Source organism: Priestia sp. MDV22-iso46 (assembly GCF_058629175.1).
The window spans coordinates 632,631-689,472 of sequence record NZ_JBZVWT010000001.1; the positions used below are offsets into that span (position 1 = coordinate 632,631).

Below are 56,842 nucleotides of genomic sequence, written 5' to 3' on the forward strand. Positions count from 1 at the left end.
TCTGGCGTCGTCATTGTCGTATGCAGATCATCTCCGCGTTTACTGTAGTAGTAGTTGCTTCCAAACTCAGGCTTAATCCCTTGAACAGCTTTTTTAGGTAAATTAATCTTCACAATACCCGGTCGTTTAGATTTTGTCACGCTTTGATCAACCACGCTCACAGAGCCCGATTTTGTAATGTTTTTGCTGTCGATTTGTTGAATATTTGCCCAGTTTCCACCCATATTTGCTTGGAAAAACTCTTTATTTTGCGGGGAGAAACTTGTCGGTTCTGTTCCAGCTACTTCACCAGCCCAGCTCCCTCCGCTCATAATTGACCAAACGCCTACCGGCTCACCTTGACCCGTATACTGTGTATCATACTCATCCGGCAAACCTAAATCATGGCCAAATTCATGAGCAAAAACGCCAACTGCTCCGTCTTCTGGTTCAATTGTATAATCATAAGCAGCCATGTTTGTTCCAGGAACTTTATACACTTGTCCCAAAGTAGAGCGATGAGACCAAATAGCATCGTTTCCTAGTTTACCTCCACCTGCTTCTTGCCCAGTTCCAGCATGAATGACCATTAAGTGGTCCACTATGCCGTCAGGCTCATTGCGGTTGCCGTCTCCATCGATATCATATTGATCGAACTGATCATAATCTGAAAGGTTAATACCGCTTTTTGTTGCAGCAGCAAGCGCTTCTTTTACAAGATTACGAGGCCCTTTAGATCCAGGCGCATTATCGTTTCCTCCCGCTGGGTTGTCTGCTCCGTATTCTTTTGCGTTTCCAGGTACAGTTAACCAGTCAGAAACCGTTCCATCTACTGTGTAACTACCTCCAGACTGTTCTTCATAATATTGTTTAAACGTTTTAATTTTCTTTCCGTTAAATAGCGTAAAATCTTTCTTTCCAAACATTAATTGCTGATAATGATTTCGGTTAAAATCTTTTGCATACATGTAACCAGGTTCTTGAACGACATTGTTATGCTTAAAGTCTGCGTATTCGACTAAAAGAACAAGAACTTTATCTTTTCTCACTTGTCCTTTATAGTTTGCCTGAGCTGCAGGTTTAACGTTTACCCCGTTCCCCGAATTGTTTCCTTGAGACTTAATGTTAGCAAATTCGCCTCGTTGAAACTTTTCTTTTTGTTTTGTTTGCATTTCTTTCGCTTTCAAATCAATTTTGCTAGCTTTATGTCCCTTCATGCTCTCTTTATGTGCATCTTTTTTGTTTATGTAAGAAGTAACGGCTTTCTTCACTTCTTGCGGTGTTGCACTTTGAGAAATAACTCCTTGGTTTTTCAGTGCGTTAGCCAATCTTTCTTCCGGTACTGTATTCATATCAATTGGTGAACTCGGAAGTTCATCCGATTGTGCGGTTTTAGCTGAAGCAGTACTTCCATTCATAAGTACTGGCCCCACTCCGCTTAATGTAACAGTTGTGGCAAGAAAAGATGTCCCCAAAATCTTTTTCCAGCTTTTCAAGTAAACCCCTCCATTTTAGAATTTTCAAACTATTAGCAAGATTTATTTTATATTCTAAAACTAGGAAGGTCAACTACATTTTACTATATTATTAAAATTTTTTAATTCTAGTAGATAATGTAAAATAGTTTTATAGTATGTAACTAATTTTCTTTGCCTGACAATTAAAATGTCTGATAAAACCTTCTTACATATGCAAATTCTATGCCAAACCGATAACAGAAACTAAAAATATATGAAGCGTATTTTTTCAGGGAATTAGAACCATCTTTTCCGTATTACTATTATATAAAAACAAAAAATTCCCCATTATGGATACAGAAAGATAAAAAATCACTTCTCAATAGACGAGAAGTGATAATTTCTGTATGCAAGTAAATTTAAGAATGTTCTTTTTGACGCTGCAGCAAGATATGATAGAGCGACATGCTCCAAATAGACATGTTACGCGCTGCGATTTCATAAGGTTTTTCATCAATTTTAAACAAGAAATCCCCTTCATAACTCACGGATTTCCCTTGCTTTTCTAGCTCTTGTTTAACAGCTTCAATCCATTCTACTGCATTCGTATAATGTTTGTTCAAACGAACTTTAATAGTTTGATTCCTGTAATGAATAAAAGATGTAATTCCCCAAAAAATTAAGACAAGAAAAAGTACCATATACAGCAATTGCATGATAACGATCCCCTTCTTCCTTCATTTCATTATTTTCAATGAAGACTTAATTTAGATGAGTAAATATTACTATTCTTCTTTGCTATCGTCATCTCCTTTAAAAAAATAAATTCCTTTTCCACGTAGGCGTATAAAATAAATCCATGTACGTGCTACCTCATCTTTTTTACTAACGTTTTCTGTTGAAAAATGATAAGCTAATAGAATGATAAATAGAAAGGGAGGACGACGAGTTGTCAACTGAACAAGTGAAATTAGCAGCCGTTTTAGATGTTGAAACAACGGGATTAAGTGCGCAAACATGCGATATTATCGAACTAGCTATTGCTGTTGTTTCTTATGATTCTTCTACCGGAGAAATAATCGACATTGTAGAAGAATATGAAGAATTTAATATGCCTTCAACTCCCATTTTCCCGTATATTACAAACTTAACGGGAATTACAAATGAGATGGTCAAAAATAAAACATTAGACGATAAAAAAGTGGAATCGCTGTTAACTAGCGTTTCGGCTATCATCGCTCATAATGCTTCTTTCGATCGCAGTTTTCTTTTAAAACGGTATCCATCTTTATTCAACCAAAAATGGCACTGCTCTATGCGTGCTGTCAAATGGAAAGAGTACGGCTTTCCTAATAAAAAACTAACAACGCTTCTTGATCATCATAATATCGAGAGAGAGCACGCTCACAGAGCTATGGATGACGTGAAAGGAACCATTGACTTGCTAAGACAGCAAAATCCTAGCGGAGAGCCCTATTTTTCTGAAGTATTAAAAAAAGCAATGAGCAAACCTAAAAAAACAGCGGCCTCCACTCGTTTTTAACTCAACAAAAAAAGCGCAGAAGCTGCGCTTTTTTTGTTTTTATTCGCATATTTCTTAAGTGTTGAGTTATATGTTTGAGGAGTATGATTGGAAACAGCTAGGCTGTAAACGCACAGGAAGAAAAAGAAAAGTGCCTGCTTTCAAGCAAAAAAGCCGCGGAGGAACAAACTGAACAGCTGGTGTTTACACACATATACGAAATCAGCTGAATTTCTAATAATCTGGAAGATTTTAATTATACTTCTCTTATTTTTTGGTTTTGAAGATCGTGATGCGTTTGTTCTAGTTCACTTAAATTCAATTCGTACAAATGTCTCCCGTCTTCTGCTTTAAAGTAACCCGATTCAATAATTTGATTCATTAAAAGATCTTTCTTTTGCTCAAATGCTTTTTCAGATGTCATGTTATCATCTCCTTTTTTAAGTAAATATCTTTCATAGAAAAGACGTACACCGCTTGTGGCATACGTCTTGTTGCTTTTCACACTCGTTACCTATGTTTAAAAACAACGCAATCGTTACATTTTATCGAGAAGGCTGCTTATATCTTGCAGCCATATTGAACATTTTGGTGATGCACTACTTTTATACCCTTCATGATGTTCTTAAAACGCAATTGGAAAAAGATTTTCACAAAATTTGTTTTCCATCTACTGCCCCGCTTTCAAAATGCGGCTGTGCGGCGATTTTTTTCGTTGCTAAACTGACCACCATTAATACAACTAAATTAATAAATAAAGAAATAACGCCGACATTTGTATCTTTAATGATTTGTGGCAACGCAGGAAACAACGTGCCAAGCGTTGTTTCAGTAATCGTTATATACATCACAGACGCAATGCCGGCAACAATACCTGCACACGCCCCGTATTTAGTCACGATATTGTTTTTCATTAAACTAAAAATAAAAGCAGGAAACAGCTGCGTCACAATGCTGTAGCCCATTAGTAAAAGCGTTACAATCGTATTCCCTCCATGAAGTGTAAAATAGACTGAAACAAGCGCAATGACCGGTACGAAGCATTTAGCCAGTATCGAAATTTGTTTGCCCGTCGCTGAGGGAACAAGAACGCCATAAACGTTTTTAGATAGTGACGTAGAAGCTGCCATCAAAAGCATCGATCCAGGCACAAGTGCTGTTAATAAACCAGCAGCGCCAATAAAGCCGACAATCCACGGGTCAAATGTTTGAATGGAAAGACGAAGCAGTGACAAGTCCGCTTCTGCGCCTTGTAGTCCAGGTACCTGCATAAGAGCAGTAAACCCTACAAAAAAGACAAAAAGCAGCATTAGCGTATAAATAGGACTTATAATAGAATTCTTTCGAAATACATTCTCGTTTTCAGCTGAATACGTTGCATTAAACGTATGCGGCCACATGTAAAATCCTAATACGGTCAGCATGACTGTAGAAATAAACCACGAAATACTTAGACCTGTCTTGGGAAGAGTAAGAAACGTTGGATTTGCTTGATGCACAGCCTCAAACATTGGCTGTAAGCCTCCGTAGTAATGAAACGGCATATATATTCCTAAAAATAAGACGACAATAAAAATCATAATATCTTTAACAATAGCCGTCCACGCGGAACCATGTATGCCTGATATCATTAAGTAAACCGTTAGTGATATGGCTCCAATCCAAATGGCTGCGGTTGAAGAGATAGAGCCATAAGAAGCTTCAGATACAATAATACCTAAGCCTTTGAATTGTAAAATAATATAAGGAACAATTGCCAGCACCCCTGCGCATGAAACAACGATGCCTAGAAACGGGCTTTTGTATTTTGAAACAAAAAAATCCGGCTGAGACATGAGCTTATGTTTCTTCGCATATCGCCATATTTGCGGGCCGATCCAATACCCTAACACGTACGCTAAAGAAATATAGGCTAAAATATAAAACGCCGGCCCTCCTTTTCCATATGCCCAAGCGCTTCCTCCTAGAAACGTAAAAGTAGTATAGATTTCACCCGCCATCAAAAAGAAGACAAAAACAGTTCCAAAACCTCTGCCGCCTACGCTCCACTGTTCTAAATCCATTTTTTTGCCCCGCGTAGCTCGAATTCCAAGATAAATAGCTAAAAGTAAAAAACCAAAAATAATAATCAGAGCGGTATTCATTATTTATCTCCTCCTTTAACAGCAGGATCGAGCTTGTACACAATACCCATAATAAAAGACGTAAGGATTACCCACATAACAATCCAAAAGAGAAAAAAGGGCATCCCTAAAATAAACGGCTTCACTTTGTTAACAAAAGGCAATAAACCTAATATTCCTACAAACGGAAGCAGGCAAAGAAGATAAATTATTTTCATAGAACTCCTCCTTAATCAAACGGCTTAACAGTACTTATCTAAGGCTTCAACCATCTCATTATGTACTTCTCTTATTCTTCTCTTTACACCTCCATTCTTAAGCTAAACGAGACGTTTGGCATAGAAAACCGCCGTTTATTTGCTTCTTAGTATCTTCCATTTGTCCCCATGTGGAAAGAAGTTTGTAAGGCATGCTTACAAGATTTTGAATGCAGCAGAATATTATTTCATATACAGAATATAGACAAACAAAAAGAAACGGAACTGAGAGTAAAGGTCTCAGTTCCGTTTCGATCTAGCATTTCTATACTTTATTCTTCTTCTTTTTTCTTTACACCAAGCGAAGAGAGAGCTTGTTTTAAATGCCCAAACGTTTCAATTTTATTAAAACTAATTCCTACATTAACAGCTGTCTGAGCCATGTCAGGACTCACTCCTGACATAATCGCATGGATGCCTAGCAGCTGCAAAATGTTAATCAAATCAAAAAATTTGTGAGCGACATACGTATCTACATAATTTACACCCGATAAGTCAATGACTAGATGCCTTATATGTTTTTCTGCACACCTTTTTGGAACAACCTCGATAATAGAATCACCTTTGATTTCATCAATAAGCCCTACCAAAGGCAAGACCGCGATGTGATCTACAATTGGAATGACAGGAAAACTCGTTTCGTCGATTAGCTCTTGCTGAAGACTTATTTTTTGCCTTGTGATTTTATAATACTGTTCGGAGAATTCATTAATGAGTTTATCAAATGTTGTATGATAAACTTCGCTCCAAGACAGTATATCTTCTTTTGTAATAGATGAATGTATCAGACTATATGTTTTGACATACGTCCAAATAATTTTTCTTGTTTTGCTTAGCGCTTCTACTACCTCGTAAATCGGCGTATCAAATTTAATTCTGCTGTTTACTACTTCCGTCGTCCATTTCACCATACGTTGTTTAAAAATCTCTTGATCGTCAAGAAAGCCGCTCGCAATTGTTTCGATCGTATAAAGATGCTGCTCGCGCAGCTTTTTCTCAACTGAAGCGTCTGCGTCCTTTGAGTAAATCGATCCTTTAATATTACTTCTTTGGCGCAGCCATTCTTCACTGATAGAGGCTGAATTCTCTAAAATATATTCAAAAAGACGTTGATTTTGTTCACTCACTACGGTTTAACCTCCGTTCACTTTCTCCTTCTGTCCAATTACTTACAAAACGTACCTTATGATAAATTCATGCTTCATATTTTTTCCTTGTCCATCTCTATCATACACGATAACTGCTTTGCATACTTATAGAGAATTAGATATAAACAAGCAGGTATTTGATTATCTACATAGATAAACTGCCGTGTATGATGCAACTATCATTTATTTTCACATGAAAGGATGTTAATTGTATTGAAAAAATCAATTATTTTGTTGGGGATTCTCGCTACAAGTATTGGATTATCCGCTTGTTCAAACAATACAACAACTTCTTCTGCCACAAACTCTTCTGCACATTCAGGTCATGAACATCATAAAGCTGCAGTTGCTGACATTCGCGAAGAGACTCCAGGGGCAGATGTTTTACCACAGTTTTTGAAGAACCAGCCTAAAGATATGAAACTAGTTTATCTATCCGTTGCTAAAAATCGTGAACTACTTGAAAAAATCCCTTGCTACTGCGGATGTGGCATGGAAGCGAATCACAAAAATAGCTATGACTGCTTTATTTTTAAAAACAAAAGAAACGGAGCAGTTGTCTGGGATGATCATGGAACAAAATGCGGATTGTGTATAGAAATTGCAGCTAAAGCTCTGCTCGACTATAACCGAGGCAAATCAATAAAAGATATTCGCAAAGACATCGATGAAAAATATAAAGAAGGCTATGCACAACCCACTCCCACTCCTTCCCTGTAGAACATTGGCAGTTTTTAAGTAAACATTCGCGACAGGTATATATAAAAGTAGAAAATATCAAAAGCACGTTTTTTTAGCGTTTTGAAAGCTGATTTATCTTTGAAACAGCAAAAAACACTCAAATAACTATTTGAGTGTTTTTTGTATACTATTCTTTCACAAACTCTTTTGTACTTCTTACTGTATCAATCGGACGCACGAGCTTCTCAATTTCTGCACGTTTTGGCTCTAAAAACGGAGGCAGTGATAATTTTTCTCCGAGCGTTTCGTAAGGTTCATCTCCCATAAATCCTGGTCCATCTGTCGCAAATTCAAATAAAATTTGCGGAGCCACTCTTGCATACAACGATTCAAAGAAGTGACGATTCACATAACCAGAAGTATGGAAACCGAAGCTTGGCATTCGGTTAATCCACTCTTCAAGAGCCTGTCGATTTTCTACGCGAAAAGCAACGTGATGAACCGTTCCAAAACCTTGCTGAGCCTGCGGAAGTTTTTCATTGTGTTCTACTACTACTTGCGCCCCGTTTCCTCCTTCTCCTACTTCAAATAGGTGAAGATCTCCTTCTTGAGCAATCTCTTTAAATAAAAGGACTTTTTCCATCATTTCTTTAAAGTAATTAAACTCGGCAATACGAATAAAGATAGGACCGAGTCCCGTAATAGCGTATTGAAGAGGAACAGGGCCTTTTTGCCAAGGAGTGCCTGATTCAACTCCTTGATTTCCTTCATCGGAAATTAACTGATACTGCTGATCATCAAAATCAACAAACGAAAGCGTCTTTTTCCCAAATAGCTCTTGAATCCCCGTATGCTTTACTTCTAAGCGATCAAAGCGCTTTACCCAATAGTCTAAAGCCTCATCATTTGGAACGCGGAAAGATGTTTTTGAAATTTCATTTGTTCCGTGAAAACCTTTTGGGATACCTGGAAAATCAAAAAAAGTCATGTCCGTTCCAGCGCTTCCTTTATCATCTGCAAAAAACAAATGATACGTTTGAATATCATCTTGATTGACCGTTTTTTTAACTAAGCGCATGCCTAACACATATGTGAAAAATTCATAATTCTTTTCTGCACTGCTTGTAATAGCCGTTACGTGGTGTATTCCTTTTAAGTGGTTCATTCTACATTCCTCCGGATAAATCGTCTAGTTTATTATTCATCATTTATCTTTAATTTAAATATCTTTAATTAAAGATAATATACCATGATTAATTTTCCTTTGTCAATAAAGTATGGATGATCTCGGAAGGAAATATGTATATTTTTACATTTAACCAAAACATTATAAATGAGGACGAGCCAAATCGGCAATAAAACATCGTATAAACAAAGAGCTTTTACAATTCAAAAGCTCTTTGTTTATTCTTTAATTTTCAATATGCTTGATTATAACTGCAGGATTGCCTCCGACTACCACGTTATCAGGAACATTTTTTGTCACAACGGCACCCGAAGCAATTACCGCATTGTTGCCTATTTTCACTCCAGGATTAATAACGGCTCTTCCCCCAATCCAGACGTTATTTCCTATTTCTACGCGTTTTCCAAACTCAGCTCCTGAAATTCTTTCAAGAGCATGCAAAGGATGAGTTGCTGTATAGATATGTACACCTGGTGCAAGAAAACAATTATCTCCTATTCTTATTTCACATACATCTAAAAGTACGCAATCAAAGTTAGCATAAAAATTTTCTCCAACATGAATGTTAGAACCGTAGTCACAGCGGAAAGTAGGCTCTATGCAAAGAGAATTTCCCGTAGATCCAAACAGTTCTTTTAATAAGTTTGTACGTCTTTCTTCTTCCCTTTCTGTTGTTTGGTTATAAAGCCTTGTTAATCTTCGAGCGTTTTCACGTTCTTTTATTAATTGCAGATCAGCGGAAAGATATAATTCTCCATCCAGCATTTTTTGTTTTTCTGTTTTCATTTTGCATCCCCTTTTTTGTAGTTCCTTCTCTAACCTATACTGATTTATTCTCTTACACGATATCATGTTTTTAAACCTTTGTCCGGTATTCGCTGAGATTATCACCCACCAGGCAAACATTAGTTAATTTAATAACTCCCGGAAGCTAATTTTTTAATCTTTTTATGTAAAAGGAATAGTAAGAGAAACCTTCATCACATATACTATATAAATTTATATAAAAGGCAGGGATATCATGAAAGCACAGCGCTTGGTAGATGACCAAAAAGGAACATACAGCAAGGAGGTTCAGAAGCACTTTAAACTAAAAATAAATGGAAAAATCTACACACAACTCTCACCACAATCACCTTCCTCCCGCTTTATACAGAAGAAAAATCTTAAATACAAACCTCAAAATAAAGTTCTACGCACATACGATAAAAAAGATAAAACATTAAATGATACACAAGAAAAGCTCATAAAATCTGCAAAAACTAGATTAACTAAATATGAAAAGCTTCTATTAAGCAATCAGCTTTCAGAATCTGCGGCTCTTTACTCACCTTTTGGGTTAGAAGAGCTGGTACGAATGGCTAGTAGAGAGGAGTGAACGATTTGTGTTGGGTGAAAAAGTAATCATTGATACAAACATTTGGGCTTCACATGCGCTTAATTATCCAGAAGTTGTGGAATATATTAATGAACTTATTTCAAATAATGCGGAATTTTTAATGCCTACCGTTGTACAAATGGAACTTCTGTCGCATTGGGAAGTAGAAACAAATCCTCAAGTCAAAGCAGTAAAAAATCATTATATTTACGATATGACAGATAAAATTGTAGACGTTACAAGTGAAATTGCACAGCTAGCAGCTCAAATTCGCAGAAAAGCCAAAATAGAATCCAATAAAAAAATTAAAGGCCCGGATGCGATGATTGCCGCATCTGCTTTTATACATAATGCGAAACTGATTTCCAACAATAATAAAGATTTTGCTTGGATTACATTTAATTTCAGCTATCGAGGTCAACCATTATCTTATGTAAATCCTATTAAAGACACGATTGCTTACGCTTCTTTTATTAAAAGCTTTGAACTTCTCAACCTTCCCGATGCTGATAACTTACAAGAAAACGAGAAGGAAAGCTGATTTGTTTTTATTTTCAAAACACTCTTTGTCTCCCGCCTTTTTCAAATTAAAAGTTTGATGGGTACATACTCCAATTCTTTTTATGTGGAATACAGTAAAAAGCATAAAAATTTAGGCGGTGAAAAGAGTGAATTATCAATATTACCCAGAACAAGCTTTAGAAGAGTACCAATATGGCTATGATTATTATTCGAATCCCCATGAAACTGACGAAAGATTCCCTTATGGTTATTATCCATACCCTCGCCCACGTCCATTTTATCCTTACCCTTATCCTCGTCCTATTTATTACCATCCCCCTTACTTTTACCCTCGTCCTCGTCCGTTTTACCCACACCCAGTGTATTGGAGATAAAAAAAGAAGAGCGATCAGCTCTTCTTTTTTGTTTCTTGATATTTAGACATCTCTTCTTTAATAATGGTCACAAACGCTTCATTTTGCTCAATTTCAAAAACAGTAATAGCTTTTTCTAAGTAAGCTATTCCTTCTTTAAGCTCACCAAGCTGACAGAGTGCTTCTCCAATTTGATAGTGCAGTTCTCCTAATAAATAAAGCGTCTCATGCTGAATACAAAGCTCTAGTCCTGCTTGTGCATATTTAACCGACTTTTCATAACGTTCCATTTGCAAAAGCGCACGCGATAATCCGTATAAAATTCGAATTTTGACTAAAGGATCTTTTAACTTAGGAAGCAAAGCAATATGCTGCAATCCTTCCATAAACGTACTGAACGCTTTTTTTAAATGACCTTCTTCTTCATAAATAATGGCAATACTATTTAAAATAGCAATCTCTTTTTCTGAATAAAACTGTTCGCTCGTACGCGTGAAAGCAATGGCTTTTTCCAATTTACGAAGCGCTTGTTCAAATTTATTTCCAATATAATAATCACATATGGCTTCGTGCCATAGGAAAAATTGTGCGTGAAAAGGATCTTGAAACATAGGATTATCTTTTTCTTTGTTCACCATATGTAACACGGTTTCATAATCGCGTTTTCGTATATAATGCCTAATGGTCGATTTAATTTCTTTTGAATAATCGTTGGGCGTTAGCTCTCCTGCTTCAAAGAAATAATTCATCGGAACCCCTAAGCGTTTCGATAAATGATAGAGAACTTCACTGCTTGCATGAATTTCACCTTGTTCAAATCGATGTAGCTCTTCTTCTGTACAAATTCCTTTTGATAACTCGACAGTTGTCATTTCCGCAATCTTTCGCAGATCTTGAATCAGCTGACCTACTTGTTTTTTATCATTCAAAAAATCACCTTACTTAAAACGTACAAACCCCGTTAAAACAACGTTCCGTTATAATATTGTAAGCCTATTGTACATTTAGATAGTTTTTTTATCAATAGAAATAAGAAAAAAATTCCAAGAAAGATTCTTCTAATTATATTGACGTCACACCTAATCCACTTAACCTTTATAAAATATCACCTTGAATTGATAAATTAATTCGACTAACTAATTTTTCTAAGTCCTTGATTAATTCATTAGGGGTGCAAGTATTATTCATTACGTTATTACATATCTTTAGAAGCTCAAGTTTAACTTCTATGTTAATTTCCTTTGATTTCAATTGCTCTTCCACAACAAACAGCCCCTTAATAAGTACATATTATCATAAAAAAGGATTTTTTTGTTATTATTTCATTTGTTTTTGCTTCAAATTTCTTTCCCTAACTTAAAATAAATTTCTTTTTACCTATATTATTTTTATGTATACTGAAAAAGAACTATACATCCAGAAGGAGGAAATTTAATTACATTCTTTACCGTAGATGCACTTTTAGAAAATAACTCTCACGTACTACAATATTATCAAACTGCTAGTCGACTATGGGACGAAATTTGGAATGATCCTCAAAGTGAGACATCTGAAGGTTTATCTCGTATTTTATCTAACCGACAGCTTACTTTTGAAGAACGGTGTGGCGGAAGACCACTAGGTCAAGAAGTTATCGTTTAGGTAGGGTTTGGTCAGTTGTACAGTCCGTACAATGGTTATACAGATGATAGTAGAGCTAAAGCTCATTTATTAAAAGAAGCTTTTAGACTTAACTATTGTAGTTTTGAAGTTAAATGTTTAGCAGATGATGCTTCCAGTTCTTATGATGATGTGCTTTACATACTGATTGTAGATTGTCTATTGATAAACGTTTACTCCAATCCTCTTTCACTTCTATAAGGTGATGGACTATTTCAACAGGAGTAAGCCTGCCTTCTTCAAGACAGACCTCGCATAAAGGGTTTAACCTCTTCTTCCTATTGCGTAATTTAATCCATGAAATACTAGAATAAAAGGCTTGTTCTTTCTTATCTACTCGCTGTTCTTTATACTCTCGATGAGCATCTTCCCTACACTTATCACAATATGTATCATAAGTTAATTCTCTACATTCATTCCTCCGTGTTACATATCTTAGGACTCTTGCGAGACACGCTGTGTTTTAACCACCCTTCCTGTTCCTTTTATTATTTAGCACATATTTCAATTTATGTAATTTAGACATAATAAAAAGCCACCCAATTTGAGCAGCTTAAACTTATAAAAATATTAACTTTTATTTCAGCTCTAAAAGTAAATAACTTAGCGCCCTATCTAATGCTTCAGATATAGTTTCAACCTCTTCAATCAACTCTGCGCCAGATTTCAAATGATAAGATAAACCCGTATCAAAAATTTTAATTCCACCAGCAACCTGATAGTTAGATTTTAAAACTTTCCTCAAGCTCAATACAGATCCTTGGATTTTAAAAGAAACTAAACAGTCTGGAAATGAAATTTCATTTTCCTCTTTATTAAAATTGACTTTAGGCTGTTGATTATCATTTAGCTTTACATTTAACATCTCAATGAAAGAACCAATAATATCTTGAATCAGTACCAGTTCGAAATGTTTTCCTGCAATTTTAGAAACATAAGCATTAATCCAATTTTTATCGACCATATCTATTACCACCTTTTGTCTATTCTATTCGACAAAAAGTTATTTATTCTTACCTTATTATTATTTTTTTTCTTCTGTAACCATAAACTGCACCACATTATTTAAATTGATATGCACTAGCTCTTTTTCATTCGAAACAAATTTTTCATGTTTTGTTATATGACTAATGACTTCTTTCTTTGATGTGGCTTCAAATTTTAATTCCTTTGTCCTGCCGTTTATAAATTCAAAAACAACTTTAAATTTAAGCATATGTGTATCACCTCTTCACCTACTAGTTCGACAAAGAATGACAAATCATCTGTTTTTAATAAAAAAGGACACTGATGAATCAGTATCCTTATGCTTATTACTTCAATAATAACTCCTGAAACTGAAAGGTATGGCAGGTCCCGAAATAGGCGACTGTCCTCCACCCCCAAGTTTTGGAGCCTTAGCAGGATACCCCAATGGATAATTCCCCCACCAACTGTCAACCTCACCACTAGAATTCAGTACATATCCAGTAGGACGTCCAAAGGAAGGCATAAAATAGGGGTAGAAAGTATAGTTAAAAGGCGTATAGAAATTAGAATAAAACATTTAATCACCTACTTTGTTTCAATTTGTAAAAAAGCCTTCATTAAAATATGAAAGCTTTTCTTTTATTGTGAATCATCGTTTTCAACAACTTTTTATTACTCGAACAAAATAAAAAGCCACTCTAATTTTTAGAGCGACTTAACGTTAAGTATTAAAATGTTGAATGCGTAAGCTCATTGTAAAAAACAACAACTTTAATTGTTTTTTCCTTTCTGAGTAAGCTTGTTTTGAATGCGTAAAAGCAATCCAATTATTACCCCAGCAAATATAGTTAAAGCAATATATGGAGTCCAATCTCCATTAAATAAGGCTTCCATTACTACGAATATTACTACACAAACTATTACACTTGCTAGAATGTACAATAGGTTCTTCATTACACCATTCCTATATAACAATAAAATTCTAATGAGCTATAACAATAGTCATAGCTCATTGACTAACTAATTAATAGTAAAATAAAATCATTGGGGGTGTCATCTCTTTTTTAGAAAGATTTCCTCCCACACTAATGCTACTTATCTATACAAGTAGTCTTACTTTATTTTTTCACTTTTCTCAATTTTCATTATAAAATTAGCTAATTCAATATCAATAAAGGTTCGATTTAGAGCTGGTATGTCCCAAAATTGTTGATGGTAATCTGGTATATATACGCTCCCGTCATATTGTGCTTTAATAACCCGTCGGAAATTCTCGCCTAGGCATTGCACAATGTAGGACTTTCTGCCGTTTTCTACTATAACATTTAGCACTTTAAAATCTAATTGAATTCTCATTTTCTAATCACCAACTTTCTGCCTATAATTTCGACAAAAAGTGTAATAACCCTTCTCGCTATATGACTATGAGAATATTTTTATTCCACGCACTTGAAAGCAATTTGATAAGCTTCATACTTGGTTAATCCTTGTAAACTCATTAAGTACTCAGCCAACATTATTCTTTGATTATGAGTTAAAGGTTCATCATCTTCTTCATTGATACGTAAGAACTCTTCGTTACTAATTTCTTCATCTAATATTTTTTGGTAAAGTTCATCGGTCATTATTTAATAGTCACCCTTTCTAAATTTGAACATACTAAAAAGCACCTGAATTGAAACGATACTTCCCTGATTTTATTAACTGTATCTATGATGTTCTAATTTAACAACATTATTAATATTATTTATGTAATTGATCTTAAAGGAGATGATATCAGTGATTGAATATACAGGCTGGCAATTTTATGATGACTATACAGAAATTTATGGTAGAAACTATTTAACTCATCATGTTGGCTCAATGCTGGTGCCGGTTTCAAGAATAAAAGGCTTAACTCATGACAACGTTTTGTCTGAAGAAAAGTTAAGTCGTCTTCTTAAATCAATAGAAACTCACGGATATGTAACAACTGGTTCCTCTCACATGGATATTAACCTAACATTATTTCCTAATGGTGAGTTTTGCGTTGGTAATGGAGGTAATCATAGACCATACTTAGCAAAAAAACTAGGTATAACTATTATTAGAGCAATTGTAGATGTATGTATCCCACTTGACCTTTTAACAGATGAACAAATTCTACATTTTGAGTCCCTAGATCCTTATGATTTACCTAATAACCCAGAATTAAAAGATGTAGCATATGCCCTAGAACTAATGCCTAGCCAACAACTTGCTAAACAAACTATTATTCATATTCGCTGAGCACCAAAACAGGTGATTTTTGTTGTTAAACAAAATAAAAAGCCACTCTAATTGAGTGACTCTTTACTTGTTATCATTTGTCTTTTACTTCAGTAGGCACATAATCTAAAAGTATTGATATTATCATATTGAAATGCCATGGAGTAAGGTTATCTCCATTATTATCTTTTAATTCGTTAGTTAATTTCTCTAAGGTTTCAGTCCACATCGGAGAATTATTCCTTTGCTTAGCCTCTTCTGCTAAGTGTTCTACAACATTTAGTGCTTTGTAATACTCATTATCCTTAGCACTGATATAATAATCCTTTTGTTCATAGGGCATTATCCTACACAACCCTTTCGTAATTTTTAATTATCTATGGGCATACCTAGGAAAATCGTTTAAAACTATGTAATCTCCACATTGCAATCAATTCTTAATTCTTCCACTGTATCTTCTACTTCATCAATGTCATCAACATTATGATCATAATCCAAGCAAATCTCTCTTATCTGAAATTTACTAGCTAAATTATCCATACTAGAATGTTGTCCTATAGTTTTTGGAGTTAATTCTACTAATCTAAAATTTCTTCGATTTTGTATTTTGAAAAGTTACTGACCGCTTATCGAAATCAACGTCTCGTTTCTTCAAATATAAAGTTTCATCTACCCTTCCTAATGTGTCTAGCAATGTATGTAAAAGCACATATGATCTAAATTGAGCATAATAACTCTTATTAAAGGCATTAAAAATTCGCTTTATTTCATCTACCGTCAATGTTTCAACCTTATGTTTTTGGAACTTTACATTACGAATTTCATTAAAGACATTTTCTTTCAGCACTTCTTCACGTTTCAAAATATTAAAAGCAGCACGTGCTTTTTGAAGGTAGTTATTTACATAGATGGCTTCACCCCCTTCTTTGCAACTTGCTTAGATTTACTACTTGTATCAGATTTTTCGTGAAGCAACCAATTAATAAAATCCCTAGCGTCATTTAAAGTGATATCATCTACTCTTGTATCTTTTTCAAAGAATGCAATTAAATCATTAAAAACGAGATTATATTGATTTAAAGTGGATTGAGCCATACCTTCTAAAGTTTTAATTTTAATAATTTTCTCTTTAGCTTCTTCAAGATTTATTTGAACTACTTTTGCTCCCTTTCTTATTCGCTTTGCACACAAAAAGGCAACCCCCTTTGAATATGGAAGTTGCCTTAACAGTTTAGGTAGTTTTTTTATTATGGGCAAGTTTCAGTCTTAGTGACTATTTACTCACCCTCTAAAAACCCTATTATATCAACGTTTATTAAGTATTTTTTGAAAAGGAATCAGCTGACCTACTTGTTTTTTATCATTCGAAAAATCACCTTATTTAATGTAAATAAATGTTTTTATCCTACTTTTCTACTATACTCCAAACAAAATGACTTTAAAAGAGATAATGGGCTATTTTTTGAAACTATTGTCAATCTTTTCTCCCTATTAATAAAGAAAAACAGCACATCCATGTGCTGCTTCTCCCAAGTTCATATAATTTATGACACTATATATCTTTGCGCCTTAAATGGAGTCAAATACTTGACGCAGTTGAGCTGCGCTTTTATTGATCGCCTGCTGAGCGAGTGGGACAAATTCATGAAACCCTAAAAACCCGTGAATCATTGTTTCATAATTTTCATAGGTGACGGGGACACCGTGATTTTTTAATGCGTCCGCGTAGTCTTTTCCGCTATCTCTTAAAGGATCATACTGTGCTGTAATAATGGTAGCGCTTGGTAGACTCGATAAATCTTCTAGTAATACCGGAGCGTTATAAGGATGCTGTTCTTCTTCTTTATTATTTAAGTACTGAAGGCGAAACCAATCCATGAGATCTTTTGAAAGGAAATATCCTTCCGCATTTTCTTTCATAGAAGCAGGGTGCTGATTTTTAAATCCTAAAGACGGATAAATAAGCAGCTGATGAACAATGGATGGACCTTGTCTTTCTTTTGCTAAAATGCTCACAACCGCAGCAAGGTTGCCACCGGCACTGTCCCCACCGACGGCAATTTTATTTGAATCGATATTTAACTGAGACGCATGAGCTGAAATCCAATCCAAGGCTTCATAGGCATCGTTTACTGCAGCGGGAAATTTATCTTCAGGAGCAAGACGATAATCAACAGACACCACAATACAGTTTGCTCCATTTGCATACGACCTGCATATAGAGTCATGAGTATCCAAGCTTCCTAATACCCAGCCTCCTCCGTGATAATAAACAAGAGCAGGAAATGGCCCTGTTCCTTCAGGTTTATACACTCGTATAGTGAGCGTACGTTCATTTAATTCAATGTCTTTATTATATACTTTTTTAACTGCTTCTTTGGAAGGAGTTAAAGACATCTTTTCCATTTCTCTCAGCTGCGGGGGTGTAACGTCCTCTAAAGAAGGACGGGGCATTTCATTATATTGATTTAGAAATATTTGAATATGCGGATCTAACGGCATTCTTCTTCTCTCTCCTTTCAAGGTAACTCTATATGTAATGATGAATGAAATTTCAGAAAAAATCCAATATATTGTCTTCCCGGCAGGCTTTTGTTTGTTTTAATTAAAAATGGGTATAACAATTAAATAAAGAGGATGATATTCGTATATATTTTATTCTCACCTATATAAATACGTACAAAGGAGGCACACTGATGATTATTGTTTATATAAGCTTAGCTGTTGTTTTGGCATCACTTGCGTATCTTATTTACGCAGGCGTATCATTTAATAAAAAAATCAAGCCAACTGTGAACTCTGTAAATGCCACTTCTCAACATCTTCAAAACGAAACTGATCATATCAAAGAAAAAACAAATCATTTAAAAGTAACACAAGCAGCTATTAAAACCGATGTACAGTACAAAAAAGATTCGGTCAAATATACAGCCAACTCATTTAAACAGCTTGTTAATAGCTTTAAACGTTGAAAAAGGAAACCTCTATAAAGGTTTCCTTTTTTATTACATCGCCTGAGACGTATCTTTAGGAGGTGCAGCCGTTTTGTTTCGGTGATAAATAGCGTTAATCTCTCCTCCAATCACGAGAATTAACCCCGTTAAAAATAGCCAAAGCATCAGAACAATCACGCCTCCTAAGCTTCCATAAGTAGCAGAATAATTGCCAAAGTTGCTTACGTAAAATGAGAACCCTAAAGATGTTAGCTGCCATAGCAGCGTAGCAGCGAGTGCCCCGGGCCATACATGAGCAAAAGGAAATGTTTTGTTTGGCGCTAATCTGTATAATACGGATAAAACAAGTACCATAATGCCGACACCAACAATCCAGCGCAGAATATTTAAAACCACTGTTGTACCTGAAGGGAGAGAAAACCATTCGCTTATCCAATTTAACAAAACTCCTCCGAACACTGGTAAAAGAAGCGATACAACAATTGTTACAATTAATCCAATTGTTAAAAGAATGGACAGACCTCTTACTTTAATAAACGAGCGCTGTTCTTTCACGTCGTAGGCTTGGTTCATTGCACGGATAAAGGCGTTCATACCGTTTGAAGCGGACCAAATGGTTCCTAAAATCCCTACAGTCAGTAACCCGCCGTTTGGTTGGCTTACAAATTGAGCTACGTTATCTTTAAAGATTGCAGCCGTTTCTCCCGGCATAACGCTTTGAAGAAGATCGATTGCCTCTTCCGGTTTAATAGATAGATACGGAACAATCGATATCAGTAAAATAAGCATAGGGAATAATGATAGCATATAATAATAGGCTTGCTCAGCCGCTAGTCCCGTTGCTTGGTCTTCTTGAATTTCTTTACCAAGACTTTTTCCAAATGATAATAGCTTTTTCATGATAAACCTCTACTTTCTCTTTTTTTGTTCTTTTCCCATTTTATGCACTTTTCAACCTTGAAAGTGGAGAATTTCAAGCAAAATCTCCACTCAAACGACCAAGAGAAAGTAGAATGATGTTTTCTACACAAAAAAAGTTCCAGCTCAAAAGAGCCAGAACTTTTCATCAAAGTGTTTATGTAGAGCAGACTAGCGAATGTGTCCTTGTGCACCGCTTAATTGCTGTTGCGCCATTGCAACAAGATGCTTCGTCATTTCTCCACCAACAGAACCATTTGCGCGAGCCGTTTGTTCCGCGCCAAGCTGAACGTTAAGTCTCCCCGCAATTTCCGTTTTTAATTGATCAAGAAGCTGTTCAGCACCTTGAACTAAAATAGGATTACGATTTGCCATGTTTATCACTCCTTTCCTTCAACAGCTTATATAGGTTAATGTTCCTTTCACTTGAAATTTTATACAACATCCCTCAAAAAAAAGATCCCTGGCTATCGCCGAGATCTTTTTTTCTTTTTAAGCTTTTTTACACTCGTTCCAGAGGCATTGTGCAGCAGCGGAAAGAACCGCCGGACTTAATAATTTCAGATATATCAACTTCAATTACTTCATAGCCTCGTTTCCTTAACTCTTCATTCACTTCTGTATTCATTGGCAGGCTGATCACCCGCTGATTACCGATTGATAATACATTGGTTCCCATCGTAAACTGCTCTTCTTCTGTTACTTCAATTAAGTCATATTTCATGCGAAGTAAATTTAATTCTTTCTCATGTAAAGCTGGTGAAAATACGAGCGCTTCTGTAGGTGATAAAATATTTAACACACAATCAAGATGAAGGTAAGATCGGTCAATAGGAATCGGAACAACCTCATACGTTGGAAGCAGCTCTTGGATATGCTCCACACCTTCTCTACTTGTACGGTCGCTGAGCGCAATAAAAATAGCTTGTCCATCAATCAGCACATCTCCACCTTCAATGGGATGGTCCGGTACCTGATGGGAAGGAATACCTTGCTGCTGCAGCCACTCTGCTAGCACTTGTTCTTCTCCACTTCGAATTTCGCTGCCCATTTTCGTGACAATAATGGTATCTCCGAGCGTATAGCCAATATCCCGCGTAAATACTTGTTCTGGAAATGGCTCTTGTGCAGATAGCCCGATGACTTCCACTCCTTCTTTTTGAAGACATTCGACAAATTGACGGTGTTGCTTTGAAGCCAAGCTCTCATCAATATTTTCGTCCGCATAGTGCTTTTGTGTTTCATTAATAATTTCTTCAATTTTCATATATGTAGGTGGGCAAACAATCACACGCTTTAATGTATCATACTCATTTTTACACCCATAACTATTCGTCATTTTAGCTGGCTGTTTCATTTGCATCTTTTTAAATCCCCCTTCGTGCATTTATGTACAGTGTTCCCTAAATCTCCTGAAACATAAACACGATTTTGCTGAGGAAACACCCCTGCTTCTCTGTATAAAAACTTTTTCAGGCAAGAAAAACAAAAAAACACAATACTTCTTCTAATTACAATAACTGTTAGTATAAAATAGTCTAGTAACTGTACAAAAAATTGGAGGTTAATATGAATAAAGTAGCGAACGCATTATATGCGAGCAGGAAAATTTTATTAATACTATGGATCATCCTAATTGTCGGATTTGGCTTTTATGCGGCTAAGCTTCCTTCTGTACTGGGAGGAAACGGATTTGAAATGAAAGGAATGTATAAAGATACCGAGCAGCTTTTAGTTGATAAATTTGATGTTAGTGAAGCTCAGGTTATCGTTTTGTTTTTAAAAAAAGACGGAGTATCTGACTCGAAATTCCAGCAAACGATCGCTCAGTATATGCAAAAGGCAAAGGACAAATCAGACGCGTCGAAAGTTGACATACCAACGGCTTCTAACAAGATGATAAAAGGAAGCACAGCGTATGGAATTATCCACTTTAATCACGATGATGGAACGATGGATAAACGAGTGAAAAAGATCAGAACTCTTTCGGCTGAAGAAAAAGAAGTTAGTGTAAAATTAACCGGTGGTCCTATTATTGAAAAAGATATGAATACAGCAAGCCAAGCTGATTTAGCAAAAGCGGAAGCCATTGGCATTCCTGTTGCTTTAGTTGTGCTTCTTCTAGCTTTTGGCGGCGTGGTAGCCGCTGCAATTCCTCTTATGATAGGAATTGTAACCGTTGTTACTACCATGGGCGTTGTCTATTTCTTTCATCCGTACACAGAGCTATCCATCTTTATTTTAAATGTGATTCCAATGATTGGATTAGCTCTTAGTATTGACTTTGCCCTTTTATTTATTAATCGCTTTAAAGAAGAAATTCAAACAAAATCGGTAGAACAAGCAATCAAAATTACCATTCAAACAGCGGGACGCTCGGTCATATTCTCAGGATTATGCGTATTTATTGGATTAGCGGGAATGCTGTTTATTCAAGTGGATATTTTCCAAAACGTCGCTCTTGGAGGAATGGCTGTTGTTTTTATTGCTGTGTTTTCAGCTCTTACGCTTCTTCCTTCCATACTGGCTATATTAGGTACACGCATTAATCGTTTACGCATCTTAAAAGTCAGTGAACAAGGCGGTCAGTCTAGGTGGCGTTCATTCGCTACATTTGTCATGAAAAAGCCTGTAACTATGACGATTGTTTCTCTTATCATTTTGTTAGTAGCACTTATTCCCGTTCGAGACATGCATCTAGAGATACCGTCTTCAGAAGCGCTCCCAACAAAATACGAGTCCCGTCAAGCTTTTGACACATATAACGATACGTTTATAAATAAAAATACGGCAGACGTTTATTTTGTGCTAGAAGCTAAGCAAGATATGCTGAATGAAAAGCCTTTAACAAATGCCTTTACTTTTATAAAACAATTAAAAGAAGATTCGTTAGTTAAGCAAGTCGATTCTATTTCTACCGCTTTAAACGTAAAATCGAGTGATCAGCTTCAAGCTATGCTGGAAAACCCGCAGATAAGTGCGCAGACAAAGCCAGCTGTAGATTCGTTCATTAACGGACATTATATGCTCATAAAAGCTACGCTAGATACAGACCAAAATTCAGATCAAGCAAAAGATTTTGTTCGAAAATGGAAAGACAAACGTTCACCTTTCACCGTTCATATTGGCGGCTATCCAAAATTTGAACAAGAAATATTCGATGAAATTCATGAAAAAGCTCCCTATGGTTTGGCTCTTGTTTTATTTTCAACGTATGTCATTTTAATGATTGCTTTTCGTTCCGTACTCATTCCTTTAAAGGCTATCATTATGAATATTTTAAGCTTAACAGCTACGTTTGGTTTACTTGTATGGCTATTTCAAAATGGACATTTAGGTCTTACCGAATCTAATATTGCTTTAGTACTGCCAGTCTTTGTTTTCGGCCTTGTATTTGGGCTTAGCATGGACTACGAAGTCTTTTTAATTTCGCGCATTCACGAAGTGTACCATCAAACCCGCGATAATAATGTAGCAACCGTAGAAGGCTTAGCTTCCACTAGTAAAATCATTACGAGCGCTGCTTTAATCATGATTGTGATTACAGGAGCCTTTGCTTTTACAGACGTAACTCCTGTTAAACAAATGGGTGTAGGAATTGCTTTAGCTATATTTATCGATGCAACGATTGTCAGAATGCTTCTTGTCCCTTCTCTTATGAAATTGCTTGGAGATGCCAACTGGTGGTTTTTCACTAAAAAACGCGATAAGTCCAGTTCCAACGAACAGTTAAAATCCTAATAAAAAACCCGCTCACTTGAGCGGGCTTTTTATTGAAGATTTCTTTATCGACTTAATTTAGCAAAAGCGATAATACCTTCTTCGTCGTCTAATTCCAGTTCTAGTCCTGCTGCGTATGGGTCTACGTTCATTTCCGTATCCAGCCAAAAGCGCAGCGCTTCAATAATGTTCAAAGTAATATGAACCTGCTTACGATCATGTACGTATGACTCTGCTGAAAAACCGTAGTCATCATCATACATTAGCTCAATCTCTACTTCTTGAGGCTGAACTTGTTTTTTTTCCGCGATATACAAACACATCGCATTGATAATATCTTGTTCAGAAATTTTTATTGTCTCCAAGATTTCACTTCCTCATTTTTACGCTTGTTGCTACGTACGCTTTGGAATAACTTTACTACAAGAAGAATTAAAGCTACAATCACAAGCATGTTTACCATAAAGCCTAAAATTGGGCCTAATGGTCCTAAGCTAGATAGTAAGCTTCCGAATAATAAGCCCGCAATTCCTCCCATTAAAAGACCTTTCATTAAGCCGCCACGCTTTGAGCTAGCCTCTGTACTCTTAGATGATGAATTTTTAGACGTATTGTTTTGCTTAACTGAATTACTGTTATTGTTTTTAAATAAGCTTGATTGGTTATTGCTTCCGCTGTCAAAAGAGCGCTTTCCTGATTTATACCCTTTTGCGCTTGCTACGTTTGAACCGTCATGAATAAGTGATCCACCGACTGGTGAAAACACAACCGCTAATGCAATAAATGCGGCCAATAATTTTTTTACCATTGTTTTCCCTCCACTAAATGACTAACGTCACATATGTTTTTTCATATATGATTTCCATATATGTTCCTACGTTTCATCATACCAAAAGGTTTCACTTTTTTATATAAAAATGCATCAAGCTCCATCAAATGTTCATAGGATTAAACGTTTGCATGTATTTTGCTACCTTCGCCTTTATTACTAATTAAAGGATATAGGTGCTTATATGACGAATACCATACGAGAAACAGCGCCTCAAAGATATAATAAAATTCATTAAAAATTGGCTTTGGAAGCTTCTAACGCTGTACATTTGCAGTTAATTGATGGTCAATGCTTCACGTTATCTACTTGCCCTTTCATAAATAAGAGCTTTCTCTTATATGAATATGTATAGATAGACTAAAGTTAAAAAGGAGAGATACGATGTTGAATGAACAGCTCCCATTATCAACAGCAAATTTATCAGATGCAATGGAAGGTGCAAACCACTTAGACTTTTCTATTAAGCCATTGCAGCGTCATTACAAACTATTTGGGCCGGCTCTTACCGTAGATACGCCTGCTGGTAATAATTACTCAGTGCTTGAAGCGATTCGACTATCGGAGCCCGGAAGCGTGCTCGTCATTGATGGGAAAAGCTACTGTAACCGTGCCTTAGCAGGAGATTTCGTAGTAGCCATGGCGAAGCTTGTTGGAATAAGCGGTATTGTACTAGATGGTGTTATACGAGATCAGGAAGACATCGAAAAGCTTAATTTCCCTGTATTTTGTAAGGGCTCTACGATCGCAGCAAGCAGCAAAAAAGAAAAAGGAAAGGTAAACGAGATCATTTCCTGCGGGGGCGTGAAGATCCGTCCTGGGGATTTTATTGCAGGTGACGACGGTGGAGTCATTGTCATTCCAAAGGAGGAAGTCGAAGAAGTATTAGCAAAAGCACAGGAAAAGTGGCAAAAAGATAAAGACAGAGAAAATGAAGTATTAGTTAGCAAAGAAACGGTATATACGTATTTAGATAACGCCTTAAAATAAAAGACCTCCGCTTGGAGGTCTTTTATTTGTCATATTGTAAAAATTCTAATCGATTCCCGAACGGGTCGTGGACAAAAAAACGCTCTCTCCCTGCAATAGGCTCTTCTTCAGAAAGAACGCAGCCCGAATGTGCCAACTTACGTCTAAGCGTCTTGATATCTTCCACGACAAAAGCTGGATGCGCTTTTTTAGCAGGTATGTAGTCATCTTGAATACTGATATGCACTTCTTGAGTTCCACATTGAAACCATATGCCGCCTCTGTGCCTTAAATTTTCCGGCTTAAGAACAGTTTTCATTCCTAAAAGATTTTCATAAAAATTTCTTGCTTCTTGCTCGCATCCTTCTGGACCAAGAAGCTGAACATGATCAATTCCTAGAAACATCCACAAACCCCTTTCAAAAAACGTCTTCCTAAAAGTTATTAATCAATGACTCTAGGATTATGAATAACCTGCAGTTCTTTTACAGCTTGCTTCATTTCGCTTTTGCAAATTGGACAAGTTGGCTGATCTCCGCTTTTAAAGTTATCTCGAACCCAGCAATTACACGTATCTGATGTACATTCCCAAACTTTTGTTTCTTCAATAACAGCCGGCTCTAAATTTTTACGATTATACATACACATCGTCTCCTTTAAACAGTACTTTTTAAGTGGATAATAAATGAAGATTAACTTAGCGTGTAAATGTGGTAAATGGTGCAAGATAAAGTGATACTATACATCCGTAAATCAATCTTTGAGGAATACATACGGCGTCTTGAAAGACTAAAATAAAAATGAAGTTATAACAAAGCAGATAGCAGTTGCTTTTCTTAAAACAACGGGATAGTCTGAAAAGAACAAAAATGAAGATCACAAAAATTATATATTTTACTATTATAACAGAGTTTATATTTTTTTACAAATCAGCTTCCATTTACTTATTTTGCTTTTCATAAAAAAAGCGAGCACATGATTAGGCTCGCTTTTTTTCTTATCGAGTTTGTCCGTTTCCACTCATAATGTATTTAATTGTCGTAAGCGCAGGAAGTCCCATTGGACCGCGTGCATGAAGCTTTTGAGTTGAGATCCCAATTTCAGCTCCAAATCCTAAAGCTCCTCCGTCAGTAAAACGCGTAGATGCATTATGATACAGTGCCGCTGCATCCACTAAAGACATGAAGCGTGAAACGGCTTGTTCATCTTCTGAAATGATGGCTTCAGAGTGTTTTGTTCCATATGTTTCGATATGGTCAATCGCTTCATCCACACTCTCTACTACTTTCATTGCGATTGCTAAGCGCAAATACTCTTCAGCCCAGTCTTTTTCAGCCGCTGGTTTTGCTCCAGGAATTTCACCTACTGTCGCTTTGTCACCATATACTTCAATATTATGATCATTGAATGCTTGAATCAATTCTTCTTTATGAGAATCGAGCCAGTTCTTGTGTACAAGAACCGTTTCTGCTGCGTTACACACCGCTGGTCGATCTGTTTTTGCATTAATCAAAATCGGAATGGCCTTCTTAACGTCAGCTTGTTCATCGATATAAATATGGCAGTTTCCGACTCCCGTTTCTAACACGGGAACCGTTGCGTTATTGACCACCGCTTGAATCAATGAAGCCCCTCCGCGCGGAATTAGCACGTCAATATGCTCTTTCATTGTAAATAATTCTTGCGTAGCCGCACGATCTGTACTTGAAATAAACTGTACCGCTTCTTTAGGAATTGGCGTTTTATCAAGAGCTTTATGAATAATGTCCACGATAGCTTGGTTAGATGAAATAGCTGAAGAGCCGCCTTTTAACACAATGGCATTTCCAGATTTCAACGCTAGCCCTGTTGCATCTACCGTGACGTTTGGACGTGCTTCATAAATCATTCCGATAACGCCAAGAGGCACGCGTACTTGCTTTACATCTAGACCGTTATCCAATGTCCAGCTTAATAAGATATCTCCTGTTGGATCGTCTAGCTCAGCAACTTCACGAAGGCCGTTAGCAAATTCTTTTACACGTTCCGCTGAAAGAGCAAGGCGATCCATCAGCGCTTCGTCAAACCCTTTTTCTTTACCGTTTTTTAAATCTACTTCATTTGCTTTTAAAATATACTCCGTGTTGTTTTCAAGTGTAGAGGCAATCGTTAACAGCGCATCATTTTTTTGTTCTGTTGTTAGTAAACTTAATTTCTTAGCTGCTTTTTTTGCTGAAATAGCTTGTTCTTCTACTGAATACTTTTCATTTGTTTGTAACACCAAATCACTCCTGGATTCGTTTTAGTTTTGTTTGATTTTAAAGTGTGAGGCATAAGAGGTAAATGCAATCATGCAAAGAAAAGGAAGGGCTCCTTTTCTTTACAGCATGTTTGCTTACAAACCGACCGGTACTGGAATTTCTAAGTGACACACTAGACCTTCGCTGTCTACAATCGGTTGATCAATTGGCTCATTCAGTGCAAGTTCATCAGATGAATAATTTGTCACGCCAAGAGCCAGCTCATTTTCGTCTTTATCTAGAATACGTACAACTGCTCGTTCACTAAAGTGGCCTTTAATATATTTAACATGCTCGCGAAGTAAAGGCTCTTTATCTTCAATAATTGCACGTTTCGCGGCATCTTCGACTACTATTTCCCCTTCAGGACCAGAGTTAAACGCAATCCACTGCTTTTTCTGATTAAGGTTCGCAGAATCATCTTCAGATTCAAAATACGTTCCTGTTGCATCTCCGTCAACCGCTTGTGTTAAGATGTTTGGCACGCCGGCTCTTCCTAAAAATGCTGGAATTCCTGAGGCCATAGCAATTTTGAACGCGTCAATTTTCGAGCGCATACCGCCTGTTCCAACTGAACTTCCTGAATCTCCTGCAGATTCTTCGATTTCTTGCGTGATTTCCCCTACGTGAGGAACTAATTTTGCATTTGGATCCTGGCGAGGGTCCGCGCTGTATAAGCCATCGATATCCGATAAAATAATAAGCAGGTCGGAATCCACTAGTCCAGCAACTTTAGCTGAAAGTGTATCATTATCGCCAAATTTTAATCGATTGATGGTTACCGTGTCGTTTTCATTGACAATTGGCACAATGCCGCGTTCTAACAGCACGTTAATTGTATTTCGTGCATTGTTGTAACGATTTTCGTCTGAAAAATCGTCTCTTGTAATTAAGATTTGAGAAGCAACGTATCCATGTGATAGAAACAGTTCTGAATAAGCTTCCATTAACAGTCCTTGACCGATTGAGGCAGCTGCTTGTTTTTCAGGTAAAGAGCTAGGTCGCTCTAAGCAGCCAAGCTTGCGGTACCCTGCAGCTACAGCTCCTGATGAAACCAACAGCACTTCATGACCGCTATCTTTTAAGTCTACGACTTGATCCACAAGGCGCTCGAGCTTCCGTCTGCTGATTTCGCCGTGTGAACTTGTTAATGAACTACTTCCAATTTTAATTACAACCCGCTTCTTATTGTCGGGACTCATCAAATCACTCCTAGTGTGTTCTGTATGTTTTCTTGTTTATGATTATTTTTTTGTGGTGAGGAATTCACGAAGAAGATAAGTGACGAATTAATTAGTACTTGCCACTTTTTGTAGTTGAGCACTCATTTCTTTTGAACGCTTTGATGCTCCTTTGACTGCTTGCATCATTGCTTCTCCGCCGCCGTGTTTAGCTAAGGCGTCTAAACCAGCTGCTGTTGTACCGTTTGGAGACGTCACATTTTCACGAAGCTCCGTCGGCGTTTCATCTCTTTCCATCATCATTCTTGCTGCACCGTAAATGGTTTGGGCGCCAATTTCACGTACTAGCTCAGGATCGAGACCTTCTTCTTTAGCTGCTTTTTCGATATGCTCCATAAGGAAATAAAAATAAGCGGGTCCACTTCCGGCAATTCCTGTGAAAATGTCCATTTGTGGCTCATCAATCACGTATACTTTTCCGATTGCAGAAAGCAGCTCTTTTGCTGTTAGCACAGCATCCATTGCAGCATATTGACCTGGAGATATAGCCGTTGCTGATTGCTGAATCATACTTGATGTATTCGGCATCACTCGAATGACCTGCTGTTCATCATGCAATAACTCTTCCATGTAAGAAGACGAAATCCCTGCAAGAACAGATAGGACAAGCTGGTCTTTGTTGATTTGAGGCTTTAATTCGTTTAATGCCTCTTCAGCGCCTTTTGGCTTCATCGCTAGAATAAAAACATCAATGTCATCTGTTTTCAGCTCGCTGCGCTTTACTGCTGTGATACCATATCTATTTTCAAGTTCATGCAGTCGCGCATCATTGCTTCGATTTGTTACGATAATATTTTCAGCAGGTAATTTCTTTGCATTGACCATACCGGAAATCATCGCTTCAGCCATTGATCCAGCACCTAAAAAAGCAACTTTTTGTTTTTGATCCATCAAATCTCCCCTGTCATTTGTTCGTATTTTTGTTCTCGTTTCTTTCAACGGTTCCTATAGTAACATGCTGAAAAAGAGTGTCAAGTTGGATTTAACCGTTTTTTTCCTCCTTGAGCGTATAACCTTATGCATATGTAAGCGTAAACAAAACTTTTTTAAATATTTTTTTCTGCAAAAAAAAACGATTTTTTTTATAAAAATACGTTTATATAAAGAAAATCGGGGCATATTATATAGTTTGGACTTTTAAATTTTTTCGCAAAAAATAAAGGAATTTTGAAAACGTTATTTGAACAATATAATAGGTTTGCTAAAATGAACCTATGTACCAGCATCTTGGTTTTTTTAAAAAAATTTACTTTTGATGTAAACCACGCTGTGCTGTCGACATTAAAATAGACAAAACGACATACAATCTACGAAGTGTCTAAACATTATTGGAGGTTCTATTATGAAGAACAACTCGTTTTCTACAGTTCCATCGTCTACAGAAGGAATAGAGAAACAGGATTTACACGTTGTGGGAATTGGCGCTTCTGCCGGTGGGTTAGAAGCTATTGAGCAGTTTTTCGCTAATATGCCTTCACCAAATGGAATGGCGTTTATTATCGTACAGCACCTTTCCTCTAAATATAAAAGTTTTATGCCAGAACTTTTAGCAAAAAAAACAGGAATGAATATCAAACTGACACAAGACGGGATGACTTTACAAGAAGACACAATTTATTTAAATCCTCCCCATCATTATGTGACCGTTGTTGATCATACTCTTCGCCTTCGTCCTTATGAAGAAAATGATCAGGTAAAGTATCCGATTGACGCCTTTTTTCATTCTCTGGCTGCTGCAAAAAAACACCGGTGCACAGCCATTATTTTATCGGGAAAAGGAAATGATGGAACAGGAGGAGCAAAAACGATACGAGAGTATGGCGGAACTGTACTTGTACAAGATGAAAGCACAGCAAAGTACAGAGATATGCCCCTAAGCGCTATTGATGCACACCTTGCTGATTATATTCTTTCTCCTGCTGATATGCCTGACCTTGTGCAAACGCATGTCAGCCAAACTGAATTTACATATAATGAAGAAACGCTGCAATACATTTATTCATTAATAAAGAAGAAAACAGGCATCGACTTCTCTATGTACAAAAAAAATACAGTGCTGCGACGACTTGAAAAGAGAATGGCTTTACTCGATCCGCCCTCTCAAACGATGGAAGAATACCGGGACTATTTATGTAAAGAAGCCGAAGAAATCGTCGAACTGCAGCGAGACTTGCTGATTGGAGTGACACAATTTCTTAGAGATAAAGAAGCATTCTCTATTATTGAAGAACAAGTCATCCCTCAATTAGTTGAAAGAAAGATTCATAGTCAAGAAGATGAAATCCGCATCTGGGTAGCAGGTTGTTCTACTGGTCAAGAAGCATATACATTAGCTATTTTGCTTCATGACTATTTATCAACAATCAACCGTTATTTCGATGTCCGAATCTTTGCTACGGACATCGATCGTCATGCAATCAAAAGAGCTAGTCAAGGTATTTATGAAGAAGCGGAAGTTCATTCCTTCTCAGCAGCTCAGATTAATGAATATTTTGAGCAAACAAAACACGGGAGTTATCAAGTTAAAAAAACAATCCGCAAAATGATTGTTTTTGCCCCCCATAATATAGGAAAAGACTCGCCTTTTGTAAACGTTGATTTAATTAGCTGTCGAAATATGATGATTTACTTCCAAGCTGAACTGCAGCAGCGCATTCTGTCTCTTTTTCATTTTTCTTTGACAGAAGAAGGCGTACTTTTTTTAGGCCCTAGCGAAACAACGGGAAACTTGTCTGATTTGTTCCGCCCTATCAACAGTAAGTGGAAAATATTTAAGCGTTCCGGACAGCCCAGCCGACAAATTACGGGAGCTTTTAATCTTTCAAAATCCAACTTGCATGAAGGTGATTTTTCTAGCGTGCCGCTGCCAAGTCAACTTTATAAGCCTCTTCCTTCGCTTAAATTAGATGAGATGTATCAGTCAATGATTGATCACTTTATGAGCCCTTGTCTCGTATTAAATGAATACAACGAAGTGATATTTTGTTCAAAAGAAGCGACTCAGCTTATTAACGTTCCTGTAGGGAAAATTAATTATACAATTTTCAAAATGGTTCCTGTTCACGTCTCTTTAGCCATTGGAGCAGCTATTAAACGCGTAAAAGAGCAAGTTATGAGCGTATGCTGTCAGCACATTGAGTTTGTCATAAACAACGTGCAGCGCCGCTTTAATATTACGATATCTGCTCTTCCAACAAATCACTCTCTTTACTTACTTATGTTTGATGAACAGACAGATAGTGCCATTATTGATAAGGGAGAGCCCATGTTTCTTAATCAAACAAGCTCTATTAGTGAGCTTGTAGTAGATTTAGAGCAAGAGCTTCATTATACGCAGCAGCATTTGCAAACGACGATTGAAGAGCTAGAAACAGCAAATGAGGAGCTAAAGTCCACGAACGAAGAACTGATTGCTTCCAACGAAGAGCTGCAGTCCACAAATGAAGAATTGCAGTCTGTTAATGAAGAGTTAATTAGTGTTAACAACCAGTACGAGCGAAAGATTGAAGAATTAACGGACTTAAACAACGATATCGATAATTTATTAATCAGCACAACTATTGCTACCATTTTTTTAGACGAGCAGCTGAATATTAAATTATTTACGCCGGAAACGAAAACAGTGATCAACGTTCTTCATCAAGATATCGGAAGACCTTTCTTTCATATTTCGCATAACTTTAGATATGACCATCTAATCGAGGACGCAATGCACGTTTTAAGAACAAATAACACCCTTCAAAAAGAAATTCAAAGCTACGATAACCAATGGTACAGCATGAAAATGATGCCTTATCGTACAAATGAGAATTTAATTAACGGTGTAGTTATTACGTTTATTAATATTACAGAAATTAAACGGTCAAATGAAGAATTGGCTATTACATCATTTGCAGTTGCTCACAGTCCTACGGGCATTTTTATTACCGATCATCAAGGTAAAATTAAGTACATTAATCAAAAGTTCATGGAACAAAAGCATGCGCCGCAGGAAGTATTTGGTTTACACCTTTATGACTTATATACAAAAAATCTGGGGGTTAAAAGATTCCCTAAGATTTGGAATGAAGTATACAGAGGAGAAAAATGGAACGGAGAAATTTCCTACGTTCAAGAAGGCGGAGAAACCGTTTGGGAACAGTTAGCCTTAATGCCTGTTAAAAATGATCAGGATGAAATCATCCATTACATTGGGTTAAGCGAAGACATTTCACAGCGCAAACAGTCGGAAATGATGCTCAAAAATTCAGAGATGCTGTCAGCACTTGGACAGCTGGCTGCTGGCATTGCCCATAAAATACGAAACCCTCTTACATCATTAAAGGGCTTTTTACAGCTTATGATGCAAGAAGAAACGTATAAAAAAGAATATATGGATGTCATGATGTCCGAGTTTAACCGCTTAGAACTGATCATTAGCGAACTGCTCATTCTAGCCAAACCCGAAGTCGTAAAATATGAAAATAAACAGATAAATTTAATTCTTCAAGACGTATGTACGCTGCTGCATACACAGGCCATTCTTAAAAACATTACTATTTCAACAGATTTTGAAGAAAAATTACCTGTTGTTCATTGTATTGAAAAAGATATGAAACAAGTATTTATCAACATGGTGAAAAATTCTATTGAAGCGATGGATGACCCCGGGTCTATTCTGGTGGTATCTAAATTTGATCCAGATACAAATCAAGTAGTCGTCCAAGTGATAGATGAAGGAAAAGGCATGCCGAAAGATCGATTAACACGAATTACCGAGCCTTTCTATACAACAAAAGAAAAAGGAACAGGATTAGGATTGATGGTGAGTCACAAAATCATTAGTAATCATAAAGGAAGCATTTCGTATGATAGTGAAGAAGGAAAAGGAACAACGGTAGAAATCCGATTGCCGCTTTCTTAATGTACTTTGTTCTTCTGCCTTAAACATTCAAGCTCCTGATTAATTACATCTTGGATGTCAAACAAATGTGTAGAGACCAATTCAATATATTCTCCTTTTCCTGCTTCAATTACGTCGGAGCGGATAATACTTAGGAGGTCTTGAATAGTTAGCACATTTGTTTTCATTTCTCGAAAATGACGCTGAAGATCAACTAGCTGCATTTTTTTCGCCGTTTCTACATCTGTTTCCCTGACTGAAAAATCTTGGTTCACTTGTGATGAGTCTTGCATAAGCATAGAGCGAAACTGTTGAAGAGTTGATTGAACACTCGTCATATGCTCATGAATAGGATAGCAGAAAACAGCGTGCAGCGAATGATAGGCTTCAGGCTTAAAATGAAAATCAAAAAGAGCAACCGGGTTAGAAAACGTGCGCATATTTACTTCGATTTGCACTTCTTCCTTTCCCTGGAGTGCTCTTTTTACTTTTTCTTGGCTGTCTTCATCAACTAGATCTAAAAAGTTCTGAACAGGCGGGAAATTTTTCGTGACGCTTGGTGTAAATTCAATTATTTCGTTGTCTTTATTGAGTAAAAACATTGGAACCGGAATGTGTTGAATCGGCAAACTGATCATATTTCTTCCCCCATTGCTAACATTTTATCTTGCGTCGAACTTTCTTTATTGTTGATTAGAAGCCAGTCTTTAAAAGCTTGAATATGATTAATGAATATGGTTCTTGAAGATCCTGAAGCCGACAAATCGTGCTTGTTGAGAAGCCTGCTGCCCACTAATACAAGAGGACTTTGCGGCATGTTTTCAATCTCAGCAATGTATTTTTGTAAATCAGGCAGCAAATGCACTTGTGAGACAGATAAGCACACTACATCAGGGTCCCATCTTTCAATGCTTTTTAGAGCAAACGGCAGCGGCAAGTTTGCTCCTAAATTTTTAACTTCCCATCCTTGTTCTCTCATAAGTCCTGCAATCATTTTAATACCTAAGTAATGCTCTTCTCCTTCAATGCAAAAAAGAAGTGCTCGATGGCGCTGAAGCAATTGATGCTGTGATAGCTGAAAGCGAGTTAACACATAGTCACAGGTTGCAGTAGCCAGATGCTCGTCCGCGACTGAAATTTTATTTTCTTGCCACCTTTTCCCTATCTCGTACATTGCTTCTGTCAGAAACGTGTATACGTCAGTTGAAGAATGGCCTTCTTCTATATATATAGCAATGAGCAGCCAGCTTTTTTGAACGTTTCCTTCTAGCAAACAATCAGCTAAAGCCGCTATATTACGAGAATAAACGATAAGATCACGCCCTTTTCCTAAAGTTACAATAAATCTCTAGGCAAAACTTCCTTTTTGCACGATGGACAACATGCATAGACGCCTTTATTTTCATCATACTCTACGTTCATTGGCTGCTTGCATGCTTTACATACAGCATGTACGTAGTTTAAATATTTTTCCACTAATAAACGTGTTGCCCCACTTGTTTTCCCGCAATAATAGCAAATAAACCTTACTTTTCCTTTTTTTGTTATCTCTACTTCTCGCATATGCTGACAAGATTCACAGCGATCCCAGCTGCGAAGGTAATTGTTCAAAGAATATTGTGGTTTATTTGTTTCTATATACATTTTCGTTTCTTGATTTCTTGTTTTATCTTCGGCAAAGTCAATTGACCGAAGAAGCTGTTTAGCGCCTAGCTTTGATTCAATTCTAGCTGCCATAAATGCTTCATTCTTTCCGCCATAAGGCATATTGATCCATATAGTGGATTCATCGATGATAAGCAGTGACATCGGAACAGCAGATGAAATGACATGAGCACCGTCAATTCGAACTTCTGTTGGTTCACGAGTAAGAACGGTCACTTCACCTTTAAATGAATGTAACACATCCCGTATTTCTTGAGGAACAAGGGAAGCATAAGGAATACACAACAAAATCTGCTGCCGAGCTTGATATAAGTCTTTTTTTAACTGATTGCTGTTCGATGGATGGTACCAAATCAATTTAGGATGCTGAATGACTTCTTTTAAAAATTGCTGAGGTTGGTATACTTTTTGATTTTCGTTAAAGTGGTTGACCAACTTCCATAACGCTCGCTCCTTTGGTACACGCTGCTGGGCAAACGACTCGTCTGAAAGCATCATAAATTTTCCTTTTGAACGCGTCACCGCTACATTTACCAATCGGTCGCTATTTTCATTTGTTAAAAGTAAACCTGGTTTTGACTGCGGCTTTGTATCGACCGTATCAAAAATCATGATATCTCGTTCTGCGCCTTGAAATTTGTGTACGGTTGCTGCAATTATATCGCTAGCTGGTTCAATATCTTGAAGAAATGCATTGATCAATTTAGCTTGAGACTTATAAGGAGTCACATAGCCAATAGTAGCCGAAGAAGCTTTGCGTGCCCGCAGCATCAAACTTACCGCCAAAACAGCCGTTATCACATTGTAGCGTGAGCCGGAAGCGACATCTCGCATAGCGGAAGAATGCAACTGACCAATGTTAAGCATAAGCGCTGCTTCATGAGCAAATGGCCGGCTGCTTGCTACTACTTCTCGACTTGTTGTGACAGATGGATGATCCCCTACTCGATTACTGTAAATATAGCGATTTGTAAAAGCCGAGATATCTTTATGCATTCTTCTTTGCTTCGTCAGCATAAAAAGATGCGGGTGTATCTCACCTCTTTCTACTTGCTCTACAAGACCTGTCTGCTCAAATAAATCTCGCTGCAGCCACTTCTTCACTTCAGCATGAGAAGATTGAGATACCGGGGGAAGCTGTTTAAAATCGCCGCATACGACAATTCGTTTTCCTAACGTAGCTGCAAAAGCAATTTGCGGTGCATATGCCATGCTAATTTCATCTACCACAACCATATCAAATTCACTTTGATAAAGTAATCGGTCAATAGCCGCTTTTGATAAAGTAGTGCCTACAATATACGCTTGATCAAAAACATTTTTCTCCGCTTCAATCCACTTGTTACGAAGGGCGTTTAGCTTTTTGTTAACTTGCTGAAGCTGGTGAGCTCTATTGGGATACCTGCTTAAGTAAACTCGTTCTTCTTGTAGATCACGCATCTCCTGAGCTAAATCCGGATCATCTTCTCCAATGACTTCTTCTACTTTTATATTTTCTAAGCCGCTGCTTTTTGTTGCTCCGTATCGAATGAGTTTTCCTTTTTTCCAAGCTTCTTTCTTTTTTAACTGACGCGCAGTTTCTTGCAGCAAACCGTCCACCGCTGCATTACTGTGAGATAATAAAAGAATCCGCTTTGATTTCCGGTAATAGCTTGCCGCGATTTTGGATAGCGTATATGTTTTTCCAGTTCCAGGAGGACCCCAAATATACGTAGTACGGTTATAACGCGCTCGCAGCAACACTTCATGAAGAGCGTTCTTAGACGTATACTCCTTATGACGAACAGGACTATCACCTCTCATAAGACGTTTGATTCTTACTATTTTTTGCTTGTAATCTTTTGCTTCCGTGAGTCTATCAATGAGAGCCTGCAATAATTCCCATGGTTCGTTATATATATCGAGTTCGTCTACTTCTTGTCCAATAAATGCATCTATTTTAAGGTACAAATCAAATCCTTCTGTTCCGATAACTTCTCCTTTACTTTCTTTATGCTGGTGGATAAGACGTACCTGAGCTCCATCAAAAAGGTATAAATCGGCTGTGCGTTCAAACCGGTAAAGATACGCATCTCCCTGCTGCCCTAAGTACTCTCCTTTTCCTACCGTATACTTTTCTCCGCCGTGTTTCTTCATATAATTAATCTCAATTGAAAGTGCGCGCACCCATGCTTTTAAATATGAAGAGATAGAGCGTTTTTCCATAGATGTCTAACTCCCTTTTTATCCGTTCATTTCTAACTTGTCTATTCTATCATGTCATTTGAATATAGCATAGCTTCTTTCCTTTTCATTTTTATAAAAGTAGAATACCTTTTTTACTATTCTATCTCTATAGACGTATTAAGACTTTTTTCATCATAATCGTAAAAAAACCGCGTTTTTTCTATATCTTTAGACGTATTGTTACAAACTTGTAATATAAAACCCACCATTTTGTCATGAGTTTGTTACATATTGCTGATAGAATAAGAGACAACTATTGGAAATAAAGGAGAAATATTAGATGAAAAAACACATTTTTACACTAGGGGCCACAGCTTTAGTATCAATTGGAATTGCAGACGCAGCATCTGCTGACACAGACACGCATAAAGTAAAAGCTGGAGAAACGTTATTCAGCATCTCACAGCAGCATAATGTAACAGTTGAAGACTTAAAAAAGTGGAACGGTCTTTCTTCCACATTAATTTATGCAAACCAAACATTACAAATTGGATCTACATCTACTGACTCTCCATCTAGTTCAACTCCAACTACGACATCTTCAAATCATACATATACAGTAAAATCAGGCGACACGCTTTATCGTATCGCTAAAAACAACGGTACTTCTGTACAGCAGCTAAAAAAGTGGAATAACTTATCTAGTCATTTAATTTATGTGAATCAAGTACTAAAAATAAGCGGAACAGGAACTGTTTCATCATCACCTTCAGCACCTGTACAAGAAAAAACAAACGAAACGCAAGCATCCCCGGCTCCCAGCAACAGTAAAAGTTACAAAGTTCAGCCTGGAGATACAATGTGGAGCGTAGCGCAGCGCCACGGCATTTCAATTTCTCAATTAAAACAATGGAATAACTTATCGTCTAATACGATTTACATTAATCAAGTGCTACAAGTAGGCGGACAAGCTGCAGCTCAGGCGAAACCATCAACACCGTCAACTTCAACGCCGGCACCTGCTCCAGCGCAAGAAAGCAAGTCGGTTTCAAAAGAGATTACGGTTGAAGCAACAGCTTATACTGCTTACTGTGCGGGCTGCAGTGGAATCACTGCTACAGGCATCGACCTAAGGTCAAATCCTAATCGAAAAGTAATTGCAGTGGATCCTCGCGTGATTCCATTAGGTTCTCGCGTATACGTAGAAGGTTACGGAGAAGCAATTGCTGGAGATACTGGTGGTGCCATTAAAGGTACTCGCGTTGATTTATTTATGGCATCTCAAAGCTCAGCTTTAAATTGGGGACGCAAAACGGTAAAACTTCAAATTTTAGATTAATCACTAAAAGCAGAAGCGTGTTAGTCGCTTCTGCTTTTTAATTTTTTTTCAAACATAATCATATCGATAGCTTGCAAGCCATTCTCGTAAATGGGTGGAACGTACTGCAAAAAGAAATTCTTTTTGACACCACTTTGATAAAAGCCTGCCTTTTTATAAAATGCTATGTTTTCAAGACTGGAGTCCGCTGTTCCTACAATCATTTTAGAATAATGGTTACACTCATACAATGCTTCTAACTTTTTAATGACTTTGCTGCCGATTCCTTTTCCTCTGTATGCTTTTTTTAAACCAATATTCTTTACTTCTACTGCCGATTCCTCTTCATCGATGAGGCACTGCACAACTCCTATCTCCTTCTTTTCATACACAATGGTAAATAAGGAACCTTCATTTATATACGACTTCACCACTTTTTCGTCTTCATCCCCTATTAATAGCAGGTTCAAATAGGAAGCGCGCCTGTCTTTGTGGATTTCAATAAAGTCGATACTCATCTTTATCCTCCAAAAAATAAGTCAATAATATTGCTGCCTCTTGAAGATGATTTATTATATAGCTCTGAATATCCGCAGTTCGTGCAATATACCACTGTAAAGTGATTGTGCTGAACGTCTAAGTATCTAGACAGTCCCGTTCCCGTTGTAGCAATTTCTTTTGTTTGTGCTTCTGTATGTCCACATTTTACACAACCGTTTTTCCCCATTGTCATACTCCTTTATAAATAAAATAATTTCTTATTTATATAAACGGATAGAAAAGGAAAAAGTTTCATTTAATTGATAAATAAAGGAAAGTAAGAAACCGCATCTCCAACAGAAGATGCGGTTTCTTACTTTTAATATCGACGGGATGACTGTACACTCGATTTCTATAACAGCAATTCTCTTTTCATAATTTCAACGTTTTTCTGATGACATTGTGCCGTGAAATCAGATGGAAATGCCAATTTGTCGTTTAGCTTATCGAGCGCTTCTTTATTGTTTTCTTTCACTGCAGCTTGCAGTTCATCTAAATAAGAGCTGGCCATCTCCACCCGTCTTTGAATTTCAACTCGGTGATGTGTCGTTTTCCCGTGCCCGGGAACTAGCGTTAGATTTTGGTGCTTAGCTAAAATGTGTCGCGCAGTAGCAAGCGTGTCGCGGTAATCGTTTACACTTTCATATATGTAGGGATATTCAAAATCCGATAAATAATCCCCTGCAATCCATATCGAATCATCGACAATCATAAATAGCCCATCATTTGTATGACCTTTTGCAAAATAACAGGTAATGGATGTTTCACCTAAAGTAATATGCTGTTCATTTTCGGTTACAACAATATCTAACTCTGGGAATATAATATCATGGGATCTTTTTATATAATAGTCATGATCAAACTGCTTAATCATTTGAACTTTTTCTTCTTTGTCCGGGTGATGTTCTAAAAATTTGCTGCCGATAAAGGTGGCATTTAATTCTAAGAAAGCCCCATACCCAATGACGTGATCAAAATCTCCATGAGTAAAAAACACATACAGTTTGCGATGATTTAAGATCTCTTGAACATGCTGTTTAATTTCATTAATTTCGTGAGGAAGCCATGTTGGATCAACAACAATGACACAGTCTTTTGTTTCAATCACTGCAGATGTTGTTTGAAATAGCGCGCTTTCAAAAACTGTCATTTGCTCCGTTTTATATTGAATCATAGAGAACAGCTCCTTATTTTTTCTATCACCTTTATTATAGCGGAAATAGAAAGATAAGGGCGCGTATGACGGTTTATAAAACGAAACTATGCAAGATGTGATAAAATGCGGAACCAGCCAAACAATGAAATCCAAATAGGAATACTAAATAAGGTTCCCCAAAATAAACCTTTTAAAAAGTTCCCTTGATTCATTCTGATATTCCTCACCTTCATAGTATGTTGGTTCTTAGTCTAGCGCAGCTTAATGAAATTTTAGTGAAAAATAAAAAAAGAAGCAGTTGCTTCTTTTTTTATTTATTATAAAATTGGTGATCGTACTTAATTTTCGGCAGCTCGCGTACTTCCTGCGACATTTCCGTTCCGCACATCGGACAGTTATAATCAACCGTAACAAAATCTTCTCTCATCCACCCATTACATGATTCAGATTGACACGCATATACAGTCGTATCCATCATTTGATCTACTTCTTCTTCTACGGCTTTTTTTGCAAAATACATGTGCACAGCTCCCTTTTTTTCTTAGTATATGTAAAATTCCCATTTTTTATTTACAGCTTGATTACTTTTTCATCCAGCGTTATTGGACACCACTATTTAATTGTGTATAATTAAATAAAAAACAATAGACTGGAGGCAACATGAATGGAACAACTTTATAAGCAGCTGCAGCTAGAAAATCAGCTTTGTTTCTCAATTTACGCCACGTCTCGAGAAATTACAAAGGTGTACAAGCCGCTGCTGGATAAATTAGGAGTAACCTATCCGCAGTATTTAGCCCTTCTTGTTTTATGGGAACATGAAACACTCAGCGTGAAAAAAATGGGCGAACTTCTGTATTTGGATTCAGGTACCCTTACTCCTATGCTAAAAAGAATGCAGGATCAAGAATTAGTGATTCGCCAGCGTTCTCATGAAGATGAACGCGTTGTTTTTATTAGTTTAACCGAAAAAGGAAAAAAATTACGTGATAAAGCTTGTCATATTCCAGAAGAAGTTTTTAGTATGACGAATAAGTCACAAGGAGAATTAGAAAAGCTAAAAGAAATCCTGCAGGAGTTATTGCAATCATTGCATACGTACAATCAAAAATAGACCATATAAAATTGCACATAAAAAAACGCCTGGATTTAAGAAAAATCCAAGCGTTTTTTATTTACTCAGCCGTTGTATTTAACGTTACGTTAACATTTCCACGCGTTGCTTTAGAATACGGGCAGAATTGATGTGCATCTTCTACTAGCTTCTCAGCTACTTCTTGTGAAACGCCTTTAATATGAGCGTTTAACACCACTCCAATTTTAAAGCCATCATCAGTGTGGTCTTTTAGTAGACTTACTTCTGCAGTAATAGACGAATCAATGTCTTTTTTTTGTTTTTTAGCAATTAAATTTAAAGCACCGTCAAAACAAGCAGAATATCCTGCTGCAAACAGCTGCTCGGGATTTGTTCCTTCTTTTTTGTTATTTGGAGAAGGATTTACAAGGGTTAAATCAATAATACCATCATCTGATTTAACTCGACCATCTCGGCCTCCTACTGCTGTTGCTTTAGATGTAAATAGTACGTCTGACATAAGATCACCTCATAGATTATTTTATGTAATTTCATTGCAGACAATCAAAAAAGTCGCAATCAAATTCATTTTGTAATCACTTTGATTACCGTGATAGTAATGTACTTCCCCTTCTATAATGAGTGTAAACCTATTATTTTATACAAAAAAAGAGAGTTACCTCTCTTTTTTTCCTCTGTGTTTTTTTAAACCGCTTTGAATAATGTTATCTCCATATTTTTCACGTAAACTTTCGACCGCTTTGTATAAAGGCTCTTTTTTTGCTTGCTCTCCATATGTAAACAAATCTAACTGTTCTTCTTCCTGGAGATGGTGGCTCACTTGAAGAGCAGCTACGCCTAATAAACGAATCGGTTCTCCGTTCCAATGCTTTTGAAATAATACCGCACTGTAATGAAAAAGATCGTTTGGCTTGCTAATTGCTTTTGAAATGGTTTGGCTTCGAGTAATGGTTTTAAAATCACTGTATCGTATCGTTAATTGAATCGTTTTGCTTACAACTTTTTTCGCTTTCATGCGAGAGCTTACAGAATGCGATAGTTTATTTAAAATAGGGAGAACTTCATGTTCATCTACTGCATTTTGAGATAACGTCGTAGAGTTTCCAATAGATTTAAACTGTGATTGGCGATCAGGGTTCACCTGTCGATCATCTTGGCCCCATGCTCGTTCTCTCATAGCTTCTCCTTTTACTCCAAGAGTTTGTTTAAGAAGACCGGGAGCGGCTTTTGCTAGATCACCGATGGTCACGATCTTAATCGCATTTAGCTTCTCAGCTGTTTTTTTACCGATTCCGTGCATTTCCTCTACAGCTTTTGGCCAAAGAACTGTTTGGACATCTCTTTTTCGAAGGACGGTAATCCCTAAAGGTTTTTGCATATCACTTGCCGTTTTGGCTAAAAATTTATTCGGCGCAATTCCAATTGACACAGGAATTTGCAGCGTCTGTATTAAATGCTGCTGAATTGACTTTGCTATGTCAAGAGGAGAGCCTAATTCAGCACAGTTTGTAATATCCAAATAGCCTTCATCAATTGAAGCAGGCTCTAAAAGAGGTGAAATGGTTACTAAATAATCAAACATGTTTTTGGACACTTGGCGATATAATGGAAAATTAGGTTTTATAACAACCAGCTCAGGGCATTTTCTTTTCGCTTCCCAAAGAGGCATTGGCGCATATACTCCGCGTTTACGAGCAATATAGTTACAGGTTACAACAATTCCTCTTCGTTCCTTTGGATTGCCAGCAATAGCAAGAGGCTTATCTTTGAGCGTATGATCATGTGCGGTTTCAACAGATGCATAAAAAGCATTGGCATCAATATGAAGAATAACTTTGCCGTTTTTAGGGTACATCATTTTCATACTATCACCTCTTCTTGTATAATTAATCCCCGAAAGAAGAACGTACATTCTTATTTATTATAACTCTTTTTTTCTAAGTTGTGCGTACCTATACTTTATTTTTATTTTGAGCGAACACTGTGCGTCACTCTCTCGTATTCTAATGAAGAAAGGAGGAAGAAAACGTGATTGATCAGCTTATCGGAGCCATTAACCAATTAGGCTACGGATATTTCTTTTTTATCATTTTAGTCGGAGCCAACCTTACGCCTATTCCTGACCCAGTATATATTATGCTTGCGGGCAGTCAGGCTACATCTCCATCCGTTCAGTATATTCCAGCTTTTATACTTACGTATAGCGGCATGATGATTAGCTTATATCTTAAGTTTTTGATAGCCAGTCTTTTTTCAACTCAGGCGCTTGCGCTACTAAAACGCCCGCGATGGGAAAAAAATGTAATGAAAGTCGAGCGAACGATTCAAGAATATGGATCTCATGCCATCATCGCAAGCTACTTTTTACCAGGAATGCGACATGTGATGCCTTTTTTTCTCGGAGCAAGTGGAATGAAGCATCGGCATTATATTAAAGTCTCATTTTCTTTCGGTTTTATTTGGACGCTCGCTTTATTTATTTTCGGTTCCTTTTTTAATACGACATCTTCTTATACTGATGTGATTGAGATCACTTTAGCTTTTTGTGCGATCAGTTTGATTATCTATGCCGTCCAAAGAAGAAAAATACGAAAAAAACAGCAGTAGTTTGTGTAAAAAAGTTCTTTTTCACAAACTGCTGCTGTTTCATTTATATTAAATGACTTCATTATATCCCTTTACAAAGTATTTGCGCGCACGGTAAAGAGCTGATTTTAACGTAGTCATCTGCATATTTAATAAATCGGCAATTTCTTCATATTTAAATCCAAATCCATATTTTAATAGAAGCAAATTGCGATACTTAGGATTCAATTTATTTAAAATCGCCTGACATTCAGCCGCTTCTTCATTTCTAAGCACCTGCTGAATAGGCGTATACATAACGGGCTCTTCTTTGTAAGAAGACGTATAGCGGTCTTTCACTATTTTACGCCTTCCTAAATCACACCGTTTATTTAATGCGACGCGAAACATCCAAGCTTTTATTTTTTCAGGATCGACCATTTCTTGTTTTTCTAAATATTTTAATGCTACTTCTTGCGTAATATCTTCGGCGTCTTGTCTATTCACGCCATTTTTTAATAAATAAGCCAGCACCTGATTTAAATAATCTTGCAATTCCTCGCCGCACATAATAAGTTCTCCCTTGTTATTTTAGTTTTTCTTTTAGTTCGTTTGGCAGCTCATTTTCATTCAACATGTAAACCTGAGGAGTATCTACTTGATCTTTGTAATAAAAAGCAACAAGATAATCTCCTGTGTCTCGTAAATTAGCACGTTGAAGAAGTGTTTCTACCTGCTGATTGTTTTTTACTTTAATTGATTTTTCATCCTTCGTTAGAGATGTAAAATCTTCTTGAAGACGATAGTCGTTTTTAAGATGAGAAGAATTTTTAAACACTTCGGTTTTTTCTACGTCCTTTGGCATAAGGCGAGCACGTTCATATAAATGCTCTTTCTTCAGCCATGCTTCTACTTCGCTATACGACTTATCCCAAGATGCAGTTTGTACGTACTGTCCTTTTCCATCCATAAACTCAATTGAAGCCCAGCTTTCTTTTGTGCTGTACATTTCATCAAACGTTTCGTTCATCATCGACTGTTTGACTACGTGTATAAGCTCTTGCACTTTTTCTGGATTTGTAATATTAATGGAATTTGACTTTCCTGGAACAGAAAAACTTACGCTTTTAATTTTATTCGTGTTTTTTGTTCGTAAAAGCGGATGGAAATTTTCTTTGTATTCTTTTGTTTCTGCAATTTCTTTATAAAAAGCTTTATAGTCTGAAAATGGAATAAAGTATTCTCGGACCATTTGTTTTCCATTTTTTAATTTATAAGCAAATACAGCCATTTTCCCGTTTCTGCTTTCTATTTCACTTTGTTTATCAGGATCCAGCTTCTTATCTTTAGATGCTGTAATTTGTTTTTGCAGCTGACGAACACTCTGAATCGTTTCTTTACTTGTATAATAATATGGAGCTTCATAATAGCCATTCATTCCATTTGCATAGTTTTCAGGTTTATCAGTCAATGGATATATATCTTCATCGAAATATACACTTTCAATCTCTGAAGCTGCTGGCACTTTAGTAGAATAGCCGAACACATCTAGATGAATGATAAAGCCAACGATAGCTGCAGCTATAACAAAGCCTAGATACCCTTTCCATTTCGTAAAGATACGCCACGTTTTATTTAAAATGATTTGAGCAACTGTATAGCCTATTAATGAACCAATAATATAGCCCACGATCATCCATGAAAATTCACCTTTCATGCTAATAAAGTAAAATCCGCCTAACATGAGTGAACAAGCGGTTACTCCGTATACGAATACCGGTTTTAACCAGCTAACTGAAATGGTTTGCGTAGCAGCTTCTACTTTTCTTTTTTGGTAGGTGATTAAAGCAATGATGTAAAATAAGACAATGAGTCCAATATAAACAAATGCACTAGTAGAAAAGCTTTTATGAGCTACCATTTGCGCTACGTGTGAAAACGGAACAAGGCTGTCAACATTTTTGTTCACGTAATAGTCATACGCATAGCCGTACCAGTAAAACTTTACATTGGATATAGCTAAATAAGAGATTCCGCCGGGTAGAAGAAATAGAACATATAAAAAGATTCCTTGGAGGACAGACATTCCGGTGAACATTCCCGCTAAAACAGTTCCGGTCAGTACAAATAAGTTAATTAAAATACTGTAACCGACCCAGCTTAGAACATCTCTTGTTGTATAAACATCCTCAACGGTTAAAACTCCTTTAACGGCAAAAGTAACGACTCCCGTAATTAAAATAGGAACAACTAAAACCAACGCGCCCAGAAGCATATTTTGATGAAACAGCGTAGAACGCTTAATTGGTAAACTATGAATATAGTCAGCCGCAATCTTCGTTTGTATATATCTAAATAGGAAAATACCAAGTAACACTGGTACAACAAACATAAACACAAATTCCAGCCCATCCAATACGTTAAATAACGTATCTGGTTTCTCTATATAAGGCTCTACCTTTCCTGTGAAAGTGAAAATTAGTTGTAAAGGCAAAGCGAACAGCAGTACTAACAAGTAGACAAGCCCAATCCATCCCACGTTTCTCATGGATTGAATCCACATGCCGCGGTTAAACGATGATGTTTTCGATTGCATAACCCACATCCCCCATTTCATAAATAAAGATTTCTTCTAGCGTAAGTGGCAAGATGTCAAAAATTAAAGGCTTATACGATCGAACTTTGTTGACTAAATGATTTTCTTTTCCTCGAACAATACAAAGCAAGACGCTTCCTCGTTTTTCTTGATATAAAATGTCTAGCGTGTCATAAAGCGCTAGCGGCACATCTCCTTCAAATGCAACTTGAATTTTGTGCACGTCTGATTTTAAATCATCCAGCTCTTTTTCAATTAATAATTGACCGTAATGCAAAATGCCTACATGATCACAAAGATCTTCCACTTCTCGCAAGTTATGTGATGAAATTAAGATCGTCATTTCCCGTTCTGCCACGTCTTGAACAAGAAGGTTTTTAATTTTTTGACGCATTACCGCATCTAACCCATCGAGCGGCTCATCTAAGATAAGTACATCAGGCATAGCAGACAGCGCTAACCAAAAACCTACTTGACGCTGCATTCCCTTGGACATTCTGTGTACCTTTTTATGTAATTGAATTGGGAAAGCTTCTTTTAATTTTTGAAACCGCTCTTCGTTCCAAGTCGGATAGACGCTTCTATAAAAAGACGCTAATTGCTTAATCGTTGTTTGAGGGAAAAAATAAAGAGAATCTGGCATAAAAATAAGACGTTCTTTTAAGCCAACGTTTTCAAATACTTCCTCGCCGTCTATTGCGATTTTCCCGTGATCTTGCTTGTAAATACCTGCAATGATTTTTAATAGCGTTGTTTTCCCTGCCCCGTTGGAGCCAAGGAGTCCGTAAATAGATCCTTTTTTTATAGAAAGCGTGACGTCTCTTAGAGCTTCCATTTCTTCAAACTCTTTTTTTATCGTCTTCAGTTCAATCACTATCGCTTCCTCCTTTTACTGCTTTTTCAGCCTGTGAAATAAGTGATAGAATTTCATCTTTATCCATCCCTAAATACATAGCTTCTGCCAACAGCCTTACTAATTCTTCTTTCATCTTTTTCACCTTCTCGTTATTTAGTGTATCAACTTGAGGCGTTACAAAACTTCCTTTGCCTGGAACTGAATAAATATAATTCTGATGTTCTAGTTCCCGATACGCTTTTTGAATTGTATTTGGATTAATCGTTAATTCTTTTGCTAACAGCCGAACAGATGGAAGCTTTTGATCGGCCTTAAAGACTTCATGGATAATAAGCTCTTTCAATTTATCTACTAATTGCTCGTATATCGGCTTGCGACTACGAATATCTAAATCAAACATAGTCTGCCTCCCTTCATTTACCCAAAATCATGATGTGTGTACTAGGTGTATTAACTGTATTACTTATCGTATTACAGTTAATATTATAGTATGTTTTTTGGGAAAAACAAGTACTTTTTTTACTTTTGTTACAAACAGATGACGAAAAAGTGTTTAATAGCTTTATAGATGAAATAAAAATAACTGTAAACAAATTGCGCAGGCTGCCTTCGTTATAAGCAAACATACTCCTTTAAGTCAGCACCTTGTTTTACTTTTCTTAACCAAGTACCTCTAGTTATTACCATAATAATGTTTTATAATGTTTATAATTAATTTTTTTAATATAAAAGGAGCCATACTCTATGTACTATGATGCATTAAAGACGTTTGTTTCTGTTGTAGAAGAGCAAAGCTTTACAAAAGCTGCGGAAAAATTAATGATTTCACAGCCAAGCGTAAGCGTACACATCAAAAATCTCGAAAAAGAATTTCAAACTTCCCTGTTTCTACGTTCACCTAAAATGTTAAAAATCACCCCCAGCGGCGAAATTTTATATGATCGTGCTAAACAAATGATTCAAATATATGAGCATACGAAACGAGATATTTATGAACACCATCACCGTGTCAAAGGAATGCTAACGATTGGCGCCAGTTTTACGATTGGTGAATATATCCTTCCTTCTTTTTTAGCAAAGCTTCGTGAACAATATCCTGATATTGATGTAGAAGTGACTATCGGTAATACAAAGGAAATTGCTCAGCTTGTTCGTCATTTCAAAGTGGATGTAGGGCTTATTGAAGGACACACGGAAGAATCCGACTTACATATTCAATCCTTTATGGACGATGAACTTGCCATCGTTGCTTCAGTGGATCACCCTTTAGCTCAGCTTAAAAAAATAGAAATCGATGATTTACAAAATCAGCGGTGGGTAGCGCGTGAAAAAGGCTCTGGAACAAGAGAATATTTAGATCACGTTCTAATGTCCAACGGTTTAAAAATGAAAAGCATGCTAACGATCAGCAGCAATCAAGGAATTAAAGAAGCCATTGTTCACGATTTAGGAATGTCTGTGCTGTCGCTTTGCGCTATTAAAGAAGATGTAGAACAAAAGCACCTATCGATTCTCAACGTTAACACCGCTCCTTTTAAGCGCCGTTTCTCTTATATCTATCCTGCTAACAGTGCTCATAAAAAAGTAGCCGAGCTTTTTATTCAGCTTTTAAACTAAAAAAAGACTTTCCACGCTGAGTGGAAAGTCTTTTTAAATCAATAGTCATACATGTCTTTTTAGTGAACATGCGTCTGCTGAGCCGGCATTTTTGACAAACGAACAGCTAGGAAAAAGGCTGTTGTAAGAAACACACCAATTAAAGCAATAACACCTTTCCAGCCGTACGCACTCCAGCATAATCCAGCCACTGTCCCGCCAACACTTGATCCTGCATAGTAAAAAAACAAATACAAAGACGAAGCCTGAGCCTTGTCATGAGTGGCTCTTCTTCCCACCCAGCTGCTTGCGATGGAATGACTTCCGAAAAAGCCAAAAGTCAGCAGCAATAGCCCAGTAATTTTTATCCATAAAACTGGATGCAGCGTAACGATGGAACCTATAAGCGTAACAGCAATCGTACATAACAACACTTTTTTCCGGCCGTATCGATCCGCCAGCGTCCCCATCCAGACCGAGCTGAATACTCCCACAAAAAAAATAACAAAAATAAAACTTACAAGCGTATGATTCCAAGAATACGGAGGAGCGGATAAAGCGTATCCAATATAATTGTATAAAGCTACGTTACTCCCAAGCAGCGCAAAACCAATAGCAAAAAGACAAAGCATCCCTTTATCTTGAAGATGACTGCGAAGAGAGCCGGTAAGCTGACGAAGTTCAAAAGATCTTGAAGTGAAGTTTTGTGAATCTGGCAAGTTCATAAAAAAAACAAAGGTGGCTAATAAACTGATTGCGCTTACAACATCAAGAGCTACGGACCAGTTGAAATATTCCGTGAGCACCCCTGTCATAAGCCTTCCCGCCACGCCTCCAAAGGCGTTGCCGCTTATATAAATCCCCATCGCTTTTCCTAAACTCCCTGGTTCAATTTCTTCTCCTAAGTAAGCCATGGCCACGGAAGGCAGCCCTGCTAAAACGATTCCTTGAATGACGCGAAAGACTAACAGCGTTTCAAAGGTAGAGCTAAATGCTGTCATGATGCATAGCAATGACGCAAAAATTAACGATAGACCCATCAGTTTCTTTCGTCCCCACACTTCTGATAAAGAACCTAAAAAAAGCATACTAACCGCTAGCGTAATGGTTGTTAACGAAAGAGACAAGCTGGCAAACGCCGGGGATATCCCGAATTCTCTAGAAAATTCGGGTAAAATGGCCTGTGTACAATATAAAATCGAAAATGTGTTGAAGCCTGCTGCAAAAAGCGCAACATTTGTTTTGCGAAAAGCTGATGTTCCAATTACGGTATAACTCACAGTTGGTCACTTCCTTTTTTCTCTAAAAAAAGCATATCACGGTTTTTTTATTCTGTATAATTCATTATGTAAATCGTTTTCATGCATTTCGGTAATGAGTAAAGTGAAAATAGGAATGGACAACAGCCTGAGTATTTTCAAACGACTGTATGCAAGACTGTTATACTTTCTCGTTTTACACACATTAAAAAAGTTGAGCCAGTTTTTCATGGCTCAACTTTTTTAATCTAACACATAAGATGCTAATACTTTTTGCACGTCGTAAATGTTTTTATCTTTACGAAATTCTTTTGAAATCGGTGCACTAGAACCCGATACCCAAATATTTAATTCCGCATCTAAATCAAATGTTCCAGCCGTTTCTACGCTAAAATGGGTAATCGTCTTATAAGGAATGGAATGATAATCTGTTTTCTTTCCCGTCACTCCTTGCTTATCAACGATAATTAAGCGTTTCGTCGTAAACACCATTAAATCGCGAATGACTTTATACGCTTGTTCCACTCGCTCGTTGGCAATTAAGATATTTTGTAAGTCTTTTTCAGTTCCTCTTATATCTGCTTCTGATGCATTTCCTAATAGTCCATCTAATATACCCATGCTGATCACTCCTTTATATCTACACTACCGCATTTTGTTCTGTCTGGAAACCCAAAACGTTTTTTTAATGAATTAATTTACTTTCACGCGCTTTTTTTGTTAATTTTGCACTCGTTTTACTAAGAGGCTTATGAAGAAAAATGCCAACGAGCAGCACGCCTAGCCAAATGCAAAGAAGCACCGTAACGTCTTTTCTGACAATATCCGCTAACATGCCTCCTACAACTTCTCTCATCATGCTTATTGCATACGTAAATGGTAAAAATGGATTGATTGCTTGAAAAAAAGCAGGCACGACTTGAATCGGAAATGTACCGCCTGCAGCGGAAAGCTGAAGCACAAGTAAAACAATCGCCATTGCTTTTCCTGCATTGCCAAATATCGCAACAAGCGTATATACAATCGTCATAAATACGAAGCTGCACAGCAAGCCTAAAAAGATAAAAGGTACTTTATCTACGACATACGTTTTGATTAAAAATAAATCCCCTAGCGTCACAATAAAAGCTTGCACTAGAGCAATAGACAAAAACGTTAAAAGTCTTCCAAGATAGACCTCATAGCTTTTGAATCGCTCTTCATCCGCTACTTCTACGCTTAAAATCGAAACTAACAGCAAAGCTCCGACCCACAAGCAAAGCGTTGTATAAAACGGCGACATAGCTGAGCCGTAGTTCGGAATCGGGTAAAGTCTTTCTTCTTTTAAAAGAACCGGCTTAGCAAAAAAGTCACTTTCTTTTTGCACATCATTCTTTAGCAAATTAATAATATCTTCAATATTTTCTTTTTGCTGAAATTCTCGTATTTTATCCGCTATATTGTGCACGTTTTGTTCAATTCGCGGAAAGTCTTTTGCTATTTTCCCAAGCTCCTGCTGCCCAAGCAAGATGCCACTGGCTGTTTTAGACAGGACGTTAGAAACATCCGGTATGCTTTTATTGGCTTCATCAAGCAGTGAGTTTGCGCTTGCCGTTTTATCTTTCGCTTCTTTGATTGCTTGTTCAACAGCAGGCACAATCGTAGAAGAATATGAATTCGTTAACGCATTTAATCTAGAAACAGCTTGATCGGTGTGAGAGCTGAACCTATCAAGTACGCTTTGATTTGGAACATCACCATTCTTTGTTTGTTGCTGCAGGCTGTTTACATCCGAAAGCTGCTGCTGTAAAAGCGTATTTACATCTTTTACGTCATAAATAACAGGTGAAAGAACTTTTTGTTGAGATAACGCATTTAAATCTGTAAGAAGCGTAAGAATCTCTCCTGTGTCAGCAATTTGTTTTGTTAACTGCCCTTTTAGCTGTTCCGATGCTGCGTTGACTTCAGCCGATTTTATATCTTTTTCCATCAGCTGATTCTTCAATTCTTGAACCCGGAGGGCTCGTTGCTGAACCCGATGCAGCGTTTCGTTGATCGTTGGTTCAGCGTTTTTTAAAACTTCATCGCTTTTAGTTAAAAAAGTGTTTAGCTGCTGAGTCATCTGTGCGCCGTCAGCTGTTAGTCTCTCTACTTCAGGAAGAGCGGCCTGAGCTTTTGATACAATAGCTCCAGCTTTTTGAGTGGTGTCATTCGCTTCATTAATTACTTTTTTGATTTCAGGAAGACGATTTTCAAGTTCAAAAATCCGCTGTTCAACTTGTTGAATGGTCGGCAAATCCCGCTGCAGTGTAATACCTAGTTCGTTAAACACTGAAAAAATAGCTCCATTCGCTGTTTTGACGAATTTTTCACTGATCTGTTGTGTTAAACTGCTGGCTCCTTTACTTGTAATTTTAGGCGCCACTGCGTTTATTTTTTCGTTCACTTTGTAAATAATGACCGGTTTTTCCAAACGATCTTGAAGAACGGTACCAAGCTTTTGTGAAAAATCTTTTGGAATAACAATACTTGCATAATAGTCTCCGTGCTTTACTCCGTGATCAGCTTTTTCTTTGGAGACAAACGTCCATCCAAGCGTTTTATTTTTTTTTAACGTTGCAATAATATCTTTTCCCACATTTACGTGCTGCCCTCTTATGGTAGAACCTTCATCTTCGCTCGTTACTGCAATGGCAATACCTTCAGTCCGCCCGTATGGGTCCCAAGATGCTTTTATATTAAACCATGCGTAAAAAGACGGCAGAATCATAAGCGTCAGCACAATGATAATCATCGCCCAATTGGTGAAAATTCTTTTTAAATCCCGCGTATAAATATAAACAGTATTTTTCATATGTCCCACCCAGTTTTATTGTTACAAGTTAGCTTATCCATGTTCGAAGAAACATATTTCTGATACTATAGAAAAAGTTAGATATGGTTTTATTAGAAAGGATGATGAACATGACAGAAAGACTTTATTATAGCAACCCCTACATAAAAACGTGGGAAACTGAAGTGATAGAGACGCGCTCTCTTTCAAATGGCTACGCATTAACGTTAAAACAAACCGCTTTTTATCCAGAAGGCGGCGGACAGCCGTCTGACTACGGTAATATTGCCGGAATCGACGTGAAAGATGTGTATGAAGAAAATGGAGAAGTATATCATATCGTCAATACGCTCCCTGCACAAACGAACGTCACATGTGAAATTAACTGGCATCGCCGCTTTGATCACATGCAGCAGCATAGCGGACAACACTTACTTTCGGCTCTATTAATCGATACATATGATATTCACACCGTTAGCTTTCATTTAGGTAACGAAGCAGTCTCTATCGATCTGAATGTACCTCAATTATCTCATGAGCAGTTATTACACATTGAGAAAGTTGTAAATGACGCTATTCACAGCAACCGTCACATTAAAACGTACGAAGTGAAGAAAGAAGAGTTACATACTCTTGCGCTTCGCAAAGTGCCCGATCTAGAAGACGAAGTGGTACGCATCGTGGAAATTGAAGGCATTGATGTTTCTGCCTGCTGCGGTACTCATGTAAACCAAATTGGAGAGCTTGGCCTTATTAAACTTACGAAAACAGAAAAGCAGCGCGGCAATACACGCCTCTTTTTTAAATGCGGTATGCGTGCATTAGCTGATTATCAGCAGTCTCAAGAAATCGTAGCAGAACTTAGCAATAAATTCAGCACAAGCCGTGAATTAGTTGTAGAACGCATTAAAAAATTGGAGACTGAACAAAAAGAGCTGCAAAAACAACTAGAAGAATTAAAAAATGAAAATGCAGCTTATTTAGCAAGTGAATTAGAAAGCAAAAAAGAAGGTTCATTTCTGTACCATCACTTTGAAAACCGCACACTAAAAGATGTGCAAGCCTTGACAAAGCAGCTTCTTCAAACACCTGATACGACGCTTCTTTTTTCTTTTTCAAGTGATCAAAAAGTTTTGCTGGCTCACAGCGGCAGTGGGGTCAAATGCGGAGAGCTTTATAAAGAGCTGCTTCCGCTTTACGATGGAAAAGGCGGCGGCGGACCAAAACAAGCCCAAGCCAGCTTTTCATCTTCTGAAAATATGAACGCATTTATTAGCGCAGTAAAAGAAAAAATAACTGAAGCATAACAAAAAGCCTGTCTTTAAAAAGACAGGCTTTTTCCACTCAATCAGCTTACTAAATAGCCAATTAATAAGCCAATTGATAAAGTAAATCCAAAAAACGTATTTGTTTGAGCGGTTGCTTTCATCGCAATAAGCTCTCCGCGTACAAATGCTTGTACGGCTTGAATTGGCTTAGGTGCACTAAGAAACACTAAGAAAATCCAAGGGCTAATATCGAAGAATACCACTAATGCAACGGTCCAAATATACGCAACGCCAAACAAAGCAGCTAAAAATCTAATCGCATTTTTAGAACCTAATAAAATGGCTAGCGTACGTCGTCCGCCTTTTGTATCTTCTTCTATATCACGAATGTTGTTAGACAAATTAATCGCACCTACTAAAATCGCAATCGGAAGTGATACAAAGATGCTTTCAGACGTTACGGTATTAGTTTGAATAAAAAATGAAATCAATACGAACATGGCGCCCATGCAAAGACCTGAAAATAATTCTCCAAACGGCGTATACGCAATCGGAAGCGGTCCGCCCGTATACAAATAACCAATCGCCATACCTACTAATCCAACTAAAGCAAGCCACCAGCTGCTGTTTGCACATATATATACACCTAAAATAAGAGCAATTCCATAAGAAATCAGTGCTAAATTTAATACCGTTTTCGGTTTCATGCCGTGTCTGACGATGGCTCCTCCGATACCTACGGAGTCTTCTGTGTCTAACCCGCGTTTAAAATCATAGTACTCGTTAAATAAGTTCGTCGCAATTTGAATCCACAAACATGAAAAAAGCATCGCAAGAAACATCCAAACGTTCACATGGCCATAAAACATGGCTAGAACTGTTCCAATTAAAACCGGTACAAACGATGCTGTTAGCGTATGAGGACGGGTTAATTGCCACAAAATCTTCCCTTTACTGTACTGCTCGGCTGCAGCTTTGTTTTCTTTGTTATGACTTGTCATCATCCTCTTCCCTTCTATTACGAACCGTATCTCTATTTAAAAGTGCTGCTTTTAACATAACGAATGATAGCAAACTTACTCTAATACAAAACACGTCCGCCTAACAAAAAAATCACGGAACTCTTTAAAATATCAGTTCCACTCTATATGATAATAATTTATTGCTCTTTTTACAAGATGACCGCTTATACATTTCCGATTTTTTTCTACAAAAATCTGCTTTGACGCAGACATTCATAGGAAAAAGATAAAAATCCTATCCGAAAAATAAGGTTGAGACATAAAGAAATGAATCCAATCTAAAGACGAGTAAATGGGATGCATGAGCTGAACCGCTTGGTACACCGCAGTTGATTTCCATGCAAGGCTTCGCTTTCCGCGGGCGGCCGCTGAGCCTCCTCGCCACTTATGCTTTTCCCGCACGAGCCTTAGCCTTGCCCTCTAATCAACTGCTAGAAGAAACGAAACAGATGAAACCTACGTTCACCATAATAAAAAAACGAATCACTAATCAAACATGTTGATCAATGGTTCGTTTTTCACTTCGGCTAAAATACTTTTGTCCCAGCCTCTTCCTTCAACTAACATACGTTTATACAAGCCTCTTTTTTATCACTACATCTTATTAATTAAAATCGTCGTCTCCATACCTTCTGCGGAATCTTTTATGAAAACACGAATCGCATATCGCATGATCATGATTCCAAGGAAGGTCTTTAGAACATGTACTGCATGTTCTTTTAAATTTTTTCATATCTTTTCTTAATACGTTATGGATTTTATCTGTAAGCTCTTCTCGTACACGCTCCCAGTAAATAGCCTCTGGCCTTCTGTCCATTCGATATAAAAATAAAAGATGCAGGCCAATTGCTTTATAAGACAGCTCTAATTTTTCCAGTGAACCTTCTATCATCCTTGGTTCGGGTAACTCTTCTCTGTTAACAATCGCATTCATGCTGGCAACCCACTGCTTTTTCAAGGAGCTTTCTTTTGCTGAAAACGGCAGTTGCAAATAGCCGTATAAATCAACAATGGGCATTTTCGCCTCAATCAGCGTGTCTTTCACTTCCTCATAAAGCTCACGTTCTTGTGCCAGATTTGATTTTTGTGTACCTTTTGGATTTTTAAATTTAGCCCACATGTCAAAAAACGTTCCGAGGTCATGATGATATTCTTTAAATCTTCTTAGCATATCTGAAGTAGGCGCAATTGAAAATTTACTGATTTGCTCGTCTGTTGAAACTAACAGTTCTCTCATTTGCTTTGCATCTTTAGCGAATGCAACTTCTCCTACATTATAGAGACCCTTCCTTCCAGCACGACCTGCAATCTGCTTTAACTCTTGAGAAGTCAACAATCTCCTCTTTTGTCCGTCAAACTTCATGTTTTCTAAAAGGACAATTCGTCTAATTGGAAGATTTAACCCCATTCCAATTGCATCTGTAGACACAATGACATTTGTTTCTCTATTAATGAACTGCTCAATTTGTTTTCTTCTCGTTTCAGGCGGCATACTTCCATAAATCACGCTAACTTTGTGACCATCTTTTTCTAGCTTAGCTGCTGTCTGGAGCACTTTCTTACGCGAGAAAACAATTAAAGCATCTGCGGGTTTTACTTGTTCAATTTTGAACCTTCGAAGATCTACTTTTAAAGGTATATCTCTTTCGTACTC

Annotated in this window: 63 protein-coding genes (2 of these 63 only partly in view); 14 read left to right on the forward strand and 49 right to left on the reverse strand. The window is 37.2% G+C overall.

The genetic code is table 11. From position 1 onward, the window contains the following. Window positions 1-1,475 carry the 5' portion of an immune inhibitor A domain-containing protein gene (locus AC4NPH_RS03315; RefSeq protein WP_279824606.1) on the reverse strand. 877 nt of this gene lie to the left of the window's left edge, so only the first 1,475 of its 2,352 coding nucleotides appear in the window; its start codon is at window positions 1,473-1,475; the stop codon falls past the left edge of the window. Between the two features lie 380 nt (window positions 1,476-1,855). Then, complete coding sequence (locus AC4NPH_RS03320; protein ID WP_013057017.1) at window positions 1,856-2,152, reverse strand: hypothetical protein; 297 nt, start codon at window positions 2,150-2,152, stop codon at window positions 1,856-1,858. 233 nt (window positions 2,153-2,385) lie between these two features. Here AC4NPH_RS03320 and AC4NPH_RS03325 point away from each other — a divergent pair, with 233 nt between their 5' ends. Beyond that, the gene (locus tag AC4NPH_RS03325; protein WP_013057015.1) at window positions 2,386-2,979 is read left to right on the forward strand and encodes an exonuclease domain-containing protein; all 594 of its coding nucleotides are present in this window, start codon (window positions 2,386-2,388) and stop codon (window positions 2,977-2,979) included. A gap of 235 nt (window positions 2,980-3,214) precedes the next feature. Here the strand turns inward: AC4NPH_RS03325 and AC4NPH_RS03330 are convergent, their stop codons facing one another. From AC4NPH_RS03330 to AC4NPH_RS03345, 4 genes are all read right to left on the reverse strand, one after another. Further along, the gene (locus AC4NPH_RS03330; protein WP_013057013.1) at window positions 3,215-3,382 is read right to left on the reverse strand and encodes a Fur-regulated basic protein FbpA; all 168 of its coding nucleotides are present in this window, start codon (window positions 3,380-3,382) and stop codon (window positions 3,215-3,217) included. A gap of 226 nt (window positions 3,383-3,608) precedes the next feature. Then, complete coding sequence (locus tag AC4NPH_RS03335) at window positions 3,609-5,102, reverse strand: sodium:solute symporter family protein (protein ID WP_029321721.1); 1,494 nt, start codon at window positions 5,100-5,102, stop codon at window positions 3,609-3,611. Beyond that, window positions 5,102-5,299, reverse strand: coding sequence for a DUF3311 domain-containing protein (locus tag AC4NPH_RS03340; RefSeq protein ID WP_029321718.1), 198 nt, complete (start codon window positions 5,297-5,299; stop codon window positions 5,102-5,104). The genes AC4NPH_RS03335 and AC4NPH_RS03340 overlap by 1 nt, the downstream gene beginning before the upstream one ends. Before the next feature lie 311 nt (window positions 5,300-5,610). Further along, entirely contained in the window at window positions 5,611-6,465 is an 855-nt protein-coding gene (locus tag AC4NPH_RS03345; protein WP_029321717.1) for an STAS domain-containing protein, read from the reverse strand. 234 nt (window positions 6,466-6,699) lie between these two features. Between AC4NPH_RS03345 and AC4NPH_RS03350 the strand changes: the two genes are divergently transcribed. Then, a complete protein-coding gene (locus AC4NPH_RS03350; protein ID WP_098314929.1) occupies window positions 6,700-7,206 on the forward strand; it encodes a PCYCGC motif-containing (lipo)protein in 507 nt (168 codons plus the stop codon). A gap of 148 nt (window positions 7,207-7,354) precedes the next feature. On the opposite strand, the gene AC4NPH_RS03355 is transcribed toward AC4NPH_RS03350, so the two are convergent. Beyond that, the gene (locus tag AC4NPH_RS03355; protein WP_013057008.1) at window positions 7,355-8,332 is read right to left on the reverse strand and encodes a ring-cleaving dioxygenase; all 978 of its coding nucleotides are present in this window, start codon (window positions 8,330-8,332) and stop codon (window positions 7,355-7,357) included. A 246-nt stretch (window positions 8,333-8,578) separates the two neighbouring features. Then, a complete protein-coding gene (locus tag AC4NPH_RS03360) occupies window positions 8,579-9,139 on the reverse strand; it encodes a maltose acetyltransferase domain-containing protein (protein WP_064471670.1) in 561 nt (186 codons plus the stop codon). A gap of 235 nt (window positions 9,140-9,374) precedes the next feature. On the opposite strand from AC4NPH_RS03360, the gene AC4NPH_RS03365 reads away from it, so the two are divergent. Beyond that, window positions 9,375-9,731, forward strand: a complete 357-nt coding sequence (locus AC4NPH_RS03365) for a hypothetical protein (protein ID WP_098314928.1) — start codon at window positions 9,375-9,377, stop codon at window positions 9,729-9,731. A gap of 7 nt (window positions 9,732-9,738) precedes the next feature. After that, window positions 9,739-10,272 carry a PIN domain-containing protein gene (locus AC4NPH_RS03370; RefSeq protein ID WP_013057005.1) on the forward strand — a complete coding sequence of 178 codons (534 nt, stop codon included), beginning with the start codon at window positions 9,739-9,741 and terminating at the stop codon, window positions 10,270-10,272. A 369-nt stretch (window positions 10,273-10,641) separates the two neighbouring features. Here AC4NPH_RS03370 and AC4NPH_RS03375 read toward each other — a convergent pair whose 3' ends face one another. The 7 genes from AC4NPH_RS03375 to AC4NPH_RS03405 all read right to left on the reverse strand — a co-directional run bounded on the left by AC4NPH_RS03375 (window position 10,642) and on the right by AC4NPH_RS03405 (window position 14,859). Then, window positions 10,642-11,535 (reverse strand): helix-turn-helix domain-containing protein, encoded by an 894-nt coding sequence (locus tag AC4NPH_RS03375; protein ID WP_029321714.1) that lies wholly within the window; start codon window positions 11,533-11,535, stop codon window positions 10,642-10,644. 166 nt (window positions 11,536-11,701) lie between these two features. Further along, window positions 11,702-11,869 carry a hypothetical protein gene (locus tag AC4NPH_RS03380; protein WP_155660336.1) on the reverse strand — a complete coding sequence of 56 codons (168 nt, stop codon included), beginning with the start codon at window positions 11,867-11,869 and terminating at the stop codon, window positions 11,702-11,704. Between the two features lie 487 nt (window positions 11,870-12,356). Then, the gene (locus AC4NPH_RS03385; protein WP_098314927.1) at window positions 12,357-12,569 is read right to left on the reverse strand and encodes an HNH endonuclease; all 213 of its coding nucleotides are present in this window, start codon (window positions 12,567-12,569) and stop codon (window positions 12,357-12,359) included. Between the two features lie 273 nt (window positions 12,570-12,842). Then, entirely contained in the window at window positions 12,843-13,229 is a 387-nt protein-coding gene (locus tag AC4NPH_RS03390; protein ID WP_098314926.1) for a hypothetical protein, read from the reverse strand. Window positions 13,230-13,289: 60 nt separating this feature from the next. Beyond that, entirely contained in the window at window positions 13,290-13,481 is a 192-nt protein-coding gene (locus tag AC4NPH_RS03395; protein WP_013057002.1) for a hypothetical protein, read from the reverse strand. 866 nt (window positions 13,482-14,347) lie between these two features. Further along, window positions 14,348-14,590 (reverse strand): hypothetical protein, encoded by a 243-nt coding sequence (locus AC4NPH_RS03400; protein ID WP_055991190.1) that lies wholly within the window; start codon window positions 14,588-14,590, stop codon window positions 14,348-14,350. Between the two features lie 80 nt (window positions 14,591-14,670). Further along, entirely contained in the window at window positions 14,671-14,859 is a 189-nt protein-coding gene (locus AC4NPH_RS03405; RefSeq protein ID WP_055991193.1) for a hypothetical protein, read from the reverse strand. A gap of 145 nt (window positions 14,860-15,004) precedes the next feature. Here AC4NPH_RS03405 and AC4NPH_RS03410 point away from each other — a divergent pair, with 145 nt between their 5' ends. Next, entirely contained in the window at window positions 15,005-15,502 is a 498-nt protein-coding gene (locus AC4NPH_RS03410) for a hypothetical protein (RefSeq protein ID WP_061859823.1), read from the forward strand. 73 nt (window positions 15,503-15,575) lie between these two features. On the opposite strand, the gene AC4NPH_RS03415 is transcribed toward AC4NPH_RS03410, so the two are convergent. The 5 genes from AC4NPH_RS03415 to lipP1 form a co-directional block, all read right to left on the reverse strand. Further along, window positions 15,576-15,824 (reverse strand): hypothetical protein, encoded by a 249-nt coding sequence (locus tag AC4NPH_RS03415; protein ID WP_029321696.1) that lies wholly within the window; start codon window positions 15,822-15,824, stop codon window positions 15,576-15,578. 65 nt (window positions 15,825-15,889) lie between these two features. Beyond that, complete coding sequence (locus AC4NPH_RS03420) at window positions 15,890-16,021, reverse strand: hypothetical protein (RefSeq protein WP_255286325.1); 132 nt, start codon at window positions 16,019-16,021, stop codon at window positions 15,890-15,892. A 43-nt stretch (window positions 16,022-16,064) separates the two neighbouring features. Continuing rightward, window positions 16,065-16,328, reverse strand: a complete 264-nt coding sequence (locus AC4NPH_RS03425; protein ID WP_255286334.1) for a tyrosine-type recombinase/integrase — start codon at window positions 16,326-16,328, stop codon at window positions 16,065-16,067. Window positions 16,329-16,381: 53 nt separating this feature from the next. Further along, the gene (locus AC4NPH_RS03430; protein ID WP_176532987.1) at window positions 16,382-16,672 is read right to left on the reverse strand and encodes a site-specific integrase; all 291 of its coding nucleotides are present in this window, start codon (window positions 16,670-16,672) and stop codon (window positions 16,382-16,384) included. Window positions 16,673-17,050: 378 nt separating this feature from the next. Beyond that, the gene (gene lipP1, locus AC4NPH_RS03435) at window positions 17,051-17,983 is read right to left on the reverse strand and encodes a LipP1 family hormone-sensitive lipase (RefSeq protein WP_098314925.1); all 933 of its coding nucleotides are present in this window, start codon (window positions 17,981-17,983) and stop codon (window positions 17,051-17,053) included. Between the two features lie 194 nt (window positions 17,984-18,177). Here lipP1 and AC4NPH_RS03440 point away from each other — a divergent pair, with 194 nt between their 5' ends. After that, window positions 18,178-18,453 carry a hypothetical protein gene (locus AC4NPH_RS03440; RefSeq protein WP_025752355.1) on the forward strand — a complete coding sequence of 92 codons (276 nt, stop codon included), beginning with the start codon at window positions 18,178-18,180 and terminating at the stop codon, window positions 18,451-18,453. A 33-nt stretch (window positions 18,454-18,486) separates the two neighbouring features. Here AC4NPH_RS03440 and AC4NPH_RS03445 read toward each other — a convergent pair whose 3' ends face one another. From AC4NPH_RS03445 to AC4NPH_RS03455, 3 genes are all read right to left on the reverse strand, one after another. Next, window positions 18,487-19,335 carry a YihY/virulence factor BrkB family protein gene (locus AC4NPH_RS03445; protein WP_013056998.1) on the reverse strand — a complete coding sequence of 283 codons (849 nt, stop codon included), beginning with the start codon at window positions 19,333-19,335 and terminating at the stop codon, window positions 18,487-18,489. 189 nt (window positions 19,336-19,524) lie between these two features. After that, a complete protein-coding gene (locus AC4NPH_RS03450) occupies window positions 19,525-19,728 on the reverse strand; it encodes an alpha/beta-type small acid-soluble spore protein (protein WP_013056997.1) in 204 nt (67 codons plus the stop codon). 127 nt (window positions 19,729-19,855) lie between these two features. Next, complete coding sequence (locus tag AC4NPH_RS03455; RefSeq protein WP_029321690.1) at window positions 19,856-20,716, reverse strand: dimethylarginine dimethylaminohydrolase family protein; 861 nt, start codon at window positions 20,714-20,716, stop codon at window positions 19,856-19,858. A gap of 206 nt (window positions 20,717-20,922) precedes the next feature. Between AC4NPH_RS03455 and AC4NPH_RS03460 the strand changes: the two genes are divergently transcribed. Next, the gene (locus AC4NPH_RS03460) at window positions 20,923-23,094 is read left to right on the forward strand and encodes an MMPL family transporter (RefSeq protein WP_098598648.1); all 2,172 of its coding nucleotides are present in this window, start codon (window positions 20,923-20,925) and stop codon (window positions 23,092-23,094) included. Window positions 23,095-23,138: 44 nt separating this feature from the next. Here AC4NPH_RS03460 and AC4NPH_RS03465 read toward each other — a convergent pair whose 3' ends face one another. Both AC4NPH_RS03465 and AC4NPH_RS03470 read right to left on the reverse strand, forming a co-directional pair. After that, window positions 23,139-23,438 (reverse strand): YxcD family protein, encoded by a 300-nt coding sequence (locus AC4NPH_RS03465; RefSeq protein WP_013056994.1) that lies wholly within the window; start codon window positions 23,436-23,438, stop codon window positions 23,139-23,141. After that, entirely contained in the window at window positions 23,426-23,881 is a 456-nt protein-coding gene (locus AC4NPH_RS03470; RefSeq protein ID WP_098314923.1) for a hypothetical protein, read from the reverse strand. The genes AC4NPH_RS03465 and AC4NPH_RS03470 overlap by 13 nt, the downstream gene beginning before the upstream one ends. 405 nt (window positions 23,882-24,286) lie before the next feature. On the opposite strand from AC4NPH_RS03470, the gene AC4NPH_RS03475 reads away from it, so the two are divergent. After that, complete coding sequence (locus AC4NPH_RS03475; protein WP_491938564.1) at window positions 24,287-24,892, forward strand: RraA family protein; 606 nt, start codon at window positions 24,287-24,289, stop codon at window positions 24,890-24,892. A 22-nt stretch (window positions 24,893-24,914) separates the two neighbouring features. Here AC4NPH_RS03475 and AC4NPH_RS03480 read toward each other — a convergent pair whose 3' ends face one another. The 5 genes from AC4NPH_RS03480 to proC all read right to left on the reverse strand — a co-directional run bounded on the left by AC4NPH_RS03480 (window position 24,915) and on the right by proC (window position 29,282). Continuing rightward, a complete protein-coding gene (locus AC4NPH_RS03480; protein WP_013056991.1) occupies window positions 24,915-25,277 on the reverse strand; it encodes a VOC family protein in 363 nt (120 codons plus the stop codon). Window positions 25,278-25,315: 38 nt separating this feature from the next. After that, a complete protein-coding gene (locus AC4NPH_RS03485; RefSeq protein WP_013056990.1) occupies window positions 25,316-25,513 on the reverse strand; it encodes a cold-shock protein in 198 nt (65 codons plus the stop codon). A gap of 355 nt (window positions 25,514-25,868) precedes the next feature. Beyond that, a complete protein-coding gene (locus AC4NPH_RS03490) occupies window positions 25,869-27,131 on the reverse strand; it encodes a glutamate-5-semialdehyde dehydrogenase (protein ID WP_013056989.1) in 1,263 nt (420 codons plus the stop codon). A gap of 114 nt (window positions 27,132-27,245) precedes the next feature. Beyond that, on the reverse strand, window positions 27,246-28,352 hold the full coding sequence (gene proB / locus AC4NPH_RS03495) for a glutamate 5-kinase (protein ID WP_013056988.1): 1,107 nt from the start codon (window positions 28,350-28,352) through the stop codon (window positions 27,246-27,248). Between the two features lie 87 nt (window positions 28,353-28,439). Continuing rightward, window positions 28,440-29,282, reverse strand: coding sequence for a pyrroline-5-carboxylate reductase (gene proC, locus AC4NPH_RS03500; RefSeq protein ID WP_098314922.1), 843 nt, complete (start codon window positions 29,280-29,282; stop codon window positions 28,440-28,442). A 451-nt stretch (window positions 29,283-29,733) separates the two neighbouring features. Here proC and AC4NPH_RS03505 point away from each other — a divergent pair, with 451 nt between their 5' ends. Continuing rightward, window positions 29,734-33,294, forward strand: coding sequence for a CheR family methyltransferase (locus tag AC4NPH_RS03505; RefSeq protein ID WP_098314921.1), 3,561 nt, complete (start codon window positions 29,734-29,736; stop codon window positions 33,292-33,294). Here AC4NPH_RS03505 and AC4NPH_RS03510 read toward each other — a convergent pair. Genes AC4NPH_RS03510 through AC4NPH_RS03520 form a run of 3 tightly spaced genes read right to left on the reverse strand, consistent with a single transcriptional unit; the run spans window position 33,291 to window position 37,143 of the window. Next, window positions 33,291-33,911, reverse strand: a complete 621-nt coding sequence (locus AC4NPH_RS03510) for a hypothetical protein (protein WP_013056985.1) — start codon at window positions 33,909-33,911, stop codon at window positions 33,291-33,293. The genes AC4NPH_RS03505 and AC4NPH_RS03510 overlap by 4 nt on opposite strands. After that, window positions 33,908-34,615, reverse strand: a complete 708-nt coding sequence (locus AC4NPH_RS03515) for a cobalamin B12-binding domain-containing protein (protein ID WP_306471695.1) — start codon at window positions 34,613-34,615, stop codon at window positions 33,908-33,910. The genes AC4NPH_RS03510 and AC4NPH_RS03515 overlap by 4 nt, the downstream gene beginning before the upstream one ends. After that, on the reverse strand, window positions 34,609-37,143 hold the full coding sequence (locus AC4NPH_RS03520) for an AAA domain-containing protein (RefSeq protein WP_013056983.1): 2,535 nt from the start codon (window positions 37,141-37,143) through the stop codon (window positions 34,609-34,611). The genes AC4NPH_RS03515 and AC4NPH_RS03520 overlap by 7 nt, the downstream gene beginning before the upstream one ends. Window positions 37,144-37,444: 301 nt before the next feature. Between AC4NPH_RS03520 and AC4NPH_RS03525 the strand changes: the two genes are divergently transcribed. After that, window positions 37,445-38,443 carry a LysM peptidoglycan-binding and 3D domain-containing protein gene (locus tag AC4NPH_RS03525; protein WP_053487260.1) on the forward strand — a complete coding sequence of 333 codons (999 nt, stop codon included), beginning with the start codon at window positions 37,445-37,447 and terminating at the stop codon, window positions 38,441-38,443. 20 nt (window positions 38,444-38,463) lie between these two features. Here AC4NPH_RS03525 and AC4NPH_RS03530 read toward each other — a convergent pair whose 3' ends face one another. From AC4NPH_RS03530 to AC4NPH_RS03545, 4 genes are all read right to left on the reverse strand, one after another. After that, window positions 38,464-38,940 (reverse strand): GNAT family N-acetyltransferase, encoded by a 477-nt coding sequence (locus tag AC4NPH_RS03530; RefSeq protein ID WP_098314920.1) that lies wholly within the window; start codon window positions 38,938-38,940, stop codon window positions 38,464-38,466. Between the two features lie 2 nt (window positions 38,941-38,942). Further along, window positions 38,943-39,149, reverse strand: coding sequence for a zinc ribbon domain-containing protein (locus AC4NPH_RS03535; protein ID WP_013056980.1), 207 nt, complete (start codon window positions 39,147-39,149; stop codon window positions 38,943-38,945). Window positions 39,150-39,314: 165 nt separating this feature from the next. Next, on the reverse strand, window positions 39,315-40,136 hold the full coding sequence (locus AC4NPH_RS03540; protein WP_098287488.1) for an MBL fold metallo-hydrolase: 822 nt from the start codon (window positions 40,134-40,136) through the stop codon (window positions 39,315-39,317). A gap of 292 nt (window positions 40,137-40,428) precedes the next feature. Further along, the gene (locus AC4NPH_RS03545) at window positions 40,429-40,638 is read right to left on the reverse strand and encodes a cold-shock protein (RefSeq protein WP_013056977.1); all 210 of its coding nucleotides are present in this window, start codon (window positions 40,636-40,638) and stop codon (window positions 40,429-40,431) included. 144 nt (window positions 40,639-40,782) lie between these two features. On the opposite strand from AC4NPH_RS03545, the gene AC4NPH_RS03550 reads away from it, so the two are divergent. Further along, window positions 40,783-41,232 carry a MarR family winged helix-turn-helix transcriptional regulator gene (locus tag AC4NPH_RS03550; RefSeq protein WP_098314919.1) on the forward strand — a complete coding sequence of 150 codons (450 nt, stop codon included), beginning with the start codon at window positions 40,783-40,785 and terminating at the stop codon, window positions 41,230-41,232. Between the two features lie 61 nt (window positions 41,233-41,293). On the opposite strand, the gene AC4NPH_RS03555 is transcribed toward AC4NPH_RS03550, so the two are convergent. Then, window positions 41,294-41,713, reverse strand: coding sequence for an organic hydroperoxide resistance protein (locus AC4NPH_RS03555; protein ID WP_098314918.1), 420 nt, complete (start codon window positions 41,711-41,713; stop codon window positions 41,294-41,296). A gap of 156 nt (window positions 41,714-41,869) precedes the next feature. After that, a complete protein-coding gene (locus tag AC4NPH_RS03560; protein ID WP_098314917.1) occupies window positions 41,870-43,078 on the reverse strand; it encodes a DNA polymerase IV in 1,209 nt (402 codons plus the stop codon). Between the two features lie 164 nt (window positions 43,079-43,242). On the opposite strand from AC4NPH_RS03560, the gene AC4NPH_RS03565 reads away from it, so the two are divergent. Next, window positions 43,243-43,821 carry a DedA family protein gene (locus AC4NPH_RS03565; protein WP_016764043.1) on the forward strand — a complete coding sequence of 193 codons (579 nt, stop codon included), beginning with the start codon at window positions 43,243-43,245 and terminating at the stop codon, window positions 43,819-43,821. Window positions 43,822-43,869: 48 nt separating this feature from the next. Here AC4NPH_RS03565 and AC4NPH_RS03570 read toward each other — a convergent pair whose 3' ends face one another. Genes AC4NPH_RS03570 through AC4NPH_RS03585 form a run of 4 tightly spaced genes read right to left on the reverse strand, consistent with a single transcriptional unit; the run spans window position 43,870 to window position 47,631 of the window. Next, window positions 43,870-44,349 carry an RNA polymerase sigma factor gene (locus tag AC4NPH_RS03570; RefSeq protein ID WP_098314916.1) on the reverse strand — a complete coding sequence of 160 codons (480 nt, stop codon included), beginning with the start codon at window positions 44,347-44,349 and terminating at the stop codon, window positions 43,870-43,872. Window positions 44,350-44,365: 16 nt separating this feature from the next. Continuing rightward, the gene (locus tag AC4NPH_RS03575) at window positions 44,366-46,375 is read right to left on the reverse strand and encodes a DUF6449 domain-containing protein (protein ID WP_063671528.1); all 2,010 of its coding nucleotides are present in this window, start codon (window positions 46,373-46,375) and stop codon (window positions 44,366-44,368) included. Further along, window positions 46,350-47,249 carry an ABC transporter ATP-binding protein gene (locus AC4NPH_RS03580; protein ID WP_098196462.1) on the reverse strand — a complete coding sequence of 300 codons (900 nt, stop codon included), beginning with the start codon at window positions 47,247-47,249 and terminating at the stop codon, window positions 46,350-46,352. The genes AC4NPH_RS03575 and AC4NPH_RS03580 overlap by 26 nt, the downstream gene beginning before the upstream one ends. After that, window positions 47,242-47,631 carry a GntR family transcriptional regulator gene (locus tag AC4NPH_RS03585; protein ID WP_013056969.1) on the reverse strand — a complete coding sequence of 130 codons (390 nt, stop codon included), beginning with the start codon at window positions 47,629-47,631 and terminating at the stop codon, window positions 47,242-47,244. The genes AC4NPH_RS03580 and AC4NPH_RS03585 overlap by 8 nt, the downstream gene beginning before the upstream one ends. A gap of 344 nt (window positions 47,632-47,975) precedes the next feature. Between AC4NPH_RS03585 and AC4NPH_RS03590 the strand changes: the two genes are divergently transcribed. Further along, window positions 47,976-48,848 (forward strand): selenium metabolism-associated LysR family transcriptional regulator, encoded by an 873-nt coding sequence (locus AC4NPH_RS03590; RefSeq protein ID WP_013056968.1) that lies wholly within the window; start codon window positions 47,976-47,978, stop codon window positions 48,846-48,848. 59 nt (window positions 48,849-48,907) lie between these two features. Here AC4NPH_RS03590 and AC4NPH_RS03595 read toward each other — a convergent pair whose 3' ends face one another. From AC4NPH_RS03595 to AC4NPH_RS03605, 3 genes are all read right to left on the reverse strand, one after another. Further along, window positions 48,908-50,107 (reverse strand): MFS transporter, encoded by a 1,200-nt coding sequence (locus tag AC4NPH_RS03595; RefSeq protein ID WP_013056967.1) that lies wholly within the window; start codon window positions 50,105-50,107, stop codon window positions 48,908-48,910. A gap of 222 nt (window positions 50,108-50,329) precedes the next feature. Beyond that, on the reverse strand, window positions 50,330-50,707 hold the full coding sequence (locus AC4NPH_RS03600; protein WP_013056966.1) for a PH domain-containing protein: 378 nt from the start codon (window positions 50,705-50,707) through the stop codon (window positions 50,330-50,332). 64 nt (window positions 50,708-50,771) lie between these two features. Further along, window positions 50,772-52,919, reverse strand: a complete 2,148-nt coding sequence (locus tag AC4NPH_RS03605; protein ID WP_491938565.1) for a YhgE/Pip domain-containing protein — start codon at window positions 52,917-52,919, stop codon at window positions 50,772-50,774. A gap of 110 nt (window positions 52,920-53,029) precedes the next feature. Here AC4NPH_RS03605 and AC4NPH_RS03610 point away from each other — a divergent pair, with 110 nt between their 5' ends. After that, a complete protein-coding gene (locus tag AC4NPH_RS03610; RefSeq protein ID WP_098314914.1) occupies window positions 53,030-54,205 on the forward strand; it encodes an alanyl-tRNA editing protein in 1,176 nt (391 codons plus the stop codon). A gap of 41 nt (window positions 54,206-54,246) precedes the next feature. Here AC4NPH_RS03610 and AC4NPH_RS03615 read toward each other — a convergent pair whose 3' ends face one another. The 3 genes from AC4NPH_RS03615 to AC4NPH_RS03625 all read right to left on the reverse strand — a co-directional run. Next, window positions 54,247-55,167: a 1,4-dihydroxy-2-naphthoate polyprenyltransferase gene (locus AC4NPH_RS03615; protein WP_098315057.1), complete on the reverse strand. Its 921-nt coding sequence runs from the start codon at window positions 55,165-55,167 to the stop codon at window positions 54,247-54,249. Between the two features lie 234 nt (window positions 55,168-55,401). Continuing rightward, window positions 55,402-55,590, reverse strand: coding sequence for a hypothetical protein (locus AC4NPH_RS03620; protein WP_098196459.1), 189 nt, complete (start codon window positions 55,588-55,590; stop codon window positions 55,402-55,404). 202 nt (window positions 55,591-55,792) lie between these two features. Next, window positions 55,793-56,842, reverse strand: partial view of a helicase-related protein gene (locus AC4NPH_RS03625; protein ID WP_098563201.1) — the 3' portion only. It continues 1,560 nt past the right edge of the window; the window shows 1,050 of its 2,610 coding nt (coding positions 1,561-2,610); the start codon falls outside the window, past its right edge; the stop codon is at window positions 55,793-55,795.

Excerpts from the sequence above, each read along its gene's own strand:
- AC4NPH_RS03575 (WP_063671528.1), bottom strand. The coding sequence starts at position 46,375 with ATGCAATCGAAAACATCATCGTTTAACCGCGGCATGTGGATTCAATCC.
- AC4NPH_RS03560 (WP_098314917.1), bottom strand. The coding sequence starts at position 43,078 with ATGAAAATGATGTACCCTAAAAACGGCAAAGTTATTCTTCATATTGAT.
- AC4NPH_RS03535 (WP_013056980.1), bottom strand. The coding sequence starts at position 39,149 with ATGGGGAAAAACGGTTGTGTAAAATGTGGACATACAGAAGCACAAACA.
- AC4NPH_RS03395 (WP_013057002.1), bottom strand. The coding sequence starts at position 13,481 with ATGCTTAAATTTAAAGTTGTTTTTGAATTTATAAACGGCAGGACAAAG.
- AC4NPH_RS03415 (WP_029321696.1), bottom strand. The coding sequence starts at position 15,824 with ATGCCCTATGAACAAAAGGATTATTATATCAGTGCTAAGGATAATGAG.
- AC4NPH_RS03455 (WP_029321690.1), bottom strand. The coding sequence starts at position 20,716 with ATGCAAATGAAACAGCCAGCTAAAATGACGAATAGTTATGGGTGTAAA.
- AC4NPH_RS03360 (WP_064471670.1), bottom strand. The coding sequence starts at position 9,139 with ATGAAAACAGAAAAACAAAAAATGCTGGATGGAGAATTATATCTTTCC.
- AC4NPH_RS03390 (WP_098314926.1), bottom strand. The coding sequence starts at position 13,229 with ATGGTCGATAAAAATTGGATTAATGCTTATGTTTCTAAAATTGCAGGA.
- AC4NPH_RS03610 (WP_098314914.1), top strand. The coding sequence starts at position 53,030 with ATGACAGAAAGACTTTATTATAGCAACCCCTACATAAAAACGTGGGAA.
- AC4NPH_RS03470 (WP_098314923.1), bottom strand. The coding sequence starts at position 23,881 with ATGGTAAAAAAATTATTGGCCGCATTTATTGCATTAGCGGTTGTGTTT.
- AC4NPH_RS03440 (WP_025752355.1), top strand. The coding sequence starts at position 18,178 with ATGATTATTGTTTATATAAGCTTAGCTGTTGTTTTGGCATCACTTGCG.
- AC4NPH_RS03520 (WP_013056983.1), bottom strand. The coding sequence starts at position 37,143 with ATGGAAAAACGCTCTATCTCTTCATATTTAAAAGCATGGGTGCGCGCA.
- AC4NPH_RS03550 (WP_098314919.1), top strand. The coding sequence starts at position 40,783 with ATGGAACAACTTTATAAGCAGCTGCAGCTAGAAAATCAGCTTTGTTTC.
- AC4NPH_RS03405 (WP_055991193.1), bottom strand. The coding sequence starts at position 14,859 with ATGACCGATGAACTTTACCAAAAAATATTAGATGAAGAAATTAGTAAC.
- AC4NPH_RS03585 (WP_013056969.1), bottom strand. The coding sequence starts at position 47,631 with ATGTTTGATTTAGATATTCGTAGTCGCAAGCCGATATACGAGCAATTA.
- AC4NPH_RS03335 (WP_029321721.1), bottom strand. The coding sequence starts at position 5,102 with ATGAATACCGCTCTGATTATTATTTTTGGTTTTTTACTTTTAGCTATT.
- AC4NPH_RS03590 (WP_013056968.1), top strand. The coding sequence starts at position 47,976 with ATGTACTATGATGCATTAAAGACGTTTGTTTCTGTTGTAGAAGAGCAA.
- AC4NPH_RS03420 (WP_255286325.1), bottom strand. The coding sequence starts at position 16,021 with ATGGATAATTTAGCTAGTAAATTTCAGATAAGAGAGATTTGCTTGGAT.
- AC4NPH_RS03445 (WP_013056998.1), bottom strand. The coding sequence starts at position 19,335 with ATGAAAAAGCTATTATCATTTGGAAAAAGTCTTGGTAAAGAAATTCAA.
- AC4NPH_RS03365 (WP_098314928.1), top strand. The coding sequence starts at position 9,375 with ATGAAAGCACAGCGCTTGGTAGATGACCAAAAAGGAACATACAGCAAG.
- AC4NPH_RS03570 (WP_098314916.1), bottom strand. The coding sequence starts at position 44,349 with ATGTGCGGCGAGGAATTGCAAGATTATTTAAATCAGGTGCTGGCTTAT.
- AC4NPH_RS03460 (WP_098598648.1), top strand. The coding sequence starts at position 20,923 with ATGAATAAAGTAGCGAACGCATTATATGCGAGCAGGAAAATTTTATTA.
- AC4NPH_RS03410 (WP_061859823.1), top strand. The coding sequence starts at position 15,005 with ATGATATCAGTGATTGAATATACAGGCTGGCAATTTTATGATGACTAT.
- AC4NPH_RS03330 (WP_013057013.1), bottom strand. The coding sequence starts at position 3,382 with ATGACATCTGAAAAAGCATTTGAGCAAAAGAAAGATCTTTTAATGAAT.
- AC4NPH_RS03320 (WP_013057017.1), bottom strand. The coding sequence starts at position 2,152 with ATGCAATTGCTGTATATGGTACTTTTTCTTGTCTTAATTTTTTGGGGA.
- AC4NPH_RS03525 (WP_053487260.1), top strand. The coding sequence starts at position 37,445 with ATGAAAAAACACATTTTTACACTAGGGGCCACAGCTTTAGTATCAATT.
- AC4NPH_RS03600 (WP_013056966.1), bottom strand. The coding sequence starts at position 50,707 with ATGGGTATATTAGATGGACTATTAGGAAATGCATCAGAAGCAGATATA.
- AC4NPH_RS03355 (WP_013057008.1), bottom strand. The coding sequence starts at position 8,332 with ATGAACCACTTAAAAGGAATACACCACGTAACGGCTATTACAAGCAGT.
- AC4NPH_RS03510 (WP_013056985.1), bottom strand. The coding sequence starts at position 33,911 with ATGATCAGTTTGCCGATTCAACACATTCCGGTTCCAATGTTTTTACTC.
- AC4NPH_RS03615 (WP_098315057.1), bottom strand. The coding sequence starts at position 55,167 with ATGACAAGTCATAACAAAGAAAACAAAGCTGCAGCCGAGCAGTACAGT.
- AC4NPH_RS03555 (WP_098314918.1), bottom strand. The coding sequence starts at position 41,713 with ATGTCAGACGTACTATTTACATCTAAAGCAACAGCAGTAGGAGGCCGA.
- AC4NPH_RS03485 (WP_013056990.1), bottom strand. The coding sequence starts at position 25,513 with ATGTATAATCGTAAAAATTTAGAGCCGGCTGTTATTGAAGAAACAAAA.
- proC (WP_098314922.1), bottom strand. The coding sequence starts at position 29,282 with ATGGATCAAAAACAAAAAGTTGCTTTTTTAGGTGCTGGATCAATGGCT.
- AC4NPH_RS03530 (WP_098314920.1), bottom strand. The coding sequence starts at position 38,940 with ATGAGTATCGACTTTATTGAAATCCACAAAGACAGGCGCGCTTCCTAT.
- AC4NPH_RS03475 (WP_491938564.1), top strand. The coding sequence starts at position 24,287 with ATGTTGAATGAACAGCTCCCATTATCAACAGCAAATTTATCAGATGCA.
- AC4NPH_RS03400 (WP_055991190.1), bottom strand. The coding sequence starts at position 14,590 with ATGAGAATTCAATTAGATTTTAAAGTGCTAAATGTTATAGTAGAAAAC.
- proB (WP_013056988.1), bottom strand. The coding sequence starts at position 28,352 with ATGAGTCCCGACAATAAGAAGCGGGTTGTAATTAAAATTGGAAGTAGT.
- AC4NPH_RS03450 (WP_013056997.1), bottom strand. The coding sequence starts at position 19,728 with ATGGCAAATCGTAATCCTATTTTAGTTCAAGGTGCTGAACAGCTTCTT.
- AC4NPH_RS03480 (WP_013056991.1), bottom strand. The coding sequence starts at position 25,277 with ATGTTTCTAGGAATTGATCATGTTCAGCTTCTTGGTCCAGAAGGATGC.
- AC4NPH_RS03545 (WP_013056977.1), bottom strand. The coding sequence starts at position 40,638 with ATGTATTTTGCAAAAAAAGCCGTAGAAGAAGAAGTAGATCAAATGATG.
- AC4NPH_RS03605 (WP_491938565.1), bottom strand. The coding sequence starts at position 52,919 with ATGAAAAATACTGTTTATATTTATACGCGGGATTTAAAAAGAATTTTC.
- lipP1 (WP_098314925.1), bottom strand. The coding sequence starts at position 17,983 with ATGCCGTTAGATCCGCATATTCAAATATTTCTAAATCAATATAATGAA.
- AC4NPH_RS03340 (WP_029321718.1), bottom strand. The coding sequence starts at position 5,299 with ATGAAAATAATTTATCTTCTTTGCCTGCTTCCGTTTGTAGGAATATTA.
- AC4NPH_RS03505 (WP_098314921.1), top strand. The coding sequence starts at position 29,734 with ATGAAGAACAACTCGTTTTCTACAGTTCCATCGTCTACAGAAGGAATA.
- AC4NPH_RS03540 (WP_098287488.1), bottom strand. The coding sequence starts at position 40,136 with ATGATTCAATATAAAACGGAGCAAATGACAGTTTTTGAAAGCGCGCTA.